Annotated in this window: 48 protein-coding genes (1 of these 48 running past the window's edge); 17 read left to right on the forward strand and 31 right to left on the reverse strand. The window is 75.8% G+C overall.

Annotation, left to right across the window (positions count from 1 at the left end):
* Window positions 1-140: 140 nt before the first annotated feature.
* Window positions 141-623, reverse strand: a complete 483-nt coding sequence (greA, locus tag ABIE39_RS09675; protein ID WP_021483866.1) for a transcription elongation factor GreA — start codon at window positions 621-623, stop codon at window positions 141-143.
* Between the two features lie 321 nt (window positions 624-944).
* Entirely contained in the window at window positions 945-1379 is a 435-nt protein-coding gene (locus ABIE39_RS09680) for a DUF4307 domain-containing protein (protein ID WP_074807826.1), read from the reverse strand.
* A gap of 208 nt (window positions 1380-1587) precedes the next feature.
* On the opposite strand from ABIE39_RS09680, the gene mca reads away from it, so the two are divergent.
* The 3 genes from mca to ABIE39_RS09695 are packed head-to-tail and all read left to right on the forward strand — an operon-like array spanning window position 1588 to window position 3736.
* Complete coding sequence (gene mca / locus ABIE39_RS09685; RefSeq protein WP_074807824.1) at window positions 1588-2529, forward strand: mycothiol conjugate amidase Mca; 942 nt, start codon at window positions 1588-1590, stop codon at window positions 2527-2529.
* Complete coding sequence (locus ABIE39_RS09690; RefSeq protein WP_175009079.1) at window positions 2526-2927, forward strand: hypothetical protein; 402 nt, start codon at window positions 2526-2528, stop codon at window positions 2925-2927. Before mca ends, ABIE39_RS09690 begins: the two co-directional genes overlap by 4 nt.
* 2 nt (window positions 2928-2929) lie before the next feature.
* The gene (locus ABIE39_RS09695; RefSeq protein WP_354051537.1) at window positions 2930-3736 is read left to right on the forward strand and encodes a carbon-nitrogen hydrolase family protein; all 807 of its coding nucleotides are present in this window, start codon (window positions 2930-2932) and stop codon (window positions 3734-3736) included.
* Between the two features lie 20 nt (window positions 3737-3756).
* On the opposite strand, the gene trhA is transcribed toward ABIE39_RS09695, so the two are convergent.
* Window positions 3757-4530, reverse strand: a complete 774-nt coding sequence (gene trhA, locus ABIE39_RS09700; protein WP_175009081.1) for a PAQR family membrane homeostasis protein TrhA — start codon at window positions 4528-4530, stop codon at window positions 3757-3759.
* Window positions 4531-4798: 268 nt separating this feature from the next.
* On the opposite strand from trhA, the gene ABIE39_RS09705 reads away from it, so the two are divergent.
* From ABIE39_RS09705 to ABIE39_RS09715, 3 genes are all read left to right on the forward strand, one after another.
* A complete protein-coding gene (locus tag ABIE39_RS09705) occupies window positions 4799-5560 on the forward strand; it encodes an isoprenyl transferase (RefSeq protein ID WP_043655243.1) in 762 nt (253 codons plus the stop codon).
* A 41-nt stretch (window positions 5561-5601) separates the two neighbouring features.
* The gene (locus ABIE39_RS09710; protein WP_354051539.1) at window positions 5602-6156 is read left to right on the forward strand and encodes a MarR family winged helix-turn-helix transcriptional regulator; all 555 of its coding nucleotides are present in this window, start codon (window positions 5602-5604) and stop codon (window positions 6154-6156) included.
* Window positions 6157-6368: 212 nt separating this feature from the next.
* Window positions 6369-7511 (forward strand): glycerate kinase, encoded by a 1143-nt coding sequence (locus ABIE39_RS09715; RefSeq protein WP_502914856.1) that lies wholly within the window; start codon window positions 6369-6371, stop codon window positions 7509-7511.
* Between the two features lie 44 nt (window positions 7512-7555).
* Here ABIE39_RS09715 and ABIE39_RS09720 read toward each other — a convergent pair whose 3' ends face one another.
* The 7 genes from ABIE39_RS09720 to ABIE39_RS09750 all read right to left on the reverse strand — a co-directional run bounded on the left by ABIE39_RS09720 (window position 7556) and on the right by ABIE39_RS09750 (window position 16862).
* The gene (locus tag ABIE39_RS09720; RefSeq protein WP_354051543.1) at window positions 7556-8764 is read right to left on the reverse strand and encodes an AAA family ATPase; all 1209 of its coding nucleotides are present in this window, start codon (window positions 8762-8764) and stop codon (window positions 7556-7558) included.
* 98 nt (window positions 8765-8862) lie between these two features.
* On the reverse strand, window positions 8863-9270 hold the full coding sequence (locus ABIE39_RS09725) for a RidA family protein (RefSeq protein WP_021483739.1): 408 nt from the start codon (window positions 9268-9270) through the stop codon (window positions 8863-8865).
* 60 nt (window positions 9271-9330) lie between these two features.
* On the reverse strand, window positions 9331-10707 hold the full coding sequence (locus ABIE39_RS09730; protein ID WP_354051545.1) for an alanine racemase: 1377 nt from the start codon (window positions 10705-10707) through the stop codon (window positions 9331-9333).
* 50 nt (window positions 10708-10757) lie between these two features.
* Window positions 10758-12410 carry an N-acyl-D-amino-acid deacylase family protein gene (locus ABIE39_RS09735; RefSeq protein WP_354051547.1) on the reverse strand — a complete coding sequence of 551 codons (1653 nt, stop codon included), beginning with the start codon at window positions 12408-12410 and terminating at the stop codon, window positions 10758-10760.
* Window positions 12407-14188, reverse strand: a complete 1782-nt coding sequence (locus tag ABIE39_RS09740; protein ID WP_354051549.1) for a beta-N-acetylhexosaminidase — start codon at window positions 14186-14188, stop codon at window positions 12407-12409. The genes ABIE39_RS09735 and ABIE39_RS09740 overlap by 4 nt, the downstream gene beginning before the upstream one ends.
* Before the next feature lie 163 nt (window positions 14189-14351).
* Window positions 14352-15659, reverse strand: coding sequence for an alkaline phosphatase (locus ABIE39_RS09745; RefSeq protein WP_354051551.1), 1308 nt, complete (start codon window positions 15657-15659; stop codon window positions 14352-14354).
* Window positions 15660-15821: 162 nt separating this feature from the next.
* Window positions 15822-16862: a DUF2804 family protein gene (locus tag ABIE39_RS09750; protein ID WP_175009086.1), complete on the reverse strand. Its 1041-nt coding sequence runs from the start codon at window positions 16860-16862 to the stop codon at window positions 15822-15824.
* 204 nt (window positions 16863-17066) lie between these two features.
* Between ABIE39_RS09750 and ABIE39_RS09755 the strand changes: the two genes are divergently transcribed.
* The 3 genes from ABIE39_RS09755 to ABIE39_RS09765 all read left to right on the forward strand — a co-directional run bounded on the left by ABIE39_RS09755 (window position 17067) and on the right by ABIE39_RS09765 (window position 20112).
* Window positions 17067-18305, forward strand: coding sequence for a ferrochelatase (locus ABIE39_RS09755; protein WP_175009087.1), 1239 nt, complete (start codon window positions 17067-17069; stop codon window positions 18303-18305).
* A gap of 41 nt (window positions 18306-18346) precedes the next feature.
* Window positions 18347-19081: a hydrogen peroxide-dependent heme synthase gene (hemQ, locus tag ABIE39_RS09760; RefSeq protein WP_175009088.1), complete on the forward strand. Its 735-nt coding sequence runs from the start codon at window positions 18347-18349 to the stop codon at window positions 19079-19081.
* A gap of 197 nt (window positions 19082-19278) precedes the next feature.
* Window positions 19279-20112 (forward strand): TspO-related membrane protein, encoded by an 834-nt coding sequence (locus ABIE39_RS09765; RefSeq protein WP_175009089.1) that lies wholly within the window; start codon window positions 19279-19281, stop codon window positions 20110-20112.
* An 84-nt stretch (window positions 20113-20196) separates the two neighbouring features.
* Here the strand turns inward: ABIE39_RS09765 and ABIE39_RS09770 are convergent, their stop codons facing one another.
* The 3 genes from ABIE39_RS09770 to ABIE39_RS09780 all read right to left on the reverse strand — a co-directional run bounded on the left by ABIE39_RS09770 (window position 20197) and on the right by ABIE39_RS09780 (window position 23258).
* Window positions 20197-21543: a Glu/Leu/Phe/Val family dehydrogenase gene (locus ABIE39_RS09770; protein WP_255437254.1), complete on the reverse strand. Its 1347-nt coding sequence runs from the start codon at window positions 21541-21543 to the stop codon at window positions 20197-20199.
* Window positions 21544-21629: 86 nt separating this feature from the next.
* Window positions 21630-22430: an aldo/keto reductase gene (locus ABIE39_RS09775; RefSeq protein ID WP_354051554.1), complete on the reverse strand. Its 801-nt coding sequence runs from the start codon at window positions 22428-22430 to the stop codon at window positions 21630-21632.
* 69 nt (window positions 22431-22499) lie between these two features.
* Window positions 22500-23258, reverse strand: coding sequence for a helix-turn-helix domain-containing protein (locus tag ABIE39_RS09780; RefSeq protein ID WP_175009091.1), 759 nt, complete (start codon window positions 23256-23258; stop codon window positions 22500-22502).
* 53 nt (window positions 23259-23311) lie between these two features.
* Between ABIE39_RS09780 and ABIE39_RS09785 the strand changes: the two genes are divergently transcribed.
* Window positions 23312-26911, forward strand: a complete 3600-nt coding sequence (locus ABIE39_RS09785; RefSeq protein ID WP_354051556.1) for a proline dehydrogenase family protein — start codon at window positions 23312-23314, stop codon at window positions 26909-26911.
* A gap of 63 nt (window positions 26912-26974) precedes the next feature.
* Here the strand turns inward: ABIE39_RS09785 and ABIE39_RS09790 are convergent, their stop codons facing one another.
* The 7 genes from ABIE39_RS09790 to ABIE39_RS09820 form a co-directional block, all read right to left on the reverse strand.
* Window positions 26975-28189 (reverse strand): DNA glycosylase AlkZ-like family protein, encoded by a 1215-nt coding sequence (locus ABIE39_RS09790; protein ID WP_222592394.1) that lies wholly within the window; start codon window positions 28187-28189, stop codon window positions 26975-26977.
* A gap of 86 nt (window positions 28190-28275) precedes the next feature.
* The gene (locus tag ABIE39_RS09795) at window positions 28276-29292 is read right to left on the reverse strand and encodes a LacI family DNA-binding transcriptional regulator (RefSeq protein WP_086150845.1); all 1017 of its coding nucleotides are present in this window, start codon (window positions 29290-29292) and stop codon (window positions 28276-28278) included.
* Window positions 29293-29359: 67 nt separating this feature from the next.
* Window positions 29360-30910, reverse strand: coding sequence for a glycoside hydrolase family 1 protein (locus tag ABIE39_RS09800; protein WP_354051558.1), 1551 nt, complete (start codon window positions 30908-30910; stop codon window positions 29360-29362).
* Window positions 30911-31045: 135 nt separating this feature from the next.
* Window positions 31046-31966, reverse strand: coding sequence for a carbohydrate ABC transporter permease (locus ABIE39_RS09805; RefSeq protein WP_034651858.1), 921 nt, complete (start codon window positions 31964-31966; stop codon window positions 31046-31048).
* Complete coding sequence (locus ABIE39_RS09810) at window positions 31963-33087, reverse strand: carbohydrate ABC transporter permease (protein ID WP_074807765.1); 1125 nt, start codon at window positions 33085-33087, stop codon at window positions 31963-31965. Before ABIE39_RS09810 ends, ABIE39_RS09805 begins: the two co-directional genes overlap by 4 nt.
* Window positions 33088-33203: 116 nt before the next feature.
* Complete coding sequence (locus ABIE39_RS09815) at window positions 33204-34538, reverse strand: extracellular solute-binding protein (RefSeq protein ID WP_175009094.1); 1335 nt, start codon at window positions 34536-34538, stop codon at window positions 33204-33206.
* Between the two features lie 296 nt (window positions 34539-34834).
* On the reverse strand, window positions 34835-35335 hold the full coding sequence (locus tag ABIE39_RS09820) for a DUF2505 domain-containing protein (protein WP_074807760.1): 501 nt from the start codon (window positions 35333-35335) through the stop codon (window positions 34835-34837).
* Window positions 35336-35469: 134 nt separating this feature from the next.
* On the opposite strand from ABIE39_RS09820, the gene ABIE39_RS09825 reads away from it, so the two are divergent.
* Complete coding sequence (locus ABIE39_RS09825; protein WP_175009201.1) at window positions 35470-36951, forward strand: histidine kinase N-terminal domain-containing protein; 1482 nt, start codon at window positions 35470-35472, stop codon at window positions 36949-36951.
* 86 nt (window positions 36952-37037) lie between these two features.
* Here ABIE39_RS09825 and ABIE39_RS09830 read toward each other — a convergent pair whose 3' ends face one another.
* Window positions 37038-37286, reverse strand: coding sequence for a WhiB family transcriptional regulator (locus ABIE39_RS09830; RefSeq protein ID WP_021481972.1), 249 nt, complete (start codon window positions 37284-37286; stop codon window positions 37038-37040).
* Between the two features lie 240 nt (window positions 37287-37526).
* On the opposite strand from ABIE39_RS09830, the gene ABIE39_RS09835 reads away from it, so the two are divergent.
* On the forward strand, window positions 37527-37988 hold the full coding sequence (locus ABIE39_RS09835) for a hypothetical protein (RefSeq protein WP_175009096.1): 462 nt from the start codon (window positions 37527-37529) through the stop codon (window positions 37986-37988).
* Between the two features lie 63 nt (window positions 37989-38051).
* Here ABIE39_RS09835 and ABIE39_RS09840 read toward each other — a convergent pair whose 3' ends face one another.
* The 5 genes from ABIE39_RS09840 to ABIE39_RS09860 form a co-directional block, all read right to left on the reverse strand.
* A complete protein-coding gene (locus ABIE39_RS09840; protein WP_354051562.1) occupies window positions 38052-42560 on the reverse strand; it encodes an FtsK/SpoIIIE domain-containing protein in 4509 nt (1502 codons plus the stop codon).
* Window positions 42561-42673: 113 nt separating this feature from the next.
* Window positions 42674-45232: an FtsX-like permease family protein gene (locus tag ABIE39_RS09845; protein ID WP_175009098.1), complete on the reverse strand. Its 2559-nt coding sequence runs from the start codon at window positions 45230-45232 to the stop codon at window positions 42674-42676.
* The gene (locus tag ABIE39_RS09850) at window positions 45232-46053 is read right to left on the reverse strand and encodes an ABC transporter ATP-binding protein (protein ID WP_194229003.1); all 822 of its coding nucleotides are present in this window, start codon (window positions 46051-46053) and stop codon (window positions 45232-45234) included. Before ABIE39_RS09850 ends, ABIE39_RS09845 begins: the two co-directional genes overlap by 1 nt.
* A gap of 219 nt (window positions 46054-46272) precedes the next feature.
* Window positions 46273-47007 carry a response regulator gene (locus ABIE39_RS09855; RefSeq protein ID WP_175009100.1) on the reverse strand — a complete coding sequence of 245 codons (735 nt, stop codon included), beginning with the start codon at window positions 47005-47007 and terminating at the stop codon, window positions 46273-46275.
* On the reverse strand, window positions 47004-48557 hold the full coding sequence (locus tag ABIE39_RS09860) for a DUF7134 domain-containing protein (protein ID WP_175009101.1): 1554 nt from the start codon (window positions 48555-48557) through the stop codon (window positions 47004-47006). Before ABIE39_RS09860 ends, ABIE39_RS09855 begins: the two co-directional genes overlap by 4 nt.
* 104 nt (window positions 48558-48661) lie before the next feature.
* Between ABIE39_RS09860 and ABIE39_RS09865 the strand changes: the two genes are divergently transcribed.
* Both ABIE39_RS09865 and ABIE39_RS09870 read left to right on the forward strand, forming a co-directional pair.
* Window positions 48662-49345 (forward strand): response regulator transcription factor, encoded by a 684-nt coding sequence (locus ABIE39_RS09865; RefSeq protein ID WP_031316534.1) that lies wholly within the window; start codon window positions 48662-48664, stop codon window positions 49343-49345.
* Between the two features lie 43 nt (window positions 49346-49388).
* Window positions 49389-50717, forward strand: a complete 1329-nt coding sequence (locus tag ABIE39_RS09870) for an ATP-binding protein (RefSeq protein ID WP_175009102.1) — start codon at window positions 49389-49391, stop codon at window positions 50715-50717.
* 22 nt (window positions 50718-50739) lie between these two features.
* Here ABIE39_RS09870 and ABIE39_RS09875 read toward each other — a convergent pair whose 3' ends face one another.
* On the reverse strand, window positions 50740-51291 hold the full coding sequence (locus ABIE39_RS09875; protein ID WP_175009103.1) for a GtrA family protein: 552 nt from the start codon (window positions 51289-51291) through the stop codon (window positions 50740-50742).
* Between the two features lie 165 nt (window positions 51292-51456).
* Here ABIE39_RS09875 and ABIE39_RS09880 point away from each other — a divergent pair, with 165 nt between their 5' ends.
* Complete coding sequence (locus ABIE39_RS09880) at window positions 51457-52698, forward strand: 5-(carboxyamino)imidazole ribonucleotide synthase (protein WP_354051566.1); 1242 nt, start codon at window positions 51457-51459, stop codon at window positions 52696-52698.
* Window positions 52695-53234, forward strand: a complete 540-nt coding sequence (gene purE / locus ABIE39_RS09885) for a 5-(carboxyamino)imidazole ribonucleotide mutase (RefSeq protein ID WP_175009105.1) — start codon at window positions 52695-52697, stop codon at window positions 53232-53234. Before ABIE39_RS09880 ends, purE begins: the two co-directional genes overlap by 4 nt.
* Window positions 53235-53243: 9 nt before the next feature.
* Here purE and ABIE39_RS09890 read toward each other — a convergent pair whose 3' ends face one another.
* The 4 genes from ABIE39_RS09890 to ABIE39_RS09905 form a co-directional block, all read right to left on the reverse strand.
* Window positions 53244-54689, reverse strand: coding sequence for an LCP family protein (locus ABIE39_RS09890; RefSeq protein ID WP_354051568.1), 1446 nt, complete (start codon window positions 54687-54689; stop codon window positions 53244-53246).
* A 4-nt stretch (window positions 54690-54693) separates the two neighbouring features.
* Window positions 54694-55968 (reverse strand): LCP family protein, encoded by a 1275-nt coding sequence (locus ABIE39_RS09895; RefSeq protein WP_354051570.1) that lies wholly within the window; start codon window positions 55966-55968, stop codon window positions 54694-54696.
* Window positions 55969-56043: 75 nt separating this feature from the next.
* Window positions 56044-56472, reverse strand: a complete 429-nt coding sequence (locus ABIE39_RS09900) for a DUF2304 family protein (RefSeq protein WP_175009107.1) — start codon at window positions 56470-56472, stop codon at window positions 56044-56046.
* Between the two features lie 12 nt (window positions 56473-56484).
* A complete protein-coding gene (locus tag ABIE39_RS09905) occupies window positions 56485-57201 on the reverse strand; it encodes a glycosyltransferase (protein ID WP_175009108.1) in 717 nt (238 codons plus the stop codon).
* A 143-nt stretch (window positions 57202-57344) separates the two neighbouring features.
* Here ABIE39_RS09905 and ABIE39_RS09910 point away from each other — a divergent pair, with 143 nt between their 5' ends.
* A protein-coding gene (locus ABIE39_RS09910; RefSeq protein WP_155098530.1) for an acyltransferase crosses the window boundary here: on the forward strand, window positions 57345-57671 show its 5' portion. Its footprint extends 270 nt past the window's final position; 327 of the gene's 597 nt are visible here — the first part of the coding sequence; it begins with the start codon at window positions 57345-57347; its stop codon lies off the right edge, out of view.

Here is a 57671-nt window from a genome sequence, read left to right on the forward strand (position 1 = left end):
GCCGCGGGGCCCCCCCGGCCGCCCCCCCGCGGGGGGGGGCGCCGGGGGGGGCCCCCCCCCCCCCCGGGCCCCCCCCCCCCCGGGGGGGGGGCCCCCACTTCTCACGTCTCGCCCGGCGGCATGCGGTTGCCGGGGGCGCGTCAGCCCTCGAAGGGCTTCGCGGCGGTGATCTTCACGGCGATCTCGTTGCCGTTCGGAGCGGTGTAGCTGGTCTCGTCGCCGACGGTCTTGCCGTCGATCGCGGCACCGAGCGGGGACGTCGGCGAGTACACGTCGAGGTCCGTCGTGCCGGCGATCTCGCGCGAGCCGAGGAGGAACGTCATCTCGTCGCCCGCGACGACGGCCGTGACGACCATGCCGGCCTCGACCTTGCCGTCGTCCGGGGGCGTGCCGATGCGCACGTTGCGCAGCTTCTCGGTGAGCTCGCGGATGCGGGCCTCGTTCTTGGCCTGCTCCTCGCGGGCGGCGTGGTAGCCGCCGTTCTCCTTGAGGTCGCCCTCGTCACGGGCGGCGGCGATGCGCTCCGCGATCTCGGTGCGGCCCTCGCCGGACAGGTGGGCGAGCTCGGCCTGCAGCCTGTCGTGCGCCTCCTGGGTCAGCCAGGTGACGGTGGTGTCGGTCACGGTTCGCTCCTTCCTTTCCATGGTTCGACGGTCGCGCCGGGCACGGCCGTGCAGGTACGGGCAGCCGGGGCGCGTGCTCACGCGAGCGCCTGCCTGCCCGGGTCGGTGACGCTGCCCGGGTGGCAGCGCGGAGGACTGGTTCCCGCCGGACCGCCGGGTCGCCCGGTGGTCGGTCGCCTGTCACGAGCGCCGGCCGCGGGCCGCACGCGGTCGGGTGCGGGAATCCCTCAGGATAGCAAAGCACGAGGTGCCGACGGCGCGGGCCAGGGCGGCGCGAGGGCCGAGCGGCGCAGCGGCCGGGCCGCACGACAGCAGGGCGGCTCAGGGAGCCGGGCGGCAGGACTGGACGATCCCCGTCGTGGCGAGCTCCGACGTCGCGACGCTCACGGTGTAGCGGGACTCCGTGACCTCGACGGGGCCGACCGTGACGTCGACCGTGCCGACCTGCGCGTAGCTCTCCGCGAGCGCGTCGAGGGTGCAGGTCGCCGTCGTCCCGGGGTCCATGTACACCTCGAACGTGACGTCCACGCGCTCCGGGCTGACGACGGTGTACCCGAAGTCCTTGAACCGCACCGGTTCGTTCGCGTAGCGCATCCCGATGACGAACGTGATCGCGAGCCCGACGACCGCGACGAGCACGATCCCGACGACGGCCAGGCGCCGACGGCGCTCCGTGGGCTCGGGTCCGTACCGGCCCGCCGGGGGGCGCAGGGGCGTGCTCGGGCTGGGCTGCGGGGCGGTGGTCTCGTTCGTCATGGTGCGGTCCCGTGGTCGGTGCCGCCGCGCCCCGGTCGCTGCCCTGCGGAGTGCCGGCGGTGACCGGCGGTTCGTCAGGTGTGGGCGCGGTGGTGGATCATGTCCTCGACCCATCTTCGCAGAGCCCCGGCCCTCGTCGTGCACCCACGGCGTCCCGTGCCGCGTCCCAGGCCGCGCGAGGAGACGTACGACGCACCCGGGAGGACCAGTGGCCGAACCCGCGGCCGGATCGACCACCCACCGCGAGCAGCCGGAGACGCTCCGTCTCCTGGCCGTGCACGCCCACCCCGACGACGAGTCGAGCAAGGGTGCCGCGACGACGGCGCGCTACGCGGCCGAGGGCGTGGACGTGCTCGTCGCCACGTGCACCGGGGGAGAGCGCGGCGACATCCTCAACCCGAGCTTCGGCGAGGGTCCGGCGGACATCGAGGGCATGCGCGCCCTGCGCCGCGTCGAGATGGCCGCCGCCGCGCGCGCGCTCGGCGTCCGGCAGCAGTGGCTCGGGTTCGTCGACTCGGGGCTGCCCGAGGGCGACCCGCTGCCGCCGCTGCCCGAGGGCTCGTTCGGCCTCGTGCCGCTCGAGGAGGCGGCCGCGCCGCTGGTCGAGCTCGTGCGCGAGTTCCGCCCGCACGTCGTCACGACGTACGACCCGTCGGGCGGCTACCCGCACCCGGACCACGTCATGTGCCACCGCGTCGCGTTCGAGGCGTTCCACGCCGCGGGCGACCCGGAGCGCTACCGCCGGGAGGGCGGCGCGGCGCCCTGGTCGCCGCTGAAGCTGTACTACAACCACGACTTCTCGATGAACCGCATCCGCACGCTCCACGAGGCGATGCAGGGCGCGGGCCTGGAGTCGCCGTTCGGCGACTGGGTCGAGTCGCGGTCCGCGCGGGAGATCCCCGAGCGCGAGGTCACGACGCGCGTCCACGTGGCGCGCTACTACGCCCAGCGCGACGCCGCACTCATCGCGCACGCGTCGCAGATCGACCCGGACGGCTTCTTCTTCGCGATCCCGCGCGACCTCGAGGTCGACGTGTGGCCGTTCGAGGAGTTCGAGCTCGCGGAGTCGCGCGTCCCGACGGACCTGCCGGAGGACGACCTGTTCGCGGGCGTGCGGGAGCTCGTCGCGGGCGAGGAGGTGGCCTCGTGAGCGCGGCGCCCTTCCTCGACGTGCCGACGCTCGCGGGCGGCCCGGGCTGGGCGGCCGACGTCGTCGCGGAGACCGCGACGCCGAGCCCGTCGGACGACCCGCTGCGCGAGGACCTCGACCCGAACGACGTGTCGCCCGGCCTCGTCGGGTTCCTCGCGATCTTCGCCGTCGCGGTCGCGACCGTCGCCCTGTTCTTCGGGCTCTCGCGCCAGCTCCGGCGGATGCGGCGCAACGCCGACGCGCAGGGGATCGGCCCTGACGGCCCGGTCGGCGCGACCACCCCGGAGACCTCCGCAGGCGCCGGTCCGGACGGCGCGACGCCGGGCGGCTCCACGCCCGACCGCGGCACGCCGGACGGGCGCGGCCCGGCCGGCAGCGGTCCGGAGCGGCAGGACTGACCGTGGCGACGGGCGCCCGCGTCACGATCGGGCAGCTCGAGGTCTCGGCCGACCACGCCGCGAACCTCGTGACGGTCGGTGCCGCGTTCCGCGAGGCGGGGCGCGTGGGCGCCGACCTGCTCGTGCTGCCGGAGTACGCCGCGGCGTTCGACCCGCGGGGCACCGGCGCCGAGCACGCCGAGCCTCTCGACGGGCCGTTCGTCGGCACGCTGCGCCGCCTCGCGCGCGAGCACGGCGTGGCGGTCGTGGCGGGGACCCTCGTGCCGGGCAGCGCGCCCGGCCGGGCGGTCAACGTCGTCGTGGCGGTGGACGCCGCGGGCGAGCTCGTGGGCACGTACCGCAAGGTGCACCTCTACGACGCCTTCGGTCACCGCGAGTCGGACCGGCTCGACGCGGGCGACCCGGCCGCCCCGCCGCTCGTCCTGGAGGTCGGCGACCTGACGTTCGGCGTCATGACCTGCTACGACCTGCGCTTCCCGGAGAGCGCGCGGCGCCTCGCGGACGCGGGCGCCGACGTGCTCGTGGTGCCGGCCGCGTGGGCGGCGGGCGAGCTCAAGGCGGACCAGTGGCGCACCCTCGCGCGGGCCCGCGCGATCGAGAACACCGCCGTCGTGCTCGCCGTCGGGCAGGCGGGCCGGGGCGTGACCGGGCGCTCCCTGCTCGTCGGCCCCGACGGCCAGGTGGGCCTGGAGCTCGGCGAGCGCGCGGAGCTGCGCAGCGCGGACCTCGACCCGGCCGCGCTGGCCGCGGTGCGCGAGCGCAACCCGTCGCTCGCGAACCGGCGCTACGTCGTCGTCCCGAAGGACTGAGCCCGCGCCCGGGAGGGCGCTCAGCGCGCGGCGAGCGCCGCGAGGAGGATCGCGGCGTAGTGGCACCCGTAGCCGACGACGGTGAGCACGTGGAAGATCTCGTGGAAGCCGAACCAGCGCGGGCTGGGGTTGGGCTTCTTGATGCCGTAGACGACGGCGCCCAGCGTGTAGGCGAGGCCGCCGACCGCGACGAGCCAGACGATCGCGGGGCCGTTCGTCGTCGTCCAGAACTGGGGCATGTAGCCCACCGCGACCCACCCGAGCGCGACGTAGACGGGCACGTACACCCACCGCGGGGCGTCGAGCCACAGGATCCGGGCGAGGAGGCCGAGCGCGGCCCCGCTCCACACGATCGCGAGCAGGATCGTCGCGGTCCGCTGGGGGAGCAGGAGCACGGCGAGGGGCGTGTAGGTGCCCGCGATGATGAGGAAGATGTTCGAGTGGTCGGCGCGGCGGAGCACGCCCGCGACGCGGGGCGACCACGTGCCGCGGTGGTACACGGCGCTCGTGCCGAACAGGAGGCACGCGGTGAGGCCGAAGACCGCGGTCGCCACCTTGCCGGCGACGGGCGGCGCGACGACGACGAGGACGATGCTCGCGACGAGCGCGAGCGGGAACGTCCCGGCGTGGATCCAGCCGCGCAGGCGCGGCTTGACGACCTCGGCGACCTTCGCGACCGCGTCGCCCACGTTCTCGCGGACGGAGTCGAGCGCGTCGGTGCCGGGCGCGTGCGCCGGGCCAGGGTCGGCGGGCGGCGCGCTCGGGGTGCGGTCGCGGTCGGTCGGTCGGTCCACGACGTCTCCTCGGGGTGATGAGTCCGGGCACGGAAAGGGCGGTGCGGGGGCGCCCGCACCAACCTACGCCATCGTAAGTTACGGCAACGTAGGTTTGCGAGCGGTGCTCCCTGTCCGGTGTGAAGATCCTGGGCAGGGGCGTGCGGACCGGTCCCGGGCCGCCGGACCGGGCACGGACGAGCGGTAGCGTGTGCGGGTTCGGCCCGAGCGCCCCGCCCCGGGGCGTGCCCGCCGGGCGTCCCCGTCCGCCCATCGCCGAGGAACCAGCGTGCGCCTGCCCCGCCCCGTCTACGGACTCTACGAGCGTCGCCTCGCGGCGACCCTCTCGCGCGAGAGCGTCCCGCGCCACGTGGGGGTCATCCTCGACGGCAACCGGCGGTGGGCGCGCTCGTTCGGGGAGTCGACGGCGACCGGCCACCGCCGGGGTGCCGACAAGATCACGGAGTTCCTGGGCTGGAGCGAGGACCTCGGCGTCGAGGTCGTCACGCTGTGGATGCTCTCGACCGACAACCTGTCGCGGTCGCAGGAGGAGCTGTCGGCGCTGCTCGACATCATCGAGGACGCCGTGCGCGACCTCGCCGAGACGGGCCGCTGGCGCCTGCGGGTCATGGGTCGGCTCGACCTCCTGCCCGAGCGGCTCACGGCGGCGCTGCGCGACGCGCAGCAGCGCACGGCCGCCGTCGACGGGCTCCAGGTCAACGTCGCGATCGGCTACGGCGGGCGCCACGAGATCGCCGACGCCGTGCGGTCGTACTTGCGCGAGCAGGCCGCCGCGGGCGCGCGCCTGCAAGACCTCGCGGAGAACCTCGACGTCGAGCACATCGAGGAGCACCTCTACACCAAGGGCCAGCCGGACCCGGAGCTCGTCATCCGCACGTCGGGCGAGCAGCGACTCGGCGGCTTCCTGCTCTGGCAGAGCGCGCACTCGGAGTTCTACTTCTGCGAGGCGTACTGGCCCGACTTCCGTCGCGTCGACTACCTGCGCGCGCTGCGCGCGTACTCCCAGCGCGAACGCCGGCTGGGCCGCTGACCGGCCACCCGGCGGGTAGGGTCGATGCGAACGCATCGAACGTGACGACCGAGCCGTCCGGGGGCGACATGACGCAGCAGCACGCCGACGACGCGGGCCCCGAGCCGGGCCCGGGGAGCGCGCGCCTCGCCGTCGAGACCTGGGAGTCCCTCTTCCGCGCCCAGGTCGCGGTCATGCGGCGGCTGCAGTCCGACCCGGTGTGGGACGGCCTGACCCTGCGCGAGTACGACGTGCTGTTCTCGCTGACGAAGGGCCCCGAGGACGGGATGCGGCTGCGCGACCTCAACGCGTACATCCTGCTCAGCCAGCCCTCGCTGAGCCGCATGGTGGAACGGCTCGCGGCGCGCGGCCTCGTCGAGCGGGCGACCCCGCCGGACGACGCGCGGGGCACGCTCGTCCGCCTCACCCCGGCGGGTCGGGACCTCCAGCGCACGACCGGCCGCGCGCACGCCCGCGCCATCGCGACGTACGTGGGCGGCGCGCTCGACGACGACGACCTCGCGACGCTCGGCGAGCTGCTCGAGCGCCTGCGCGCCGCGCAGCCGGACATCCCGGACGCCGCGCCGGGACGCGCGGCGGGCGCCCTTGGCGCCTGAGCGCGCGCCCACGGACGACGCGGCCACGGACGACGCGGTCACCCCGGCCGCCTCAGCGCCGACCCCGCACGCTCGGCGCTGTGGCGCGGAACACGTCCGGTCCGTCCCTTCCGCTGCGGGCCGTCGCGCGTCGGCCTGCCTAGGATGCGAGCGTGTCCTCAACGCCGAGCACCACCCCGAACCTCGTCCCCGGGCCCCGCGCCGACGGCCCGCTGCGCGTCGTCGTCGCCCCCGACTCGTTCAAGGGCAGCCTGAGCGCCGCCGACGTCGCGCACGCCGTCGCGACGGGCGTGCGCAGCGTCGTCCCCGACGCGGAGGTCGTCGAGCTCCCCATGGCCGACGGCGGCGAGGGCACGCTCGAGGCCCTGCTCGCCGTGTGGGGCGTCCCGGCCCGGGAGGTCTCCACGGTCGACGCGATCGGCCGTTCCCGCACCGCGCGCTACGGGGTCTCGGCCGACGGCCGCCTCGGCGTGGTCGAGCTCGCCGAGGCCAGCGGGCTCCCCCAGGTGAGCGACGTCGCGCTCCAGCCCCTGCACGCGCACACCCGCGGCACCGGCGCCGCGGCGGCCGCCGTGCTCGACGCGGGCGTCGAGGAGGTGATCGTGTGCCTCGGCGGCTCGGCGTCCACCGACGGCGGCGCGGGCATCCTCACGGGCCTCGGCGCGCGGCTCCTCGACGCCGACGGCGCGCCCGTGCCCGACGGCGGGGAGGGCCTCGCGCGGGTCGCGCGGCTCGACCTGTCCGGCCTGCACCCGCGGGCGCGCGAGGTGCGCTGGCGCCTCGCGGTCGACGTCACCAACCCCCTGCACGGCGAGCGTGGCGCGGCGCACGTGTTCGGACCGCAGAAGGGCGCCCAGCCGGCGGACGTGGCGTTCCTCGACGACGCGCTGCGGCGCTGGGCGGGAGTCCTCGCGCAGGAGACCGGCGTCGACGTGGCGGAGCTCGCGGGTGCGGGCGCCGCGGGCGGCGTGCCCGCGGGCATGGTCGGCGTCCTCGGCGCCGAGCTCGAGCCGGGCGCGCGCCTCGTCGCCGAGGCGGTCGGGCTGCCCGCTGCCATCCGCGCTGCCGACCTCGTCGTCACGGGCGAGGGGTCGTTCGACTCGCAGTCCGTCAACGGGAAGGTCGCGGACGCGATGGGCGCCCTCGCGGCGGAGGCACCGCACCGGCCTCCGGTCGTCGTGCTCGCGGGCCGGGTGCTGCTGCCCGCCCACCAGGCGCGCGAGGCCGGGATCGCCGCGGCGTTCAGCATCGCGCCGGGGCCTATCGCGCTCGACGAGCTGCTCGACCGCACGGCGTCCCGCCTCGTCGACCTCGCGGCGTCCGTCACGAGCCTGCACGTCGCGTCGCGGCGCTGATAGCCGCCGCTGCCCTCGGTCGGCTCCCGGGGACGGTGCCGCAGTCAGCGCTTCGGCCAGCCCCACGCGGGCTGGTCGAGGAGCCCCTCGCGCCCGGCGACCGTCGTCTCGCCGAACGGTGACCGCACGAGCTCGACCTCCACGAGCTCGTCCGCGCCGGGCAGGTCCGCCGGGCCCGACGCGGCGGCGTCGCGCAGCGCCTCGACGAGCGGCGGCGCGTGCGTGACGACCACGACCTGCGTCTCGCGGCCCGCCGCGTGCACGAGCGCGCCGAGCGCGGGCAGGAGGTCGGGGTGCAGGCTCGTCTCCGGCTCGTTGAGCACGAGGAGCTCGGGCGGTCGCGGCGAGAGCAGCGCGGCGACGAGGAACAGGTAGCGCAGCGTCCCGTCGCTGAGCTCGGCGCCGGTGAGCGGCCGGAGCAGGCCGTCCTGGTGGAAGGCGACCTCGAACCGGCCGTCGTCGGCGTGCACCGCGAGCCGGCTGCCGGGGAAGGCGCGGGCGACGGCGTCGTCGAGCTCGTCCCCGCGGCCTAGGTCGCGCACGGTCTCGAGCGCCGCGGCGAGGTCCGCGCCGTCGTGCGCGAGGACGGGCGTGCGGGTGCCGAGCTGCGGCGAGCGCGCCGGGGCGTCGGCGTCGGTGCGCAGCTGGTCGTAGAAGCGCCACGACCGCAGGCGCTCGCGCACCGCGACGACCTCGGGCGCGCCCACCGGGTCGACGAGCTCGGTGAGCACGCTGTCGAAGGGCCGCAGGCGTGCGGGCGAGGACTGCCAGCGGCCCGCGTCGTCGCGCACCCGGACGGCCGGTCCGCGCCGCTCGACCTGGAGCGTCGCGGGCCGCGGGACGGGCCCCGACCAGACGGTCTCGACCTTGATCTCCGGGTCGAGGGCGAACGCCGAGCCCGGGTGCTGCGGCAGGCCGAGGTCCACCGCGTAGCCCAGGTCGTCCGGCGTGGCCCCCGCGAACCCGAGGCGCAGCGCGACGGGCGCCGTCCGACGCGTGCCCTGGACCGCGCCGCCCGCGCGCGCGGCCCGGCCGCCCTGCTCGGGCCCGGCCCAGAGCGTCGACCGCAGGCCGCCCTCCCGGGCCACCGCGCCGACGGCGCCGCCGAGCGCGCACCCGGACAGCAGACGCAGCGCGCGGTACAGGCTCGACTTGCCCGTCCCGTTCGCCCCGGTCACGACCGTGAGCCGCCCGAGCGGCAGCACGAGGCTCCGCAGCGAGCGGTAGCCCTCCACCGCGATCGTCGCGAGCATCGGTCACCTCCTGCCCGGCACGCTACGCGCCGGGTCCCACGCGGCGGCGTGGGCCCCGGCGCGGTGCGCGGCGAGGCGGCGTCGGGCCGCGTGGCGCGTCAGTCGGTGATCGCGAACGCGTCGATCTCGACGAGCATCTCCTCGCGCGGCAGACCCGTGAACACCGTGGTGCGGCTGGGGAGCACGCCCTTCGTGGTGTGCTGCGCGACGAACGCGCCGTAGGCGTCGTTCATGATCGGGAAGTCCTCGCGCTTCGTGAGGTACACGCGGAGCATGACGACGTCGTCGAACGTGGCGCCGGACGCCTCGACGATCGCCCGCACGTTCTCGAGCGTGCGCGTGGTCTGCGCGGCGACGTCGCCGGGGTAGAGGTACTCGTTCGTCGCCGGGTCGACGGGCCCCTGGCCCGAGACCTGGACGAACGGCCCCTTGCGCACGCCCTGGTGGAACGTGTGCGCGGGGGCCGGGGCGTCGGGGGTGGAGATCGCGGTCTTCTCGGTGGTCATGCGGGGTCCTCTCGGGGTGTCCGGGTGTCGTGCGGGGTCGGTGTGGGTCAGCGGTGCGGGTCAGAGGTCGATCGTCGCGAGGTCCACGACCTCGTCGCCCCGCACGACGGCGGCGACGCGCCACCGGTCGAACGTCGTGCAGGGGTGGGAGATGCCGAAGCCGACGACGTCGCCCGGGCGGACCTGGGCGGTCGCGGGGCCGCCGACCTGCCCGGCCCCGGCCTCGTCCGCGTCCAGCGCGAGGTAGAGGTGCTGGTCGTTGAGCGCGGTGACGCGGGTGCCGGCGAGCTCGCGCGGGGCGAGCCAGCCGTCGTCGGACTGCGAGCGCAGCCAGAGCGCGACGGGCAGGTCGATGTCGAACGAGACGTCACGGCGCCCGATGCCGCAGACCGCGAGCCCGGGCTCCGGGACGGAGAGCACCTGGCCCCAGACGGTCGCGGCGGCGCGCAGCGGCTCCGCGCCGGGGATGCGGCTCCACGGGTCGGTGCGCGAGTAGAAGCCGTGGTCGTGCGTCACGTACGCGCCCGAGCGCACGACGACGCGGACCTCGACCTCGCGCCCGTCCGCGCCGGGGACCGGGCCGGGCAGCCCGGCGAGCACGACGTCGAGGAACGAGCTGCCGCCCGCCGACAGCACGAGCGGCTCGTCGACGCCCGCGAGACCCTCGCGCACGAACGCGGCGCCGAGCGCGCGCAGCCCGTCGCACCAGCCGCCGACGGCGGCGAGCTCGTCGGCGGTCGTGCCGCCCGCGACCGAGCCCTCGTACCCCGTCGCGCCGAGCAGGCGCAGGCCCGACGCGCGGACCGCGCGCGCGAGGTCGAGCGCCGCGGCGGTGCTGCGGACGCCGGTGCGCCCGCCGGGGACGCCGAGCTCGACGAGCACGCCGAGGCGCGCGCGGACGGTGGCCGGGGCGTCGGCGAACCCGCGGGCGAGCAGGTCGACCCCGTGCGGCGAGTCGACGCACAGCCACACCTCGTCGTCGCCTCCCGCGGCCTCGGCGCGCGCCAGGTCGTCGCGCAGCCACGCGATCTCGCGCGGGTCGAGCAGCTCGTTGGCGAGCAGCACGCGCGGCACGTCCCAGTCGCGCACCGTGCGCAGCTGGGACGGCGTCGCGACCGTCGCGCCCCGCGCCCCGGCCGCCGCCTGGCGTGCGTAGAGCGCGCGCGACATCGTCGTCTTCACGTGCGGCGCGTGCTCGACCCCGCGCTCGGCGCACACGCGCGCGACGGTGCCGACGTTGTGGTCGAGCGCCGCGTCGTCGAGCGTGAGCAGCGGCCAGGAGAACGCGACGTCGGTGACGCGCGGCGAGCCCGCGAGCACGTCCGCGACGGTGGTCCCGGCCGGGAGCCGCAGCCCCTTGGTCCGGGGCCCGACGACGTCGCGCGCCCAGGGGCGGTCGGGTGCGGGCCGCGCGGCGTCGTGCGTCGTGCCGGTCATGGGGTCCTCCTCGGGGACGGGGCTCTCGTGGACGGGTGCAGGGGGGAGGCTCACGCCGCCGGGGCGCCCGGGCGCAGCGGGCGGCCCGGGAGCGCGTCGGTGAGCGCGCCGTCGCGCAGGACGCGCACGCCCGCGACGAGCACGTCGTCCACGCCCGACGCCGGTCGGCGCGGGTCCTCGTACGTCGCCTCGTCGCGCACGCGGTCGGGGTCGACGAGCGCGAGGTCCGCGACCGCCCCCGGGACGACCGCACCGCGCCCGGCGAGCCCGAAGCGCGCGGCGGGCCGCGCGGACAGGTGCGTGACGGCGTCGTGCCACGTCCAGTCCCCGAGCGTACGCACGTGCTCGGCGAGGAAGCGCGCGAACGCGCCCCAGCCGCGCGGGTGGGGGCGGCCGCCGCCCCCGACCGGCGCGTAGATCGCGTCGGACCCGCCCACGTGCGCCCGGTGGCGCAGCAGGGCGCGGACGGACTCGGGGGAGTTCGTGGGCGGCTGGGCGAAGACGCACGACGCGCGCAGCCGCGTCGCGACGAGCAGCCGCACCGCGGTCTCGGCGGGGGACAGCCCGAGGCGCGCGGCGACGTCGGGCAACGTCATGCCCTCGGTCCACGACAGGTCCTCGGCCGGGCCCGCCGCGGCCCCGGCGGCGGGGCCGGTCGGGACCGCCGCCATCGTCACGCGCGGCCACAGGTCGGCCAGGTGCGGGAAGTGCTCGCGGTGCAGGCGCTCGAGCACCGCCGGGTCGGCGAGCGCCGCGACGGTCGCGTCGACGTCCGCGATGGGGAGCCACGTCGGCAGCGACACCATGGACAGGATCGAGCAGCCGCGCAGGTACGGGTACGAGTCGAACGTGACGTCCAGGCCCGCGGCGTGCGCGTCGTCGACGTACCCCAGCAGCTCCGCGGCCGGGCCGTGGTAGTGCGAGACGTGCGTCGCGACCCCGGACGCGCGTGCCACGCGCACGAGCTCCGCGAACGCCGGTCCGGCCCGGTCCTCGTAGCCGCGCATGTGGGACACGTGCGGCACGCCGCGGGCCGCGAGCACGCGCGCGAGCGCGACGAGCTCGGCCTCGTCGGCGTACGTCGCGGGGACGTACTCCAGGCCGGTCGACAGGCCGAGCGCGCCGTCGTCGAGCGCGGAGTCGAGCAGCGCGAGCATCCGGTCCGTCTCGGCGGGCGTCGCGGGGCGCGCGGCGGCGCCGAGCACCGCGTAGCGGATCGTGCCGTGCGGGGCGAGGTAGCCCACGTTGACGCGGGTCGTGCCGTCGTACGTGGCGAGGAGGTCGGCGACGGACCCGCCGCGGAACGTCGGGTGCTCGCCGTTGATCGCCGCGAAGTACCCGCTCGCCCAGGCGGTGGCGTCGTGCAGACCCGACGCCGCGGGCCCGCCGTCGGCGTCCGGGCGCGGCGAGGGCGCGTAGGACACCCCGTCCTGCCCGACGACGACGCTCGTCACGCCCTGGCGCAGCATGGCGAGCTGCACGTCGTCGTCGAGCACGGCGGCCTCCCCGTGCACGTGCGCGTCGACGAACCCGGGCAGCAGGAGGCGGCCGTCCGCGTCCAGCACGTCGGCGCCCGCCGGAGCGGTCCCGGCCGCGGGCGCGACGCCCTCGACCCGGCCCGCGCGGACGGTGACGTCGACGGGGGCGGAGGGGCCGCCGTCGGGCAGGACGAGGCGCGCGCCGCGCACCACGAGGGCGCTCATGCCGGGCCCCCCGTGTCCTCGTCGCGACCCTCGACCCAGCCGCCGACGCCGCGCAGGCCGCCCGCGGCGAGCTCCTCGGCGCGGTCGCGCGGCCAGCCCGCGACCCCGGGCCGGGTCTGCCACGGGTGCGGCCCGTCGAGCGGCCGGTACTCCACCCCGGCCGCGTCGAGGCGCGGCAGGTGGTGCGCGACGAGGCGCTCGCGGAACGCGCGCGCCGCGGGGGACCCGGGGGAGCGGTCGGCCTCGGGGGACCACATGACCTCGGCGAACGCCGCGAGGCGCGGGAACGCGGCGTAGTCCACGCGGCGCGCGGAGTCGAGGTGCTCGGACCAGAGCTCCGCCTGCCCGCCGAGCAGCGCGCCCGGCGCGGGAGCGGTGGCGGGGCCGGCCGCGGTACCGGCTGCGGCGCCCGCGAGCTCGGCCGGCAGGGGCTCGAACGCGTACACGTCGTCGAGCGTGGTGAGGAACCCGACCGGGACGGGCTCGTCCGGGGTGTCGCCGCCGCGGTGGTCGAGGTACACGACCTGCTCGGGGGCCATGACGACGTCGTGGCCCGCCGCGAGCGCGTCCGCGCCCACGGCCCAGCCCCGCCACGACGTCACGACGACGTCGCGCGGGAGCGCGGGGCCGAAGGCCTCGTCCCACACGACCGCCCGGCGCCCGCGGGACGCGACGTGCTCAGCGAGCCGCGCGAGGAACCAGCCGTGCAGCCCCCCGACGTCGTCGAGCCCGAGCGCCTGGGCGCGCGCGACGATCGCGGGGTTCTCGCGCCACAGCGTCGTGGGCACCTCGTCGCCGCCGATCGCGACGAACGGCGCGTCGAAGATCTCCAGCACCTCGTCGAGCACGTGCTCGAAGAACGTCAGCGACTCCTCCGACGGGTCGAGCACCTCGGTGCTCACGCCCCACGTGGTGCGGACCTCGTGCGGTCGCTTGCGCGTGCCGAGCTCCGGGTACGCGGCGACGGCGGCCTCCACGTGCCCCGGCGCGTCGATCTCCGGGACCACGGTGACGCCGCGCTCGCGCGCGTACGCGACGATCTCGCGCAGGTCGTCCTGCGTGTAGAAGCCGCCGTGCGGACGGCCGTCGGCGACGCCGGCGCGCCAGGTGCCGAGCCCGGACTCCCGCCGCCACGCCCCCACCTCGGTGAGCCGGGGGTAGCGCGCGATCTCGACGCGCCACCCCTGGTCGTCGGTGAGGTGGAGCTGGAGCACGTTGAGCCGGTGCGCCGCCGCGAGGTCGACGAACCGCAGGACGTCGGCTTTCGGCAGGAAGTGGCGCGCGACGTCGAGCAGCACGCCGCGCCACGGGAACCGGGGGTGGTCGGTGACCGCGACGTGGGGGAGCGCGAGCGTCGCGCGACCGCCCGCGCCCGTCACGGCGGGGGCACGACGGAACGCGGCGGGGCCGGCGAGCTGGCGCAGGGTCTGGGCCGCGGCGTGCGCGCCGTCGAGGTCGGCCGCACCGACCCGGACGCCGTCGTCGCCGACGACGAGGCGGTAGCCCGACGGCGGGAGGTCGTCGTCGACCGCGAAGACCACGGGCGGGGTGCCGTCGGCGGGCGCGGCGCCCGCCGGGGCGGGCACGAGGTCGAGGCCGAACGCGTCCTCGGTGACGCGCCGCCACCAGCGCGCCGCGGGGCGCAGGGCGGGGTCCGCGACGACGGACGTCCCGTCCGCGACGACGGTCGCCCCGGCGCCGGGCTCGAGCGACACGGGGGCGGGGAGGATCCCGGCGGGGTCCGCCGTGGACGAGGTGGGCACCTTTTGGAAGGACACCGAACGAGCCTAGCGGTCCCGCCCGGTGCGCTCCTACCCGACCGGCGCTCGCGTGCCGCGCCCACCTCCTCCGCCGGGACACGGGGTGGGCGACCGGAATCGTCCGGATCCGGTCGCCGACCCCGTGCTCGGCGGCGCCAGGGGCGTCGGCCGCGCGGGCGGCTCAGCCGCGGCCGCGGGGCTCTATCGCGCGCAGGACGGCGTCGTGGACGTCGGTGTTGCGCTGCGCGCCCGCGAGGCGCGCGGCGCCCGGGCCCTGCGCGGTGATCGGCGTCGCCTCGCCCGTGTGGCCGCCCGTCGTCCAGTCGACCGTGAACTGCAGGTCGGAGCCCGCGAGGTCGAACGGGCCGTCCTCGGCCGTCGCACCCTCGCCGCCCTCGTCCTCGGGGTCGACGTTCTCGATCGCGAGCCCGCCCGTCGCGTGGTCGCCCACGACGAGCACGAGCGTGTCCCGGTTCCGCTTCTGGAAGTCCAGCGCCAGCGCGACGGTCTCGTCGAGCGCCTGCCCGGCCTGGATCGTGCGCGTCGCGTTGGAGCGGTGCGCGAACTCGTCCACGCCCTCCTCCTCGACGAGGAGGAAGAACCCGTCGCGGTCGCGCGACAGCACGTCGAGCGCCTTGGCCGTCATGTCGACGAGCGGCACCTCCGGCTCGTACAGGTCGCCCTCGCCCTCGTTGCGCTGCTCGAACATCTCCTCGTTCGCGAACAGGCCGAGCAGCTTGCGCCCGCGCGCGTCCGCGAGCCCCTCGGCGTCGCTCACGTACGTGTAGCCGAGGCCCTGCGCGCGCTCGACGAGGTTCCCCTTCGTCCCCTTGCTCTGCTCGGTCGGGTCCTTCGCGGGGTTGTCCTCCCACGCGCCGGGGTCGCCGGCCGGGTACCACCAGTCCTCGCCGCCGCCGAGGACGACGTCGGGCCGCGAGCCCTCGAGGAGCTGGCGCGCGATCTCGCTCTGGTCGCCGCGGTCGGGCACGTGCGCGCCGAACGCCGCGGGCGTCGCGTCGGTGACCTGCGCCGTCGTGACCAGGCCCGTGGCCTTGCCCGCGTCCCGGGCCGCCTCGAGGAGCGTCGGGACCGGGTTGCCGTCGACGTCGACGCCCACCGCCCCGTTGTACGTGCGGACCCCGGACGCGAACGCCGTGGCGCCCGCCGCGGAGTCCGTGACGGCCTCCTCGGGGTCGGCCGAGTCCGTCGTGGTCCACCCGGCGTGCTCGAGCGAGTCCATCGCGAGCTGCCCGTCCTTGCCGACCGTCGCGAGCCGGACCAGCTCGCGGTGCGAGAGCCCGAGCCCGTCGCCCTGGATGAAGATGACGTTGCGGGCGCGGTCGTTCCCGTGGCCCTGGCCGCCGCCGCGGTCGCCGCCCCGGTCGTCGCCGCGCTCGCCACCGCCGGCGAGCGGCAGGAGCATCACGAGCGCCGCGGCGGCCGCGACCCCCGTCGTCCCTGCGCTGAACCGTCCTCGTCGTGCCTGCATGAGACTCCCCTTCCCACCGGTGCCGGCTCCGGTGCCGGCACGGCCGCCGCGGACGGGGTCGCCGTCGTCGCGGGGCACGCCCGACGGCGTCGGTGCCGCCGGGTCGTTCCCCACGCTAGGCAGGGGCGGGGGACTGGCAAGCGGGGCCGGGGTGCGGGGCGGTCACCAGCGGTTGTGGACCTCCTCGGCCCAGCCGACGAGCCCGTCGAACCGCACCGGCGCGGACGACGTGCCGCCCGCGCCCGGCGCGGCCGACGGGGTGAACGTGCCCGACCAGTGCCCGAAGCACTGGTCGGTCGACGACGAGACGACCCCGAGGTGCGTGCGCGTGACCTTCGTGTGGAAGGGCACGAACGTCGCGTCGAGCCCGCCGCCGCTGACGCGCCACGGCCGGTCCGGGTCGGCGAGGTCGTAGTCCCACACGAGCTCGTCGGGGAGGTGGTGGAGGCGCCCGTCGACGAGGACCGCGTTCTCGGTCGATCCCGTGCCGACCGTCCAGCGGCCGCCCACCTGGATCCCGACGACCCGGCCGTGGCTCTCGCCCGAGCCCGCGCCCCAGTTCCAGCGGACGTCGTACGGCCAGCGCCCGCGGCCGTGGTCGAGCACGGCCCACGACGACCCGGCGGGCACGTCGACCGTCCGGCCGTCGACCCACAGCGTCCCGTGCGCCGGGCGGGCCACGTCCTTGACCGTGTACTGGAACCGCGTGTCGCTCCACGGGACCACCACCGCGAGCCGCTCGTGACCGGGCGGCAGCGCCGCGACGACGTCGAACGAGACGTCGCGCGTGCGCGCCCGCAGGCGCGTGCCGCCGTCGACCTCGTCGAGGTCGATCGCGAGGTTCCTCGCCCGGGCGCGTGCCGGGCCCTCGCCCAGCGTGCCGGGGAGCTCGACGCCGCGCGCCGGCACGACGGTCGCGGCGGCGCCCCACGTCCGCCCCGACTCCCGGTCCAGGACCCACACCTCGTGCACCGCGGCGTAGTCGATCGAGGAGACGGTGAGGGCGAGCACGTGCGTCGGGGTGGTGACGCCCCAGTACTCCCAGCGCTTGTTCCGGCCGAACCGGCGGGGGCCGCCCGGGCCGCGACGCCCGATCGCGGCGGTGCCGACGAGGGGCTGCCGGGCCCAGCCGACGGCTCGGCGGTCGAGGCGGCCGTCGGGGCGGGTGAGCGGCACGCGCTCGGTGATCTCCGGGAGCGGCACGGCTCCACCTCCACGTGGTCGGCTCGGGGCGGCTCGTCCGCGGGCGTCGGTGCCCGCGGCGCGGCCCTGAGGGACGAGCGGCCCGAGTCTAGGGTGCGAGCGTCCTCGCGAGGGGACGAGGTGACACTCTGTCCCGTCAATGTCACGTCCGAGGTGCCCGCTTCCGGACGAGCGGGCTCAGGAGCGGGTGCCATGATCGGGAGCATGCCCCCGTTCTCCCCCCAGGACGTCACTGCCGACACGGGCCGGGCCGTCGAGCCCGTCGAGCCCGTCGAGCCCGCCGCCACCCCCGCGAGCGCCGTCGACCCCGGTCCCACGCCCGACCTGCGCCCGTACGACGCGCTGCTGCTGTACTCGTTCGGCGGCCCCAACAAGCCCGAGGACGTCGTGCCGTTCCTGCGCAACGTCACCGCGGGCAAGGGCATCCCGGACTCGCGCCTCGAGGAGGTCGGCGAGCACTACTACGGCTTCGGCGGCAAGAGCCCCATCAACGAGCAGAACCTCGCGCTCAAGGCGGCGCTCGAGGCAGAGCTCGCGCGTCGCGGCGTCGAGCTGCCCGTCGTGTGGGGCAACCGCAACTGGGAGCCGTACACGACCGACGCGATCGACGAGCTCGAGGCGCTGGGCGCGAAGAACGCCGTCGCGCTGGTGACGTCCGCGTACTCGTCGTACTCGGGCTGCCGCCAGTACCGCGAGGACCTCGCGGTCGTGCTCGACGGGCGCGGCCAGCTCGGCCCCGACGGCTCCACGGGCGTGCAGTTCGACAAGGTCCGCTCCTACTTCAACCACCCCGGCTTCGCGCAGGCGAACGTCGACGCGGTGCTCGACGGCTACGCGGCGCTCGCGGACAAGGGCGGCGACGGCGCGGCCGCGCGGCTCGTGTTCGTCACGCACTCCATCCCGGACACGATGGAGGCGGCGTCGCGCATCTCGTTCGCGACGTACTCCGAGCAGCACCTCGACCTCGCGCGCGTGATCGCGGCGGAGGTCTCGGCGCGCCTGGGTCACGACGTCGCGTGGGACCTCGCGTACTGCTCGCGGTCCGGCCCGCCGAGCCAGCCGTGGCTCGAGCCCGACGTGAACGACCACCTCGAGGCCCTCGCGCAGGACGGCGTCCGCGACGTGGTGCTGTCGCCGATCGGCTTCGTCTCCGACCACATGGAGGTCGCGTACGACCTCGACACCGAGGCGATGGAGACGGCGACGGGGCTCGGGATGACCGCGGTCCGCGCGGGCACCGTGAGCACGCGCGAGCCGTTCGTGCGCGGTCTCGTCGACCTGCTCGTCGAGCGCGCGGCGCTCTCGCGCGGCGAGGACGTCGAGCAGGCCACGGTCGGCGCGCTCCCGGCGTTCCGCTCGGTGTGCGCTCCCGGCTGCTGCCTGCGCCGCGACGGCGAGCCGAGCGGCGTCCCGGCGCTGTGCAGCACGGACATCCACAGCTGAACCCCGGCGGGCACCCCCGCACGGACCCGAGAGGAACCCCGATGAACGACGCCGCGCGCGTACCCGCGGACCACGAGCAGATCAACACCACCATCCGCTACGCGATGTGGTCCGTCTTCGCGACGGCGGCGCCCCTGCCCGCCGACGCGGACGAGCGGGCGGGCCTCGTGGCCGACGCGCTGGCCGCCGTCGGCGGTGGCGACGACCCGTCGGCGACGGACGGCGACCTCGTCGTGCGCGGCTGGTACGACGTCGCGGGCCTGCGCTCGGACGCCGACCTCATGGTGTGGTGGCACGGCCCGACGGTCGAGTCGGTGCAGCGCGCCTACCAGCACCTGCGCGCGAGCGCCCTGGGTGCGCACCTCGAGCCCGTGTGGTCGAACGTGGCGCTGCACCGCCCGGCGGAGTTCAACCGGGGGCACGTGCCCGCGTTCCTCGCGGGCGAGGAGCCGCGCGACTACCTGTCGGTGTACCCGTTCGTGCGCTCGTACGACTGGTACCTCCTGCCCGACGCCGAGCGCCGCACCATGCTGCGCGACCACGGCCTCGCCGCGAAGGACTACCCCGACGTGCGGGCCAACACGGTCGCGTCGTTCGCGCTGGGCGACTACGAGTGGATCCTCGCGTTCGAGGCCGACGAGCTGCACCGCATCGTCGACCTCATGCGCGAGCTGCGCGCGACCGAGGCGCGCCGCCACGTGCGCGAGGAGGTCCCGTTCTTCACGGGCCCGCGCACGACGCTCGCCGACTGGGCGGACCGCCAGCCCCTGGCCTGAGTCCGGCCCCTCGCTCCCGCCCGCCCGGCTCGCCCACCCGGCTCCGCCCAGGCCCGCGGCCGAGAACGACCCTGGTGTCGGTATCCCCGTGATACCGACACCAGCGTCGTTCTTGTCGGCGAGCGGCGTCGTTCTCGGCGGGGGAGCGGCGACGCTCCCGAGATGCTCAGCATGCTGAGTGATGTCAGGCTGGAAATATGACCACCGAAGCCGCCGTCCCCGCGGGAAGCGTCCGCGCCCCCGCCTCCTCCGACCGGGTCCGTCAGGTCGTCGTCCTCGTGGGCTCGCTCGTCGCCGCCGGTGCCGCGGCGTACGGCGCGGGCGCCTTCGGCGGCACGTCCGTCGAGCAGACCGCCGGGGGTGCGCTGTCCTCGACCGCGACGCCCGTCGCGCCGGACAACCCGGCGTTCCGCATCTGGTCGGTGATCTACCTCGGGCTCTTCGTGTTCGCCGTCTACCAGGTGCTGCCCCGGCACGCCGCGAGCCCGCGCCTGCGCGCGACCGCGTGGTGGGTCCTCGTGTCCATGGTCCTCAACGCCGCGTGGATCGGCGTCGTGCAGGCCGGGTGGGTCCCGCTGAGCGTCGTCGTCATCGCGGCGCTGCTCGCCGTCAACGCGGTGGTCGTCGTGCGGCTCGTGCGCCGTCGGCCCGAGTCGACGGCGCAGGCCGTCGTGCTCGACGGGACGATGGGCCTGTACACCGGCTGGGTGAGCGTCGCGACGCTCGCGAACGTCGCCGCGGCGCTCACGGACGCGGGCGTCGGCGAGCTCGGCCTCGGCGCGACGGGCTGGTCCGTCGTGCTCGTGGTGCTCGCCGCGGCGCTGTCCGTCGCGTGGGCGGCGTTCGCCGCCGGGCGCCGCGCGGTCGCCCTCGGTATCGGCCTCGCGATGTCGTGGGGCCTCGCGTGGATCGCCGTCGGACGGTTCCAGGGCGAGCTCCTCGACACCACCGTCGCCTGGGCCGCCGTCGGAGCATCCGCGATCGCGCTGACAGCGGCGCTCCTGGCGGCAACCCGCCCCGCACGCCCCTGAGCACCCGCCGAGCACGGGACCCGCGACCGGATCGAGCCCAGGACGGTCGCGGACCCCGTGCTCGGCGGGGCGGAGCGTCGTCCGTCAGGGGTAGAGGCCGCGGATCTGGTGGGCCTCCGCCACGCGCTGGACGCCGATGACGAGCGCCGCGTCGCGCAGGCTCAGGTCCTCGCGGCGCGCGAGCGCGGCGACCTCCTCGTACGCGTGCAGCATGCGGAGCTCGAGCTTGTCGCCGATCTCCTCCGCGGTCCACCAGTACGCCTGGTTCGCCTGGACCCACTCGAAGTAGGAGACGACGACGCCGCCCGCGTTCGCGAGCACGTCCGGCACCACGGTCACGCCGTTCTTCGCGAGCACGCGGTCGCCCTCGGCGGTCGTCGGGCCGTTGGCGCCCTCGACGACCCAGCGCGCGCGCACGGTCCGGGCGGTGTCGCCGTCGAGCACGCCCTCGATCGCGGCCGGCACGAGCACGTCGACGTCGAGCGCGAGCAGCGCGTCGTTGTCCACCGGGTCGGCCCGGTCGAAGCCCACGACGCTGCCGGTCGCGGCGACGTGCTCGACCAGCGCCCGCACGTCGAGCCCGTCCGGGGCGTGCACCCCGCCGTACTGGTCGGACACCGCCACGACGCGGGCGCCGCGGGCCGCGAAGATCGCGGCCGCGTGCGCCCCGACCTTGCCGAAGCCCTGGACGGCGACGCGCACGTCGGAGAGCGGCACGCCCGCCTCCTCGAGCGCCGCGGCGGTGACGTGCACGACCCCGGCGCTCGTCGCCGTCGTCCGACCGAGCGACCCGCCCACGGTGATGGGCTTGCCGGTCACGACCGCCGGGATCGTGTAGCCCTGGTTGACGGAGTAGGTGTCCATGACCCAGGCCATGGTCCGCTCGCTCGTGCCCATGTCGGGCGCCATGATGTCCCGCTCGGGCCCGATGACCGGCATGATCTCCGACGTGTAGCGGCGCGTCACGCGCTCGAGCTCCGCCTCGGAGTAGGAGCGCGGGTCGATCGCGACGCCGCCCTTCGCGCCGCCGTACGGCAGGTCCACGAGGGCGCACTTCCACGTCATCCACATGGCGAGCGCGCGGACCTCGTCGATGTCGACGCTCGGCGCGTACCGCAGGCCGCCCTTGCCCGGACCGCGCGACACGTTGTGCTGCACGCGGTAGCCGTGGAACAGGACGGTGCGGCCGTCGTCGCGCCGCAGCGGCACGGCCACGTTCACCTCGCGGCGCGGGGTCGCGAGCATCTCGTGCAGGCCGTCGTCGTAGCCGAGGAAGCGGACCGCGTCGGCGAGCTGCGCGTGCGCGGTGTCGAGCGCGGACGCCGGGGCGCCGGCGTCGGGGGAGCGGCGCGTGCCGCGGGGGAGATCGGTGCGGTCGGTGGGGGCGGGGCCGTCGCTCGTGGTGGCGGGCGGCACGGACGTCGTCGTCACGGTTCCTCCGGTTCGAGGTTCTCCTCGGTGCCGCGGGGGTGTGCGGCACCGAGGGTCACGCTACCCCCGGCGCGGTCGCTCGCCGCTCACGCGCCCCGGCGGTGCCCCAGGGCGTCGACGGCCGCGAGCTCGTCCGCGGTGAGGGAGAACCCGGTCACCGCGAAGTTCGCCTCGATGCGCTCCGGCGTCACCGACTTCGGGATGACGACGAACCCGTGGTCGAGGTGCCAGCGCAGCACGACCTGCGTGGGCGTGACGCCGTGCGCCGCCGCGACCTCCGCGAGGACCGGCGCGTCGAGGTCGGTGCGCTTGAACGGGCTGTACCCCTCGAGCACGACGCCGCGCTGCGCGAGCTCGTGCACGACCCGGTGGTCGTAGTCGGCCGGGCTCCACGGGATCTGGTCGACGGCGGGCGTCTCGCCGACCTGCTCGGACAGCACGTCGACCTGCTCGACGGAGTAGTTGCTCACCCCGATCGAACGCACCTTGCCCTCGTCGCGCAGCTCGACGAACCGCTCCCACACCCACGGCGACGCCTCGCCCGCCGGCGGCCAGTGGATGAGCCACAGGTCGACGTGGTCCGTGCCGAGGTCGCGCAGCGACGCCTCGAGCGTCTCGCGCTCGCGGCCCGCGGCGTCCGGCGGGAGCTTGGTCGTGACGAACACGTCGCCACGGTCGACGGACGAGTCGGCGAGCGCGCGCCCGACCTGCGCCTCGTTGCCGTAGCCCGTCGCGGTGTCGACGTGCCGGTAGCCCACGTCGAGCGCGTGGCGCACGGCGCGGTAGGCGTCGTCGCCCTCGGACTGCCAGGTGCCGAGACCGAGCAGGGGCATCGTGCCGCCGGGCAGCTCGACCGTGGGGACGGGGGCGGGGTCTGCGGAGGTCATGCCGTCAGTCTCCGTGCCCGACGGCGTCGCTCGCCACCGCGGGCGCCCTCGCCGTCGCGCGGGCGGAGGTCAGCGGCGCGTGCGGCGGCGGTACTGGGCCGGGGTCTCGCCCGCGAGGCGCGCGAACGTGCGCGTGAACGACGGCTGGTCGTAGAACCCGCTCGCCGCCGCGACGTCGCCGATCGTCATGGCGCTCCCCGCGAGGAGGCGCGTCGCGTGGTCGACCCGGGTGCGCAGCACGAGCTGGCGCGGCGTCACGCCGTACACGCGCCGCACGCGCCGGTCGAGCACCGCGGGCGTGCAGCCCGCCGCCTCGGCGAGCCGAGCCGTCGTCCAGCGGGCGCCGAGGTCCGTCTCGACCGCGGCGACGAGCGCGGCGAGGGAGTCCATGGTCGCGTCGTCGGCGGCGCCCGCACGCAGGTCGTGCGAGACGGACACGAGGCCGACGAGGTGACCGGCGTCGTCGTGCACGGGGAGCTTGGACGTGAGGAACCAGCCCGACGTGCCGCCGAGCCGCCGGATGCGCTCGAGCTCGCCGCGCAGCGCGCGCCCGCGCAGCACCTCGGCGTCCTGCTGCTCGTAGCGCTCGGCGAGCTGCGGGACGAACAGGTCGCGCGCGCGTCGGCCCAGCACCGCGCGGCGCGAGCGCTCGGTCGTCCGCGCGACGAACACCGGGTTGACCGCGACGTACCGGCCCGTGACGTCCTTCGCGCAGAACATCGTGTCCGGCAGCTCGTCCATGAGCGCGACCATGGCGGGGCTGAGCGCTCGGAGGAGCCGGTCCGCCGCGGGCGGCGAGGTCTCGGCGTTGTCGCGGTCGGGTGTCATGTCGCCCCGGATCGTACAAGACGAGTCGCCGCGACCCGAGGCACCCTGGAGGGATGAGCAACGACGCGCCCGCCCGGCCGCTCCCCACCCCCGGAGCCGTCGGCGACACGAGCCTCACCTCCCCGGACGACCTCGTCGAGGAGGCCGTCGCGCTGGCCCGGCGCTGGCTCGCCGCCAGCGAGGGAGCGGGCGACGCGCGCGCCCGCAGGACCGCCGAGCGGCTCGGTGCGCTCGTCTCCGACCCCGCGGGCCTCGAGCTCGCGGTCCGGTTCGTCGACGACGTCGCGCGCCCCCAGGACGTGCACGTCGCCGCGCGGGCGCTCGGCCGCCTCGGCGAGCTCGCGGGCAGCGCGGGGGCGTTCCTCGGGCCGGTCGACCGGTCGCTCCTGCGCGTCGGGGCGGGCGTCGCGCCGGTGCTGCCGCGCGTCGTCGTGCCGGCCGCGCGCGTGCGCCTGCGCCAGCTCGTGGGCCACCTCGTGGCCGACGCCGGCCGCGGCCTCGGCCCGCACCTCGCCCGGACCCGCGCGGAGGGCTACGCGCTCAACGTCAACCTCCTCGGCGAGGCCGTGCTCGGCGAGGCCGAGGCGGACGCCCGCCTCGAGCGCACCCTCGCGCTCGTGCGGCGGCCCGACGTCGACTACGTGTCGGTCAAGGTGTCGTCCGTCGCGTCGCAGCTCGTCACGTGGGACCTCGACGGGTCGTGCGCGCGGGTCGTGGAGCGGCTCCTGCCGCTGTACCGGGCCGCGCGCGAGCACGGCGTCTTCCTCAACCTCGACATGGAGGAGTACAAGGACCTCGCGCTCACGACCGCGGTCTTCCGCGAGATCCTCGCGCACGACGACCTGCACGACCTCGAGGCCGGGATCGTGCTCCAGGCGTACCTGCCCGACGCGCTCGGTGCGCTCGACGGGCTCACGCGCTTCGCGGCCGAGCGCGTCGCCGCCGGGGGAGCGCCGGTCAAGGTGCGCCTCGTCAAGGGCGCGAACCTCGCGATGGAGGCCGTCGAGGCCGAGCTGCACGGCTGGCCGCAGGCGCCCTACCCGACCAAGCCCGACGTCGACGCCAACTACGTCCGCCTCCTCGACCACGCCCTGCGCGCGCCGCGGACCGACGCCGTGCGCATCGGCGTCGCGAGCCACAACCTCTTCCACGTCGCGCTCGCCGTGCTCCTCGGCCGGGCCCGCGGCGTGAGCCACGCGCTCGACGTCGAGATGCTCCAGGGCATGGCCCCCGGCGAGGCGCGCGCCGTGCGCGACGAGGTCGCGACCGACCGCGTCGAGAGCGGCCCGCACGCCGGGCGCGGCGGGCGCGTCGTGCTGTACACGCCCGTCGTGCGCGACGAGGACTTCGACGTCGCGATCTCCTACCTCGTGCGCCGCCTCGAGGAGAACGCCGCCGAGCAGAACTTCCTGCACGCCATGTTCGCGCCCGACGGGTCGCCCGCGGGCAGCCCCATGGAGCGCCAGGAGGCCGCGTTCCGCGCGTCGGTGCGCCACGGGGTGCACTACGCCGAGACCGACGTCGCGCCGCGCCGCGCGCCCCGGCCCGCCGTCGGCGCCGGGTCGGCGAGCCCGGAGCCCGACGGCACCGTGCCTGAGGGGACCGGCACCGGGTTCGCGAACGCCCCCGACACCGACCCGGCGGTCGCCGCCTCGCGCGACTGGGCCCGCCACGTCACCGGGACCGGCTCCGGGTACGTCCCCGTCCGCACGCCCCAGCTCACCACGACCGCGCAGGTGGACGACGCCGTCGCGACCGCCGTGCGCGCGACCGCCGCGTGGTCGCAGGTCGCCCCGGCGGCCCGCGCCGCCGCCCTGCGTGCGGTCGCCCGGCGCCTGGAGGAGGCACGCACCGACCTCGTCGCCGCGATGGTGCACGAGCCCGGCAAGACCGTCGCCGAGGCCGACCCCGAGGTGAGCGAGGCCGTCGACTTCGCGCGCTACTACGCGCGCTCCGCCGAGGAGCTGGACCACGTGCCCGGCGCCCGGTTCGCGCCCGACGGCGTCACGCTCGTCACGCCGCCGTGGAACTTCCCCGTCGCGATCCCCGTGGGCGGGGTCCTCGCGGCGCTCGCGGCCGGGTCGGCCGTGCTCGCCAAGCCCGCGCCGCCGACGCCGCGCTGCCTCGAGGTCGCCGTCGAGGCGGTCCACGCGGGCCTGCGCGACGCGGTGGCCGCGGCGCCGGGAGACTTCCCGGCGCTGGACGCGAGCTCGGTGACGGAGGTCGTGCAGTACGTCCGCGTGCCCGACGACGAGCTCGGCACCCGCCTCGTGACGCACGACGACGTCGCTCGCGTCGTGCTCACGGGCTCGATCGAGACCGCGCAGCTCTTCGCGCGGTGGAAGCCGTCGCGCCCGGTGCTCGCCGAGACGTCGGGCAAGAACGCGCTCGTCGTCACGCCGTCGGCGGACCTCGACCTCGCGGTCGCGGACCTCGTGCGGTCGGCGTTCGGGCACGCGGGGCAGAAGTGCTCGGCCGCGTCGCTCGCGATCCTCGTCGGCTCGGCGGGCGACCCGCGGACCGAGACGGGGCGGCGCGTGCGGCGCCAGCTCGTGGACGCGGTGCGCTCGCTCGCCGTCGGCCCGGCGACCGACGTCTCGACGACCATGGGCCCGCTCACCGAGCCCGCGTCGGGCAAGCTGCTGCACGCGCTGACGACCCTGGAGCCGGGGGAGTCCTGGCTCGTGCGGCCGCGGCTGCTCGACGGCGGGCCCGATCTGGAGGGCCGCCTCTGGACGCCCGGCCTCAAGGAGGGCGTCGCGCCCGGGTCGCCGTTCCACCTCACCGAGTACTTCGGCCCGGTCCTCGGGATCATGACCGCCGCGACGCTCGACGAGGCGATCGCGCTCCAGAACGCGGTCCCGTTCGGCCTGACGGGCGGCATCCACAGCCTCGACGACGCCGAGGTCGAGCGCTGGCTCGACGCCGTCCAGGCGGGCAACGCCTACGTCAACCGGCACATCACGGGCGCGATCGTGCAGCGGCAGTCGTTCGGCGGCTGGAAGCAGTCGGCCGTCGGCCCGGGCGCCAAGGCGGGCGGGCCGAACTACGTCGCGCAGCTCGGGCGCTGGAGCGACGCGCCGGGCGAGGACGCCGGCGAGGGCGCGGGGACGTCGTCGGGCAGCACCGGCCCGGGGCGTGCCGCGCCGGCCGACGCCACGCCGCCCGCGCGCGAGACCGCGCCCGAGGCGTGGCTCGCGTGGGCGCAGGCCGACGACGCGCGCTGGTGGGCGCGGGAGTTCTCCGTGGGCCACGACCCGTCGGGCCTGCACGTCGAGGCGAACGTGTTCCGCTACCGCCCGGTCGACGTGCTCACCGTGCGCGTCGGCGCGGACGCGCTCCCCGTCGAGGTCGAGCGCGTGCTGCACGCCGCGCGCACCGCGGGCGTGCCGGCGGTCGTCGTGCCGAGCGTGGGCGACGCCGCCGTGAGCGACGAGGAGTTCGCGCGCCGCGTCGCGTCCGGCGCGGTCCGGGGCCGGGTCCGCGTCGTCGGCTCGGCGCCGGGGCTGCACGAGGCCGCGGCCGAGCGCGTCGGCGAGGTGACGGTGCTCGACCACCCCGTCGTCGCGAGCGGTCGTCGCGAGCTGCTCGCCGTGCTCCACGAGCAGGCGGTCAGCCGCACGACCCACCGGTACGGCCACGTGAAGCACTGACCCGCCGCGCCGTCGCGGGAGGGGCCCGGGCTCGACCAGGCCTCTCCCTCGACGGGCCGGGCTCTACGACGCGTCCTGCGCCGGTACCACCGTCACGGACGTCGCGTCGCGGAACGCGCGCAGGCGCTCCGCCTGCTCGGCGACGGCGTCGGTGAGCCCGGCGTCCCACGGGACCCACGGGTCGGTGCGGACCGTGAGGCGCCGGCCCGACGCGCGGGGCCGCCACGTGCCCACGACCTCACCGCCCGCGAGCACGGCCCCGGGCCGGCCGAGGACCCGCCACAGGTCCTGGGCGCGCGCGACGCCCGGGACGAGCGTCGCGCGGTCGCGCAGCTGGAGGAACAGGTCGTAGGGGCCCACGAGGCGCACGGCCGGGACACCGGCTGCGGGCCGCGCGCCGCGCTCGCGCCCGGCGGCGCCCGTGACGTGCCCGAGGTCGTCGGCGAGCACCCATCTCTCGGTCGGCCGCGCACCCGGCTCGACGTCGGTCACCTCGACGCGGACCGCGTCGTCGGGCCACCGGCTCCGGACGTCCTTGACCGGGGCGTCGAGGAACGCGGCGACGTCCTGGACGCTCGCGCCGGGGAAGAACCGCAGGTAGCCGCGCACGACGTCCAGGCGCGGCGGGGCGTCGTCGCCGAGGCGCCCGTAGAGCGGCGGCTCGAGCCCGGGGACGCGCCGCAGCACGGGCGGGGACGAGCCCGGCTCGAGCTCGAGCCCGGCCTGCAGGGCCGCGAGGCGGAACGTCTGCTCGTAGCTGTGGGTGGCGCCGCACGGCCCGCACCAGCGCAGGTGCGGCTCCGGGAGCCGCGCGGTGAGCCGCGTCGAGAGGTCGCCCTTGACGGTCGGGGTCTCGACGAGGTCGCGCTCCAGCCGCGCCTCGGTGCGCAGCGCCTCGAGCACGGCGACACCGGCCGCACGGAGCGGTCGGCTCGCGTCGTAGACCCGCTTGGCGGCGTCGGCCTCGGAGAACGGGGCCGTGGCGGTCGCGACCTCGGCGAGGTCCGCCCGGCGGTAGACGTGCGGGGCGCCCCGCAGGGTCCACGCGAGCGCGAGGTCGGGCGGCAGGGTGCCGGGCGTGATCGGCGGGGCGCCGCGGACGGCGAGCGCCCACGCGGCGCCGTCGGCCCCCGTGTCCTGGACGCCCAGGTCGAGGACGGCGACGTCCGTCGCCGCGGCGGCCGCGCCCGGCGCCCGGTCGAGCTGGTGGGCGTGCCAGCGCGCGGCGAGGACGTCGGCCCGCGAGAGCGTGGCCACCGGTTCCGTGGACGGGTGCACGTCGCCAGGCTACGAGCGACCGCCCACGGCGTCGCGCCCCGGCGGCCCGGGGGGCTGTCGGGACGCAGTCGGGGACCGACGACGGGTCAGACGGAGTCGCGCTCGACGAGCTCGGGCGCGAGGACCTGCGACGCGATCTCGTCGCCGCGGCCGCCCACGAGGTCGAGCAGGAGGTCGGTCGCGCCGCGCACCATCTCGACCATCGGGTTCTGCACCGTGGTGAGCGGGGGCGACGTCGTGGCGGCGGTGGCGAGGTTGTCGAAGCCGACGACGGACACGTCGCGCGGCACGTCGCGGCCGTGGGCTGCGAGCACGCGCAGCGCGCCCTCGGCCATGAGGTCGGACGCGACGAACAGGCCGTCGACGTCGGGGTGCGCGGCGAGGAGGCGCTCCATGGCCGCCGCGCCGCCCGCGACGGCGAAGTCGCCGATCTCGACCGCGTCGTCCGGCAGGCCGGCGTCGCGCAGCACCTCGCGGAAGCCCGTGAGCCGGTCCACGCCCGCCGTCATGTCCTGCGGGCCGGCGATCGTCGCGATGCGGCGCCGGCCCGCCTCGACGAGGCGCCGCGCCGCGAGGCGCCCGCCCTCGACGTTGTCCACGTCGACGTAGAGGAGGTCCGGCGTCGGGCGGAACGGCCGCCCCACGAACACGGCGGGCAGGCGCGCCGCGAGGAGCGCCTCCTCGAGCTCGTCGTCGCGGTGGTGCGACGCGACGATCGCGCCGTCGACGTGGCCGCTGCTGAGGTACCGCACGATGCGGCCAGGCTGCTCGTCGGGGCGCGCGAACAGCAGCACGAGCTGCAGGTCGGTGCCGCCGAGCGCGGCGCTCACGCCGCGCATCGTGCCCGCGAGGAACGGGTCGGTGAGGATGCGCTCGTCCGGCTCGGGGACCACGAGGGCGATCGAGTCCGTGCGGCGCGTCACGAGCGAGCGGGCGGCGCGGTTGGGCGTGTAGCCGAGCTGCGCGACGGCGGCGTCGACCGCCGCCTGCGCCTCGGGGGACACCCGCAGACCGCCGTTGATGGCGCGCGACGCCGTCGAGCGCGAGACACCCGCCGTCTGGGCCACCTCGTCCAGGGTCGGCGCGGAGCGCAGGCTGTTCATCCGGACAGTATCGCGCGCGCGCTCCCCGGTCCGCACCGCCCCGCTCACCGTGTCCTCACCGTCGTCCTCACTCGGCCGGGGCGGGGTCCGCGGCCGGCGTCTCGCGCGCCGGGATCGCGTTGTCGCGCGCGACCTGGCCGTACCAGGCGCCGCTCGCCTTGACGGTGCGCTCCTGCGTCTCGTAGTCGACCCGGACGATGCCGAACCGCTTCGTGTAGCCGAGCGCCCACTCGAAGTTGTCGAGGAGCGACCACGCGAAGTAGCCGCGCACGTCCGCCCCGGCGTCGATCGCGTCGCGCGTCGCGCGCAGGTGCGCGTCGAGGAACTCGAGCCGGTCCTGGTCGTCGACCGAGCCGTCCGGGCCCACCTGGTCCGGGTAGGCGGCACCGTTCTCGGTGATGTACATCGCGACGCCGCGCGGGCCGGTGAAGTCGCGCTGCAGGCGGGTGAGCAGGCGCGTCAGCCCCTCGGGCTGGACCTCCCAGCCCATGTCCGTGCGCGGCAGGCCGCGCGAGTGGGCGTGCACGCCGTCCGCGGCGGGGTAGGGGGACGACGTCGCGCGCACGGGCGCGTCGCCGGCCGCCTCGTCGCGGACGCCCTCGGGGCGGGTGCCCCCGGCGCCGTCGCCCTCGGCGCCGGGCGCCGCCGCCTGCGGGCGGGCCGAGACGGCCCCGCCGTTGTAGTAGTTGACGCCGAGCGTGTCGATCGGGGTGGAGATGATCTCGAGGTCGCCGTCCTTGACGTGCTCGAGCAGCCCGTAGGGCGCGACGTCCTCGAGGACGTCGGCCGGGTACTCGCCGTGGAAGACGGGGTCGAGGAAGATCCGGTTGAACTGGCCGTCGATCCGCCGCGCGGCGTCGACGTCGGCCGGGTCCTGCGGGTCGACCGGGTCGGACACCGTGAAGTTGAGCGTGAGCCCGAGGTTCGCCTCCGGCGCGCGCTCGCGCAGCGCCTGGACCGCGAGGCCGTGCCCGAGCAGCAGGTGGTGCGCGGCGGCGAGGCCGTCCTCGCGCGACTGCCGACCGGGCGCGTGCACGCCCGCGGTGTAGCCGAGGAACGCGGAGCACCACGGCTCGTTGAGGGTCGTCCACACGCCGACGCGGTCACCGAGCGCCTCGTGCATCGTCACCGCGTACTCGGCGAAGAGGTACGCCGTGTCGCGCGACGTCCAGCCGCCCTTCTCCTCGAGCGCCTGGGGGAGGTCCCAGTGGTAGAGCGTGAGCCACGGCAGGACGTCCGCCGCGAGCAGCTCGTCGACGAGGCGGTCGTAGAACGCGAGCCCGGCGGGGTTCACCGCGCCGCCGTCGGGACGCACGCGAGCCCACGACGTCGAGAACCGGTAGGCCCCGAGGTCGAGGCCGCGCAGGAGCGCGACGTCCTCGCGGTACCGGTGGTAGTGGTCGCACGCGACCATGCCGTCGTCACCGTTCACGACGGCGCCCGGCACGCGGGCGAACGCGTCCCACACGGAGTCCGTGCGCCCGTCGGTGTGCCCCGCGCCCTCGATCTGGAACGCGGCCGTCGCGGCGCCCCAGAGGAAGCCCGGGGGCATCTCGACGCGTCCGGTCGCGGTCGCCGGGTTCGGGAGGAGGGGCGCGGACGGGACGAAGCTGGTCATGGTCGATTGTCCTTCGAGAAGTCGCGGGATGGCACGCGGGCGGGCCGGTCGGGCCCGCCCGCGCGACGGTCGGCACGCAGCACGGACCGCGCCCACCGGGTGGTGGGCGGGTCGTGCGGCGCGGGGCGCCGGGCGTCAGCCCTTGACGGCGCCCTGCATGATGCCCGCCACGAGCTGGCGGCCGGTGAAGATGAAGATGACGATGAGCGGCAGCGTGACGAGGAAGATCCCGGCCATGACGAGCGAGTAGTCGACGAAGAAGTTCGACTGCAGGGACCGCACCACGAGCGGCAGCGTCGGGTTGTTCTGGTTGAGCACGATGGACGGCCAGAAGAAGTTCGTCCACTGCTGCACGAACGTGAACAGGCCCAGCATCGCGGCGGCCGGGCGGGCCGCCGGCAGCGCGATGGACCAGAACGTGCGGATCATGGACGCGCCGTCGACCCGGGCCGCCTCGATGAGCTCGTACGGCAGCGCCTCGCCCAGGTACTGCGTCATCCAGAAGACGCCGAACGCCGTGACGAGCGCGGGCACGATGACGGCCTGGAGCTTGCCGATCCACCCGAGGTCCGACATGAGGATGTACATCGGGATGACGCCGAGCTGCGTGGGGACCGCCATCGTCGCGATGACGAAGACGAGCAGCGGGCCGCGGCCGCGGAACCGGAGCTTCGCGAACGAGAAGCCGGCGAGCGTCGAGAACAGCACGACCGAGAGGGACGTGAGCACCGCGACGACCACCGAGTTCCAGGCGGCCTTCCAGAAGTTGATCGCGTCCGAGCTCATGACGTCGGCGAACCGGTCGAACAGGCTCGCGTCCGGCAGGAGCTGGGGCAGCGCGCTGCGCGAGATCTCCTCGGGCGTCGAGGATCCCAGGATCAGCGTGAAGTACAGCGGGAACACCGAGATCAGCAGGACGATCCCGAGGATGGTGTAGGTGACCCAGCGTGGGCGGCGCTGCGTGCCGCCCACGTTCTTCCCGGCGCTCCGGCGGCGGGACGCGGCGCGGGCCGCGCCCGGGCCGGCGGTCTGGGCGATGACGGGGACGGAGCTCATCGCTTCCTCCGGTCGGTCGGGCTGGCGGCGGTCGGGACGGACGCCTCGGTCCCCGCGGCGGAGCGCTGCGCGGACATGGCGTCCTCGGCGCGCAGGCGCTTGCGCGCCTCCTGCCGGCGACGCACCCAGCGTGGCGGTCGCGGCTGCGCGTTCGACGTGGCGATCCGCCGGGTGACGAGGAAGTTGACGATGCCCACGAGGATGATGAGCAGGAACAGCAGCCACGCGACGGCGGCCGCACGACCGAAGTTCTTCTGGTTGCCCCACGCGACGTCGTAGAGGTAGAGCACGGTCGTCATCCACTGGCGGTCGGCGCCGCCGAGGCCCTGCGCGTCGAACATGCGCGGCTCGTCGAAGATCTGCAGGCCACCGATCGTCGAGGTGATGACGACGAAGATGATCGTGGCGCGGATCTGCGGGACGGTCACGGAGAAGAACTGGCGCACGCGCCCGGCGCCGTCGATGATCGCGGCCTCGTACAGCTCGCGCGGCACGGCCTGCATCGCGGCGAGGAAGATCAGCGCGTTGTACCCCGTCCAGCGGAAGTTCACCATCGACGCGATGGCGACGTGGCTCGCGAGGGCGTCGGCGTGCCAGCGGATCGGGTCGACGCCGACGAGGCCGAGCAGCTCGTTGATGAGCCCGTACTGGTCGGCGAACAGGCGGCCGAAGATCATCGAGACCGCGACGGGTGCGACGACGTACGGCAGCAGGACGCCCATGCGCCAGAAGGTCGCGGCGCGCAGGTTCTGGTCGAGCAGCGCGGCGATCGCGATCGCGGCGAGGACCTGCGGCACGGACGAGAGCACGAAGATCGAGACGGTGTTGCGCAGGGACTTCCAGAACGTGGGCTGCGCGAGGACGTCCGTGTAGTTCTGGAGACCGACGAAGTCGCCCTGGCCGCCGAGCAGGTTCCAGTCGTAGACGGACACGACGGCGGTGTACACGAGCGGGAAGAGCCCCGTGATCGCGAACAGTATGAAGAAGGGCGAGATGTAGAGGTAGGGCGAGACCTTGACGTCCCAGCGGCTGAGGCGCTGGGAGAAGCCGACGCGGCGCGGCGTGCGCGGCGGCGGACCGCTGAGCCCGGGCGAGGGCTGGGTGGGCGTGAGGACGGCCATGTGGGATTCCTGGGCTGCTCGGTGGCGCTGGGTGGCTGCGGGTGCGGGGCGTCGTCCGCGGGCGGACGCGCGCGGGGCCGGGGGCGGCAGGTCGTGCCGCCCCCGGCCCCGTCAGGTCACAGGCCCAGGTCCTGGAAGGACTGGAGCGTCTTCTGCCACGAGGAGGCGGCGTCGTCCGTCTTCTCGACGTCCACGCGCTTGATGCCGTCCTGGACGGCCGTGTGGATCGAGAAGTAGTTCGCGCCCTTGAACGGCGCGCTGTCGATCGCGAGCGCACGGTTCACGAAGATCGTGCCGACCGGGGCGTCGTTGAAGAAGTCGTTCGTGAAGGACTGCACGGCGTCGGACTCCTGCGCCTCGAGCTGCGACGGGAACGTGCCCGCGTTCTCGAAGGCCGTCGTCTGCTGCGCCGGGTCGGTCAGCCACGCGGCGAGCTCCTTGGCCGCCTCGGCGTTCGGGCCGGAGGCCGGCACCGTGAGGAACGAGCCGCCCCAGTTGAGGCCGCCGCCGGGGAAGACGTCCGCGACGTTCCAGCCGGTGACGCCGCCCGAGCGCTCCTCGACCGGGCCGGTCATCCACGCGGGGCAGATCATCGTCGCGAAGCCGTCGTTCTGGAACGCGGCGTCCCAGTCGCCCGACCACTGCTCGAGGCCGGCGGAGAGCTCGTTCGTCGTCGACTGCTCGAGCACCGTGTCGTAGATGTCGATGATCGGCTGGTTGGACGCGAGGTCCTTGGGCGTGCCGTCGGACTCCTCGTAGGCGTTGTCGATCTGGTTGACCATGGCCTGCGAGATGGACATCGCGGAGTCGTACCAGGCCGAGTCGCTCGCGGCGACGAACGTGGCGCCCGCGGCGAAGTAGTCGTCCCACGTGGCGTCCTCGCCACCGAGGAGCTCGGCCACGCCGGCCGGGTCGCTCGGGAGGCCCGCGGCCTCGAACAGATCCTGGCGGTAGCAGATCGCGCTCGGGCCGATGTCGGTGCCGTAGCCGATGAGCTTGCCGTCCGTCGTCGTCGCCTGCTGGACCTTCCAGTCCACCCAGCGGCCGTCGAGCGACGAGTCGGTGAGGTCGGTGAAGAGGTCGGGGTACTGCATGAGCTCCGGGAGCCAGTCGACCTCGATGGCCTCGATGTCCGCGAGGCCCTCGCCGCCGGCGGCGAGCTTCGTGGTGAGGTTGGTCCGCGCGTCCTCGGACTTGGCGGCCTTCGTCTGCTTGACGGTGACGTTCGGGTGCTCCGCGGTGTACGCGGCGAGGAGCTCGTCCGTGTAGCCGAAGTCGTTGAACGTCGCGACGGTGAGCGTGATCTTGTCTCCGTCGCCGGAGCCCGTCGCGTCGTCGTTCGAGCCGGAGCCGCTCGAGCACGCGGTCAGGGTGAGGGTGATGGCCGCGAGGCCTGCGACGGCGGCGATCGCCTTGCGGGGCCGGCGGGTCGTACGGGTGCTGCTCAGCACGGTGACTCCCTTGTCGGTGGGGCGGGGTCGTGGCAGCGCTCCCACCTCCAATGTGGTAGCGCTTCCACACAACGGCCTGATCGTGCGTTCCCGCCCGAACCCGTGTCAAGCCACGCTCGTGCTCGGAGGGGTGTGGTTGCGCTCCCACCCGGGTGTCTGCGCAGGTCAGAGCGTTGCGGTGACTTACCGGTTGGTCGGATTCTGTGGAAATCGTTACCGGTTCGAGACCGGTCTCCGCGCGGTGCCGACGAGTGCCCGCGTCGGTCGGGCCACGCCGGACTCCGCCCGGTCGGCGGTCAGCGCGACAGCCAGGCGAGGCCGGCGGACTCCTCGGCGGCGAGCGCCGTCCGCACGGCCTCGGCCGCAGCCTGCTCGATCGCGCCGCCGAAGAGCGGCACGTTGGCCTTGACCTCGCCGTCGTAGCGCTCGACCGTGCCGTCACCCTCGGGGGAGAGCGTCACGGTGCCCGTGAGGCGCACCGGCGCGCCGGTGATCTCGAGCGACACCGTGCCCGACCGCTCGCCGTCGCGCTCCGGCTCCCAGACCTCCGCCTGCCGGATCTCGAGACGACCCCCGACGAACGACCGGACGTGCGCGGGGATCTGGTCCGTGGGCAGCGTCCGCCGCACCGCGACGGTGAACCCCTCGTCCGGCCCGCCGGTGACGTCGACCTGCTCGACGTGGGCGCCGTCGCCGCCGGAGCGGGCAGCGCGCCAGCGGACGAACTCCTCGTCCGCGAGCATCGCCCCGACGGCGGGGACGGGGGCGGGGTAGCGGAGCTCGACGCTCAGGTGCACGGGACCTCCTCGGACCCTGCGCCGGCCCGTGACGGGCCGGTCGACGGGACGGCTGACGGTTCTGGCGACCGCGCACGCGGGCGCTGAGGGGACTCTACCGGTCGCGCCCCTCTACGCTGGGGTCCGTGTCTGCCATGAGTGACCTCATCTCCCGCCACGCCGACCTCAGCCCGGCGGACAACGAGTGGTTGCACCTGCTCGTGGGCGACTGGCAGGTGATCTCCGACCTCGCGTTCGCCGACCTCGTGCTGTGGCTGCCCACGAGCGACGGCAACTTCGTCGCCGTCTCCCAGTGCCGGCCGTCGACGGGCGCGACCGTCCACTACGACGACATCGTCGGGTCGTTCGCCCCCGAGGGGCAGCGCCCGCAGCTCGAGCGCGCGCTCACCGAGGTGCGGTCGCAGCGCTCGCGCGAGCCGCGCTGGTTCGGCGCGTACGCCGTGCGCGAGGAGGCCATCCCGGTGCTGCACTCCGGGAAGGCGATCGCCGTCGTCGCGCGGCAGACCAACCTCGGGAGCGGGCGCACGCCCAGCCGCCTCGAGCTCAACTACGTCGAGGCCGCGGACGACCTCATCGCGATGATCTCGCGCGGGGAGTTCCCCTTCCCGAACGCCGCGACCGGGCCGCGGCGCGGCGCGCCGCGCGTCGGCGACGGCCTCATCCGGCTGAACTCCGAGGGCGAGGTGCTCTACGCGAGCCCCAACGCGCTGAGCTGCTTCCACCGCCTCGGCGTGATCGGTCCGCTCGTCGGGCGCTCGCTCGCCGAGGTGACGGCCGACCTCATCGAGCACCAGAACCCCGTGGACGAGTCGCTGCCGCTCGTCGTCATGGGCCGTGCGCCCTGGCGCACCGAGATCGAGGCGCAGCGCGTCGCGCTGTCGCTGCGCGCCCTCCCGCTCACCGAGTCCGGGCAGCGCATCGGCGCCGTCCTGCTGTGCCGCGACGTCTCCGAGCTGCGCCGTCGCGAGCGCGAGCTCATCACCAAGGACGCGACGATCCGCGAGATCCACCACCGCGTGAAGAACAACCTCCAGACCGTCGCGGCGCTCCTGCGGCTGCAGGCCCGGCGCATGGACGTCCCGGAGGCGCGTGCCGCGCTGGAGGAGGCGATGCGGCGCGTCGCGACGATCGCGCTCGTGCACGAGAGCCTGTCGCAGACGCTCGACGAGGAGGTGGAGTTCGACGACATGGTCGGTCGCGCGCTGCGCCTCGCGGCCGACGTCGCCTCCGCCGACACGAGCGTGCGGACCGTGCGGACGGGGAGCTTCGGGCTCGTGCCCGCGGAGGACGCGACCCCGCTCGCGCTCATCCTCACCGAGCTCGTCACCAACGCGGTCGAGCACGGCCTCGCGAAGCAGGACACCGGCACGGTCGAGGTCGCGGTCGAGCGCGACGGGTCGGCCCTGCGGATCGTCGTGGCGGACGACGGCGTCGGCATGCCCGACGGCGACGTCGCCCGCGCAGGCAAGGCCGCCAAGAGCGGCCTGGGCTCGCAGATCGTGCAGACCCTCGTGACGAACGAGCTCGGCGGCACCATCGAGTGGTCGCCGCGCCCCGGCGGGGGCACCCAGGTCGTGCTCGCGCTCGTGCTGCGCGACGGCAACCGCCAGGGCTGACCGCCGGTACGACGACGGGCCGCCACCCCGGAGGGTGACGGCCCGTCGTGCTGCTCGACGCCCGGAGGGCGGAGCGGCGTGTCGTGTCAGCCGGCGCGGCGTGCGCGCGCGGTGCGGCGCTTGAGGGCGCGGCGCTCGTCCTCGGAGAGGCCGCCCCAGACGCCGGCGTCCTGGCCGGACTCGATGGCCCACTTGAGGCACGTGTCGACGACGTCGCAGCGGCGGCAGACGGCTTTCGCCTCCTCGATCTGCAGGAGCGCAGGGCCGGTGTTCCCGATGGGGAAGAACAGCTCGGGGTCTTCGTCGAGGCAGGCTGCGCGGTGGCGCCAGTCCATGTTCGTCGTCTCCTTCGGGCAGAGGGGAGCCTGGTCGCGAGGTGATGACTCGTCGCTGGGCGACCCGGCAGGGGGCTGCCCGGGCCAAGGGCTCGAGGCGGGGGGTGATTGATGCTTGAACCAGGTTCACACCTCGTGAAGCACAGCACAAGGGGTTACGAGAAAGTTTCCGTCGCATGAATCGTGAGGCCTTCGTCACACGGGTGTGAAGCCGCAGGTCGCCGCGTACGCTGGGTGATCGTGCCCTCCCGCGAGCCCTCCGGAACCCCGCCCGAGCCCCGCCCGACGCCCCCGGGACCGTCGTCCGACGGGGGGTCGCGGCCGCCCGCGCTGACGGCGCTCGTCGCCGGGGTGGGCGTCGAGATCGCCGCGCTCGTGGTGGGCGCGGTGCTGATCCTCGTCGAGCTCGTCCGTGGTGGGTCGCAGTCGTTCGGGGTGAGCGTCTTCCTCGTCGTCTTCGCGCTCGGCGTGGGAGCCGTGCTCGCCGCGAGCCTCCGCGGGCTGCTGCGCGGGCAGCGCTGGGCACGGTCGCCCGTCGCGACGTGGCAGATCCTCCAGGGGGTCGTCGCGGTCAGCTCGCTCCAGGTGGGCGTGACCCCGTGGGTCGTCGTCGCGCTGGTGCTCGCCGTCATCGTGCTCGTCCTCCTCATGCTGCGTCCCGTCGTCGAGGCGACCACGCGCGACGTCCGCCCGGCCGCCTGACTCTCGGCCCGCGGGCCGGGCGGCTCGCCCCTCACGGGCGGGCACCGGGCTGCGGCTCGGCCGTCACGGGCGGGCGACCTGGAGCGGCGCCAGCCGCGTGCCCTGGACCAGCACCCCTCGACCCGGTCGGGGCCGACCAGGTTCGGTGAGCCACTCCAGCCCGTGCCCGAACACCTCGGCGCTCCCGCGCTCCCGCGGCGCGAGGACGACGCCGCAGCGCGCCCCGCGCAGGTCCGCGAGCGGGCCGCGCAAGGCCGAGGCCGCGGCGCCCGTCGTCGCCGACGCGAGCAGCACGAGCCCGTCGCGGCACAGCGCCGCGAGCCGCTCGGCCTCGAGCACGCAGAGCTGGGTCAGCACGTCCAGGTCGTCGACCACCACGACCTCCGGTGCCGTCGCTCTGCCCAGGGACACCGCGCCGGCTCGGTCCGCCTCCAGCGTGTCGAGGAGCCGAGCGACGTCCGCGGGCGCGTACCGCCGCACGACGATCGTCCCGTTCCCGTTCCCGTTCCTCTTGCCGTCGTCGTCCACCTGCCCGCCCCCGGTCCGGCCGGTGGTGCGCGCGATGCGTCCGGGGCCGGGCACCGCCGTGCCGGCCAGCGCGTCGTCCCGGGTGACGATCGCGCGGAGCGAACCGGTGCGAGCCACGTGGCGGGCGAGGAGCGCGAGCGTGCTCGTGCGGCCGGAGCCGGGCGGACCGACCACGAGCGCGCCGCGCCCGACGTCCATCCACAGCGTCCGGCCGTCGTCGCCGCCCCGGCCGACCGGGACGCCGGTGGGTCCCCGGGTGGGCGCAGCGTCCGCGTCGTCGCCGTCGGCCCAGGCGACCGTGCGGTCCGCGTCCGCGGCGGCCCCGGCGGGGAACCGGTCGACGCCGGCGGTCGCGCGTCCGGCGACGTCGAGGCCGGCGGCCGCGACGTCGTCGGGCAGCGGGTGCAGCCGGAACGCGCCCCGGCGGGTCGTCGCAGGGAGCTCGGTCCACCCACGCGAACCCTCCGGTGGCACCGCGACCTGGCACACCAGCGGGTCGCCCGGGCCTAGCCACACCGCCCGGCCCGGCGGGCCGCCCTGTCCGGCGAGCGCCGCGGGCACGCCGCGCGACACGTCGTCGTGCCGGTCGCGTGACGCGAGGACCGCCCGGACGCCGACGAGCGACACCAGCCCGCCGACCGTCGGCCCGCTCGCGCTCACCGCGACCGCGGCGGGGGAGTCGGCGAGCACGTCCGCGAGGGCGTCGGCGCCCGCCCCGCCCGCGACCCCGGCGAGCACGCCGCGGACGACCTCGACGTCGTCGACGAGGAGCAGGGTGCGGCCGGTCGTGCGGTCGAGCCCCGCGGGCCGGGGCTGACCGTCGTCGTGCCCGGCCAGGAGCCGGAGGAGGCGGACGACGCGGCGCGGGTCGCTCCGGTCCACGACCGTCCCGGTGCCGGGGTGCGCCGCGAGGCCGGCGAGCCCCGACCCGATCGCGTGGACCGACCAGCCGCGCTCGAGCGCGGCCCGCCCGACGGTGCGCAGCGCCGTGGTCCGGCCCGACCGGGCCCCGCCCTGGACCGCGAGGTGACCGTCGCGCGGGTCCCAGCGGACCACCGTGCGGCGCTGGAGGGCAGGCAGGTCGCCGAGTGCGAGGGGCAGCGCGCGGTCGTCGCGGCGCACCTCCCCGCCCCCGCCCTCGGTCCCCTCGATGGCTCCGCGCCCCCCGTCCACCCCGCGCCCGTCCACCCCGCGCCCGTCCGCCGCCGGGGCGCCCCCCACGTGCGCGCCCGTCTTGCGGTCGCGCGCCGCGAGCACGCCCGCCTCGTCGCCCGCCTCGTCGTCGGGCTCGTCGACCCCGTCGAGGTCGTCCGGCCCGACGCGGGCGGGCAGGGCGGGGAGCCATGGCGCGGGGTGGGGACTCAGGCCTGACCGGGCGGCGACCTCGCGTGCCGCCGCGACGAGGAGCGGCAGGTGGTCGGCCGGCCGGCCCGGCGCGGGCCCGCCCGGCCCGCGCTCCGTGCCCCACGGGTCCGCGATCCGCACGCGAGCCTCCGGCAACGCGAGCGGCCCGCCGGCACGCGCGCACTGCACGGCGACCGGCGGCTCGGCGCCGCGGCGCAGGACCAGGCGCCCCGGGATCGACGCCGGGACGTGGGCCGCGTGCGGCGCGTCGACGACGTCGCGCGAGTCGGCCACGTCAACGACCCGGAGCGCGAGCCGCAGCGTGACGTTCGCCCGCACGTCGGCGCTGACGGCGCCGGCGGGCCGCTGCGTCGCGAGGACCAGGTGCACGCCGAGCGACCGGCCCTGCGCGGCCACGCGCAGCAGCCCGGGCACGACGTCCGGCAGGTCGTCGGCGAGCGCGCGGAACTCGTCCACCACGACCACGAGGCGCGCGAGCCGTCCGCGCGGGAGGTCGTCGATGGTCGCGACGCCCGCCGTGGCCAGGAGGCGCTCGCGCCGGTGCAGCTCGGCCCGGAGCCCGGCGAGCGCGCGCCCCGCGAGCCCGGGGTCGAGGTCGGTCACCTGGCCCACGACGTGGGGCAGCCGACCGCACGCCCCGAAGCTCGCTCCGCCCTTGAAGTCGACGAGCGCGAACGACAGCTCGTCGGGCGAGCGCCCGAGCGCGAGCCCGGTGACGAGCGTCTGCAGGAGCTCCGACTTCCCGGAGCCCGTCGTGCCGGCGACGAGCACGTGCGGCCCGTCGCGGACGAGGTCGACGACGACGGGCGCACCCCCTGAACCGACGCCGAGCACGGTCCGCAGCCCGTGCCCGTCCCGGTGCGACGCGTCCTGCCAGCGCTCGGCCACCCATGTCAGGAGCCGGTCCGGCGCTCGCGGCGCCCCCAGCAAGGGACCCAGCGCGACCGCCGACGGCAGCGACCGCGCGGTGGGGTCGCCCGGGTCGGGCTCGCCCGCGCCGTCCCCGGCGCCGCCGCCGAGCCGACCGAGGTGCTCGGCCGCGGCGAGCCGCCGCGCGAGGCCGAGTGCCCACCGGGCGGTCACGCCGACGTGCTCGCGCGGCGTCGGGGCGCCGTCCGGACCCGCCACGACGGCGACGACTCCCGACACGTCGACGAGCGTCCGGCACCACGCCGGGACGTGCGCCCGGTCCGCGAGGACCAGCAGCACGTCCGTGCCCCCCGCGGCGCACCGCTCCCACGCCCGCGAGAGCTCGCCCGCCGGCACGGGGCCGTCGACGACGACGAGGTCCGGCGGGGCCCCGGCGGCCAGGGCGTCGAGCGTCCGGACGGCACGGGCCTGCGGCAGCCAGCGGCACCACGACCACGCGTGCGGGTCCTGGGAGGCGTGCCGCACCGTCAGCACCGCCCCCGCCGCGAGGACCTCCGCGAGGACGGCGCGGGACCCGGCGAGCGCGGCATCGCGAGGCCCGACGACGGCCACGCAGCCGTCCGGCAGCCGGACCCGCGACGGGTTCGTCGCGCCCCGCGCCGCGATCAGCGCCCCGCCACCGGCCGAGCCCACGGGGCGGCCCGGCACCGTGCCGGCGGCGGTCCTTGCCGGCGCCGCTCCCGACGACCCGGCGTGCGCCGACGGAGCGCCCGGCGATCCCGCCGCCGGGTCGGCGCCCGCCGGGGCGAGCCGGGCGACCGTCGCCCACAGCAGGACGTCCGCGGGCCGGGGGTGCAGCGGATCCACCGGCGCGGTCCCGCGGACGGCCTCGGCGTCCGTCGACGCTCCGGGCCCGGGCGGGGCGGCGCGCTTCGCGGCGCGCCGACGGCGGGCCTCGGCGAGCGCGGGCCCGAGGACCGCGAGCGGCCCGACGAGCGCGAGCAGGGCGAGGAGGGGCTGACGCAGCGCCACCGCGAGCCCGATCGACGCGACGGCCGGCACGAGCGCGGTCGCGAGCTGCGTCGTCCCGAGGCGCCCCGGGTCGGCGGGACGGCCCGGAGCCACGGCGGGTCCGGTCCCGGGGCCGTGCACGAGCGCGGGCCGCGCACGCAGCGCGTACGTGCCGTCGGGCGTCACCAGGGCGCGACCGTCGCGCCAGCGCACCGCGCGCCACGAGCCCACCCGCCGCCCGGCCCGGGCCGGGCGCGCGTGGAGGAGGGCCGCGTCGTCGGGCACGCGGCGCGTGCCGTGCGGCACGCGCACCCGGACCCGGACCCGGGGCCCGCGCCGCGTGGTGCGCCAGCGGACGTCGAGCCGGTCGACGCGCGCCCGGCCACGGGCGCTGCGCCCGACGGCGACGAGCCGCCCGGCCTCCGGGCCGCCCAGGACCGCGACGTGCCGGGGCGCCGCGAGCACGTGCTCCGGGGCCGGCCCGTCGTCGCGGGCCCGGGGGTCGGGGCCCCTCCGCGCGACCGCGACCGTCGTTCCGGGGAGGAGCGGCCGCGTGCCGCAGCGCTGGTCGTCGTCGACCGGGACGCCGTCCACGGCCAGCGGCGCCGTGCGCAGCTCGGGACGGCAGCCGAGGTCGGCGAGCGCAGGCCGTGCGTCGCCGAGGCGCGTGCCCGCGGCCAGCAGGACGTCCGTGCCCGGGTGGACCGTCACGCGCACCCACGCCGCGCCGTCGGGCCGGGGCGCGGGCGTGCCGCCCGGCGGTGCACCGGGAGCGAGGGGCGGGGCGGGGGAGCGCACCCGCTGATCGTGCCCGACGGCGGTCCGCGCCCGCCGCGCACGACCGCGCCCCTGTGGACGGGGGTCCGTCCACAGGGGCGCGTGTCGGCCGACGGCCGGTGGGGCGTGTCGGCTCAGTCCACGGCGAGCGCCGCGACGGGCGACGTCCGGGCCGCGGTGCGGCCGGGGACGACGGAGGCGACGAGACCCGCGACGAGGGCGACCACGAGCACGAGCGCGATGTCGCGCCACGGCACGGCGAGCGACACGTCGCCCATGACGCTCAGCGCCGTCGCTGCTCCGGCCCACCCGTAGAGCACGCCCAGCACGATCCCGAGGACCGCCCCGACGCCCGCGATGAGCATGCCCTCGATCGCGAGCATCCACCGCAGCTGCGTGCGGCTGAGGCCGATCGCCCGGAGCGTCGCGGACTCGCGTCGCCGCTCGATGACCGAGAGCGAGAGCGTGTTCGCCACGCCGATGAGCGCGATGACGACCGCGACGGCGAGCAGCCCGACGATGACCCCGAGGATCGTGTCGATGACGCTCTGCATCGCCGCGCGCTCGACGGCGATCCCGGCGACCTCCACGGGCGTGTCCGACTCCACGACGGCGTCCTGGATCGCGGGCACCACCTGTGCGGCGGCGCCGGTGTCGTCGAGGCCGACCCACAGCCGGGACATGAGGCCCGTCGGGTCGACGGCGCGCGCGTCGTCGACGGTGAGCAGCCCGCCGGAGCCGATGCCCCCGGTGCGGACGACCACGTCGAGCGTCTCGCCCGTCGGGCCCGTGAGCTCGGCGGTCTCGCCGTCCGCGAGGCCGTAGTTCTCCGCCTCGCCCTCCGAGAGGAGGACCGTCCCCGGACCGAAGGCCGCGAGGTCGTCCGGCGTCCGCACCACGGAGCGCGCGGCGTCGGGGTCGACCCCGTGGAACGACGTCTCGGTGCCGTCCGGCATGGTCACCGCCGTGGCGTACAGCTCGACGACGCGGGACACGCCCTCGGTGCCGGACACGGCCCGCACGACGTCGGACGGCACCGGCTCGCCGGTCGACCCGTACGCGTCCGTCGCGACCATGACGTCGACGGGGTACTGGTCGTCGAGCGCCGCGTCGAGCGACGTGCGGGCGCTCGCGGCGCCGGTCGACATCATGGCGACGAGCGTGACGCCGATGAGGAGCGCGGTGCTCGTCGCCGTGGTGCGGCGCGGGTTGCGCAGCGTGTTCGCGGTGGCGAGGCGCGCCGTCGACCCGGTGCCCGCGAGCAGCCGGCCGACGAACGCCACGACGGCGGGCAGCCAGTAGACCGCTCCGACGAGGACGCCCACGAACGACAGCGCGCCGCCGGCGACCCCGGCGAGGAGCCCGATCTCGGGCTTGTCGGTGAGCCCGAGCCAGATCCCGCCCGCGAGGACGGCGACGCCGCCCAGCGTGAGCAGGGACGCGAGGACGAGCCGCACGCGACCGCCGCCGCGCAGGATGCTCGGCGCGTCGGCCGGGCGCAGCGCCTCGAGCGGGGCGACGCGCGTGGCGGCGCGGGCGGGGGCGAGCGACGCGACGACCGTCACGAGCGTGCCGACCACGAGCGGCACGAGCACGACCACGGGCGTCACCGTGATGGTCGCGGGGACCGGGACGCCCAGGTCGGCGCCGCGGGCCACGAGGAGCGCGATCTGCGTGAGCAGGCCGCCCAGGACGATGCCGGCGAGCGAGGACACGACGCCGAGGATCGTCGCCTCGGTGAGCACGGACCGGGCGAGCTGCGCCTTGTTCGCGCCGACCGCCCGCAGGAGCGCGAGGGTGCGCGTGCGCTGCGCGACGAGGACCTGGAACGTGTTCGCGATGACGAGCGCCGCGACGAGCAGCGCGACGGCGGCGAACGAGAGGATGACGTAGGTGAAGACGTCCTGGTCGCCGGTCATCTTGCGCGCCTGGTCCTGGGCGTGCTCGTCCGGCGTGACGGCCTTCGCCCCGTCCGGCGAGGCGGCGACGAGCTCGGCGCGCGCCGTCTCGAGGTCCGTGCCGGGCGCGAGGCCCACCATCGCGGACGAGTACGTGCGGCCCGGGTCGTCGGGCGTGGTCTGCGCGGCCTCCCAGGCCGCGACGTCCTCGGCCGGGACCACGACGGCACCGCCCATCTGGGCGTAGGCGCCGAACGGGTCGTCGGTCGTGCCGACGACGGTCAGCTCGTCCCGGACCTCCGTGTAGTCGCCGCCGTCGGGCGCGGTGTCGTCCCACACGTTGCGCGAGCTGGTGACGGTGTCGCCGATCCCGACGCCGAGGCGCTCGGCCACGGCGGTCGGGAGCGAGATCTGGCCCGAGGCGGTGGGCATCGAGCCCTCGACGACCTCGAGCGCCTCGAAGCGCGGGTCGGACGGCGCCGGGACGCCGAGCTGGAACACGCGCTTCGCGCCGTGGGAGAGGTCGAGGTAGGTGAACGAGACCGCGTCGACGGCCTCGACGCCGGGCACGGAGCGCAGCGCCTCGACGTCCGGTGCCGTGAGGTCGTCCGGGGCCGACACGACCAGGTCGGCGTCGGCGTACTGCGCGGCGATCGAGTCGTTCGTGGTCTGGGTGATGACGTTGCCCGCGATGAGCGTCGCCGTGACGAAGGCCGTCCCGATGACGATCGCGACGCCGGCCGCGACGAGGCGGCCGATGCTGCGGCGCATCTGCGCCAGGGTGAGCCGGAACATCAGGCGCGCACCGCCTGCGACGCCGTCGGGGCGGGGCCGTCGGTGCCGGCGTCGAGCGTGCGCAGCGCGTCGAGCCCTGCGAGCACCGACTCGGGCGTCGGGTCGGTGATGTCGCCCGCGATGCGCCCGTCGGCGATGAGCACGACGCGGTCCGCGTAGGCCGCGGCCGTCGGGTCGTGCGTGACCATGATGATGGTGCGGCCGAGCTCGCGCACCGAGCGGCGCAGGAAGCTCAGCACCTCCGCGCCCGAGCGCGAGTCGAGGTTGCCCGTCGGCTCGTCGGCGAACACGACCTCCGGGCCGGCGATGAGGGCGCGCGCGATGGCGACGCGCTGCTGCTGCCCGCCGGACAGCTCGCTGGGACGGTGGCTCAGGCGTGCCTCGAGGCCGAGCGTGCGCACGAGCGTCTCGAACCACGCACGGTCGACCTTGCCGCCCGCGAGCTCGACGGGGAGCGTGATGTTCTGCTCCGCCGTGAACATCGGCAGCAGGTTGAACGACTGGAACACGAAGCCGACGCGGTCGCGGCGCAGCTGCGTGAGCGCGTTGTCGTTGAGGCCGGTGACCTCGGTGTCCCCGAGGAAGGCGTGCCCGCTGGTCGCGGTGTCGAGGCCCGCGAGCAGGTGCATGAGCGTCGACTTGCCCGAGCCCGACGGGCCCATGATGGCCGTGAAGTGACCGCGCTCGAAGTCCACGTCGACGCCGTCGAGCGCGTGCACCGCCGCCTCGCCCGTGCCGTAGGTCTTGCGCAGCGTGCGGGCCCGCACCGCGGGCGGGCCGGCGGGGGCCGGGTCGGTGGGTCGGTACACGGTCGTGTCCACGTCGTCTCCTGGTTCGTCGTGCCGCACGCGGACCGGTGGTCACGGGCGTGCGTCGGGATCGTGGACGACGCTACGGAGCGGGCCGGGCCCGCCGCGTCCCGCGACGGTCGGGTCCTGGCCGCGGGCCGGGTCATCCTCTGGTCGTAGACGTCCCCCGCCCAGGGCGGACACGACGGCGCCCCACCGGTCGGGGACCGGTGGGGCGCGGGCGGTGCGGGGTCAGGCGCCGGGGCGCACGAGCCCCGTCTCGTAGGCCGTCACGACGGCCTGGACGCGGTCGCGCGCGCCGAGCTTGGCGAGGATGCGCCCGACGTGGGTCTTGACCGTCGCCTCGGCGACGAACAGGTCGCTCGCGATCTCCGTGTTGGAGCGGCCGCGCGCCATGAGCACGAGCACCTCGCGCTCGCGCTCGGTGAGGCCCTCGACGGCCGCGTGCGCGGGCGAGTCCTGGACCTGCTCGGCGGGCAGCGCCGTCACGAGGTGCTCGAGCAGGCGCCGCGTGGACGACGGCGCGATGACCGCGTCGCCGCGGTGCACCGTCCGGATCGCGGCCAGCATCTCCTCCGGCGGCGCGTCCTTGAGCAGGAAGCCGCTCGCGCCCGAGCGGATGGCCTCGAGCACGTACTCGTCGAGGTCGAACGTCGTGAGGACGATGACCTTGGGGGCGTGCGCGCCGTCGGCCGCCGCCGCGGTGAGGCGCGCCGTCGTCTGGAGCCCGTCGAGGTGCGGCATGCGGACGTCCATGAGCACGACGTCGACCGGGTGGTCCGCGAGCAGGCGCAGCGCCTGGAGCCCGTCGCCCGCCTCGACGGCGACCGTGAGGTCCGGCTGGGAGTCGATCACCATGCGGAAGCCTGCGCGCACGAGCTGCTGGTCGTCGACGAGCGCGATGCGCACGGGGGCGTGCGGCTCGGCGGCGTACGCGTCGTCGGGCACGGGGAGGGCGTCGGTCATGGTGTCCTGTCGGTCGGTCCGGTCGGGGTCTCGCGCGCGGGTCGGGCGGGCGGCGGGGGCGGGGCGAAGACGCCCGGCGCCGGTCCCGCGGCCGTCGGGCCCGGTCCCGTCCTGCCCGGTCCCATCCTGCCCGACGGTCCCGTCCTGCCCGACGGCGCCGGGCCGGGCGGCACGGGCGCACGACCGGGGACCGGCGGCACGGGCAGGCGCAGGTGCACCCGGAACCCGCCGCCGGCGCGCGGCCCCACCTGGACGGACCCGCCGAAGAGCGCGGCCCGCTCGCGCATGCCGAGCACGCCGTACCCACCGGACCGGGCGTCCTGCCGGGCCTCGGCGGCGCTCGAGGCGCCCCGGCCGTCGTCCTCGATCTCGAGGTCGAGGGTCGTGGCGCCCCAGCGCACGACGACCGTCACCTCCGGGTCGGGGCCTGCGTGCTTGAGGACGTTGGTGAGCGCCTCCTGGCAGACGCGGTAGACCGTGAGCCCGGCCCCGGGCGGCAGGGGTCGTGCCTCGCCCACGCGCACGAACGACACGCGCATCCCGCTGTCGCGCACCTGGGCGACGAGGCTCTCGAGGTCGGCGGCGTCGGGCTGCGGCGCGCGCTCGAGCGCGGCCGGCGGGGGGTTGCCCGGGAGCTGCTGCGTGGGCGCGCCCGGTCCGGAGGGCCCTGGGCCGGGGACACCGCCGCGGCCCGCGGGCAGCGCGAGGGTGCCGGCCGGCCCGACCCCCGGTCCCGCCGCAGGCGGCCGCGGTGGTTCGGACCGCAGCACGCCGAGCAGACGGCGCATGTCGGCCAGGGCGGTGCGCCCCGTCTCCGAGACGGTCGCGAGCGCGCGGGCCGCGGCGTCGGGGTCGTGCACGGCGGCGTACCGGCCGCCGTCGGCCTGGGCGATGATGACGGACAGCGAGTGGGCCACGATGTCGTGCATCTCGCGGGCGATGCGCGCCCGTTCGGCCGCGGTCGCGATCTGGGCCTGCTGGTCGCGCTCGACCTCGAGGCGCTCCGCGCGGTCGACGAGCGCCGCGATCGTCTCGCGCCGGGACCGCCGCACCAGGCCGAACGCCCAGACCGCGAGGAACGTCATCCCGCCGAACGCGGACGTGAGGAAGACCATGAGCGCGAGGTCGGTGAGCCGGCCCGACAGCAGCCCGAGCGCGACGCCCAGGACCACCGCGCCGACGAGCGACGCGACGATCGCGGTGCGGTGCGCCCAGCGCGGCCCGTAGACCGTGACCGAGTAGAGCGCGACGAGCACGGCGAAGTCGGCCGGGAAGATGAGGAGGTAGCCCGCGAGCAGGTGCACGAGCGCGACCGAGTACACCGTGACCGCCGACGCGAGCGGGTACGAGCGTCGCCAGGGGAGCGGCGCGAGGAGCAGCACGGCCCAGAACGCGGCCCAGCCGCCGCTCGTGCCGACGCCGCTCGCACCGGACGCGGAGAACGCCGCCGACGCGGGGACGAACGCCACCGCGAGGACGAGCGTGACGGTGAGGTCCACACCGAAGCGGTGCTCGTCGGACCACTGCCCGAGGCGCTCGTACCAACCCATGCGTCCAGCCTAGGCAGCGGGCGGTCGCACGGCGTCCGACCAGGGTCGCAGAGTTCACCGAGCACGATGGGACCGAAGTCGTACTGATGCCCTAGCATGAGCGAATGACCCACGTACTGCTAGCGGAGGACGACCCGGCGATTGCCGAACCTTTGGCGCGCGCACTGACACGTGAGGGTTACAACGTCGTCGTCCAAGGAACTGGTCAAGGGGCGATCGACTCGGCCAGCGGTGCGGACATCGTGGTGCTCGATCTGGGCCTTCCGGACATGGACGGCCTCGACGTCGCACGCGAGATCCGTCACAAGGGCCTGACCACGCCCGTGCTCGTGCTCACCGCGCGCGCCGACGAGGTCGACCTCGTCGTGGGCCTCGACGCGGGCGCCGACGACTACGTCACCAAGCCGTTCCGCCTCGCGGAGCTCCTCGCCCGGGTCCGGGCGCTCCTGCGCCGCTCGCACGGCGAGCAGGTCGACGAGGAGGAGCTCGCCGCGCAGGACGTCCGCATCGACGTCTCCGCGCACCGGGCGTTCCAGGGCGAGCGCGAGCTCCACCTGACCACCAAGGAGTTCGAGCTGCTGCGCGTGCTCGTCGCGAGCGCGGGCTCGGTCGTCGTCCGCGACGCGCTGATGCGCGACGTGTGGGGCTCGGAGCCCGTCGGCTCGACGAAGACGCTCGACATGCACGTGTCGTGGCTGCGTCGCAAGCTCGGCGACGACGCCAACGCGCCGCGCTACATCTCGACCGTCCGGGGTCTCGGCTTCCGCTTCGAGACCGGCGAGAGCTGACCGTCCCCTGACGGGACGAGGGACACGGGGAGCGAGGGGCAGCGTGCGGCGTCGGATGCTGCAGGCGACGGTGGCGGCCGTGGCCGTCGCCGTGATCCTCCTCGGGTTCCCCCTCGCCTTCTACGGCGCCCGGTTCGTGCTCCAGGGTGAGGTCGACGACGTCTCCTCGCGCGTGGAGCGCCTGTCCCGGTCCATCGACGCGCGTCTCGCGGCGGGCGACGAGATCCCGGACTACGTCATCGAGGACGCGGTCCAGCCGCGCGCGAGCGACCCGCCGGCGCACGTCTACGTCGCGCTGCCCGACGGCACGGTGCTCACCGCGGGCGACGAGATCACGGGCCGCGAGATCGAGCAGCCCCTGCACTCCGACTCCGGCGCGCTCGTGACCCTCACCGTCTCCTACTGGGACGCCTACCTCCGGGCCGCGCAGGTCGTGCTGCTCGTCGTGGCCGCGGCGATCGTCGCGTTCGCGGCGGGCATCGGGATGGCGGTGTGGCAGGCGAACCGCATCGCCGCGCCGCTCGTGTACCTCGCGGCGTCCGCGGAGCAGCTCGGCTCGGGGCAGGTCCGGCCACGCCTCGAACCCTCGGGCGTCGAGGAGATCGACCTCGTCGCGGCCGAGCTCGCGCGCAGCTCCGACCGGCTCGCGGGCCGGCTCGCCGCGGAGCGCCAGTTCGCCGCCGACGCGTCGCACCAGCTCCGCACGCCCCTCACGGCCCTGAGCATGCGGCTCGAGGAGATCTCGCTCGCCTCCGACGACCCGGCGGTCCAGGAGGAGGCGCGCATCTCCCTCGAGCAGGTCGAGCGCCTCGTCGGCGTCGTCGACGACCTCCTCGCGTCGTCCCGGCGCGCGCAGGGCGGGACGACGGAGGCGGTCAGCCTGCTCGACGTCGTGCACCAGCAGGAGGAGGAGTGGGTGCCGACGTTCGCGAAGGCGGGGCGCCGGCTCGTCGTCGACGTGCCGCCCGAGTACCAGGTGCTCGCGACGCCCGGTGCGCTCGCGCAGGTGCTGGCCACGCTCATCGAGAACTCCCTCAAGCACGGCGGCGGCACGACGACGGTCCGCGCCCGCCCGTCCGGCACGAGCGGCGCCATCGTCACCGAGGTGTCCGACGAGGGCGCGGGTGTCCCCGACGACCTCGCGCCGCGCATCTTCGAGCGCGAGGTCACGTCGGGCGCGGGGACGGGCCTCGGTCTCGCGCTCGCCCGGGACCTCGCCGCGTCCGACGGCGGTCGCCTGGAGCTCGCGCAGCGCCGGCCCGCGGTCTTCGCGCTGTTCCTCGCGGGGGTGCCGCGGCGCCTCGACCCGCGGGTCGTGCTGCCGACCGGGACGGCGGTCGCTGCCGGTCGGCGTCGGCGCCGGCGCGGCTGACGCGTCGCGGGACGCGGAGGGCTCAGTCGGCCCGCACGTCCGCGGGAGGGCGGGCCGCGCCGTCGGCGGCGGTGCCCGCCGGGGTGGCAGGAGCGTCGCGGTCTCCCGTGAAGACCAGGTGGCGGTACGCGACGTAGCGGAACGCCGTGCCCAGGGCGAGCCCCACGACGTTCGCCGAGATGTTCTTGGCGAGCGGCGACGTCAGCCCGAGCGCGTACGTCGAGATCGCGAGGCACCCCACCGCGATGAGCATGCCGCCCACGTTGACGACGACGAACGCGGCGAGCTCCCGCCCGCGCGACTGCGTGCGCCGGTCCGAGAACGTCCAGTACCGGTTGCCGACCCACGCCACGAGCGTCGCGACGGCGACGGAGACGATCTTCGCGGTGAGCGGCTTGTGCCCGAGCAGCTCGCCCGGGCCGAAGCTGAGCAGGTTGAACAGGCCGAGGTCGACGACGTACGCGAGCGCGCCGACCGAGCCGAACTTCGCGAGCTCGCGGACCCGCGCGAGCACCCGCTCGCGGCGCGACCCGGACGTCGCGGACGTCTCCGCTCGTCGGTCCAGGTCGCTCACCACCCCTCGAGGCTACCGGGCGGTCCGGGGCCCCGCCCGGGTGCGGTCCGTCGTCCGCCCTCCGCCGGGTTCCCGTCCGCCCCTCCACCCGGCGTCCGGCTGCCGTCCGTCCGACGGGCGGTCCGGGGCGGGCCGCTCCCGGGCCAGGCACTAGGGTGGGTGCACGTGGCAGCCCCAGTGATCGCCGTGGTCGGCGGAGGACAGCTCGCACGCATGATGGCCCCCGCGGCCGGGGAGCTCGGCGTGCACCTGCGCGTGCTCGTGGAGGCCGCGGACTCGTCCGCGGCCCAGGTCGTCGTGGACGCGCCCGTCGGCGTCGCGTCCGACGAGGCCGCGGTCCGCTCCCTCATCGCCCCGGCGGGCGCCGCCCCGGCGGACGTCCTGACGTTCGAGCACGAGCACGTCCCGAACGCGCTGCTCACCGACCTCCTCGAGCACGGCACGCCCGTGCGCCCCGGGCCGAACGCGCTCGTCCACGCCCAGGACAAGATCGTCATGCGCCGCCGGCTCACCGAGCTCGGCGTGCCGTGCCCGCGCTGGGCCGCGCTCCCCACGGACCCGGCGGCCGCCCGGGCCGCGCTCACCGACTTCCTCGACGAGGTCGGGGGCGAGGCCGTCGTGAAGACGGCGCGCGGCGGGTACGACGGCAAGGGCGTCCGCGTGGTCTCGGCCGCGGAGGGCGGCCCCGAGCAGGTCGCGGAGTGGATCGAGGCGGCCGCGGCGGACGGCCCCGAGCTCCTCGTCGAGGAGAAGGTCCCGTTCACGCGCGAGCTCGCTGTCCTCGTCGCCCGGCGCCCGAGCGGCGGCGCCGACGGGCAGGGCGAGGTGCGCACGTGGCCCGTCGTGGAGTCGATCCAGCGCGACGGCGTGTGCGCCGAGGTGATCGCGCCCGCACCCGGTCTCACCGACGCCGAGGCGGAGCGTGCGCGCGACGCCGCCGTGCGGATCGCCGAGGGGCTCGGCGTCACCGGCGTGCTCGCGGTGGAGATGTTCGAGGTCGCGGGGGAGGACGGACCGCGCGTGCTGGTCAACGAGCTCGCGATGCGGCCCCACAACTCCGGCCACTGGACGATCGACGGCGCGGTGACGAGCCAGTTCGAGCAGCACCTGCGTGCCGTGCTCGACCTCCCGCTCGGCGACACCGCCGCGACCGCGCGCTGGACCGTGATGGCGAACGTCCTCGGATCGACGCTCGACGCGCTCACCGACGCGCTGCCCGACGTCCTCGCCGCGTTCCCCGACGCGCGGGTCAACCTCTACGGCAAGGGCGTGCGTCCCGGGCGCAAGCTCGGCCACGTCAACGTGAGCGGCGACGACCTGGACGAGGTCCGGCGTCGGGCCCTGGCCGCCGCCGCGACCTTGCGGGGCGAGCACCCCGCGACCGACCCGAACGAGGAGCGCGCATGAGCAAGAACCCTGTCGTCGGCATCGTCATGGGGTCGGACTCCGACTGGCCCGTCATGGAGGCCGCCGCCGACGCTCTCGCCGAGTTCGACGTGCCCGTCGAGGTCGACGTCGTCTCCGCCCACCGCATGCCCGTCGAGATGATCGACTACGGTCGCACCGCCGCGGAGCGCGGCCTGCGCGTCGTCGTCGCGGGCGCCGGGGGAGCGGCCCACCTGCCGGGCATGCTCGCCGCCGTCACGCCCCTGCCCGTCATCGGGGTCCCGGTGCCGCTGCGCCACCTCGACGGCATGGACTCGCTCCTGTCGATCGTGCAGATGCCCGCGGGCGTCCCCGTCGCCACCGTCTCCGTCGGCGGCGCGCGGAACGCCGGGCTGCTCGCCGCGCGCATCCTCGCCGCGGGCACCGACGACGACGCCGCGCGGCTGCGCGAGCGCATGGTCGCCTTCCAGGCGGACCTCGGGGACCAGGCGCGCGCGAAGGGTGCCCGGCTGCGCGCGTCGCGCGCGGGGGAGCAGCGGACCGGCTTCGGCGCCTGAGCCGAGGCGTCAGCCCGTCGGCTGCGGCAGGCCGCCCACCTGACCGGGCGCGAGGTTGCCGTCCCGGATGTCGACCCAGAACTGGCCCACCGTCGCGGGGTCGAGCTGCACGGTCGAGCCCAGGTTGCCGCCGGGACGGAAGTCCGGGTTCGAGATCGGCGGCGTGCCGGTGATGCCGTCGGGCCCGTTGGCCTTGCGGAAGGCGAGCGCGAGCTTGCCGAGGTCCACGATGCCCGTCTTCTCGTCGACGGTGAGCGCCCCCAGCCCGGAGTCGAGGAGCGAGACCTGGTCGCCCGGACGGAAGAGGATGCTGGGGTTCGCGGCCTGCGAGCTGATCGCGCCGATGACCTGGCGCTGGCGCTCGGCCCGCCCGATGTCGCCCTGCGGGTCCGAGTACCGCATGCGCGAGAACGCGAGCGCGGTGTGTCCGTCGGCCGTATGGCAGCCCGCCGTCCAGACCAGCTCGCTCTTCGGGTCGTCCACGTCGTAGTCGAGGCACAGCTCGACGCCGCCGACGGCGTCCACGATGCCCTCGACGCCGCCGAACCCGACCTCGACGTAGTGGTCGACCGTGAGGCCGGTGAGCTGCTCGACGGTCTGCACGAGCAGCGCCGGGCCGCCCCAGGAGTACGCCGAGTTGAGCTTGCCCGACCCGTTGCCCGGGATCTCCGCGTAGGTGTCGCGCGGCAGGCTGATGAGCGCGACGGGCCCGCTCGGCGGGGCGTGGAGGACCATGATCGTGTCCGTGCGGGCACCCTCGGTGCCGTCCTCGCTGATGCCGTCGCCTCGCGCGTCGGACCCGGCGAGCAGGTAGGTGTTGCCCGCGGTCCCGGGAGCGCCGGAGAGCGCCTCCACGTGCTGGATCTTGCCGTTGGCCCAGAGGAGCAGGCCGACGGGCCACGCCAGGAGCGCGACGATGACGACGCCGGCGACGAGCCCGACGACGCGGCCCCTGCGGACGCGGAAGCCGCCGCCCGGACGGGACGACCCGGGGGTCGACGGCGGGCGCCCGGCGCCCGGACCACCGGGACCGGCCGTGCGCGGGCGGGGGGTCGCGGTGGGCCGCCGTCCCGGGCTCGCGGTCGCGGCGCGCGCGCCCGCGTGCGGTGCCGACGAGACGCGGGCGGGGGCCGAGCGCTCGGGCGACCGCGCCGGCGCGACGGACGGGGGCAGCGCCGACGGCGCGGGCTCGCCCCGGGGGCGCGTGCGTCCCGCGGGCGGCGCCGGGGGCGGGGTGCCCTTGCGGGCCGGGGTCACGGGGATCTCCCGCGAGGACTGGCGCCGGATGCGTGGCTCGGCCCGGACGGCGTCGTCGGGCACGGACCGGGCCGGCGGTCGGGGGCGACCGCTGTTCCCGACGGCGATCGCGTCGTCGGCCGACGTCGGGCGGGGCGAGCGACCGCCCTGGGGCGTGAAGCTCGGGGGCAGCGACCGAGGGTCGCGCGAGTCGGTCATGGTGTCATCCGCACTGGGAGGTCTCGTCGGCGGCGGAGAACGCCTCCTTGCCGGCTTCCTTCGTCTGCGCCGGCGCGGGGTCGGTCGCCGCGGGCTCCGGTGCGGGGGCGTCCTCGCCGTCGGGGGACGGTGGGGTGTCGGTCGCGGCGTCGCCCGTCGGCTGGTCGGCCGCAGGGACGGGCGCGACGATCGGCTCGTCCGCGCGCACCTTCGCCCACAGCTCGTCGGCCTCCGGGGTCCAGACGACCTTCGCGTCGGGGTCCCGCGGGTCCGGCGCGTTGGGAACGGTCATGAAGGTGATGTTGCCACTCGTCGCGCCCTGGAGGCTGAAGGCGAGCCCGGCGAGGCTCGGGATCGACGAGAGGTTGTCGCTCATCGTGAGCGACTTCGTGCCCGCGTCGACGAAACCGTAGATCTGGCCGAGGTCCGAGAGCAGGTTCTTCGACAGCACCTGGTTGACCGTCGCGGCGAGGAGCTGCTGCTGGCGGCCGATCCGGCTGAGGTCCGACCCGTCGCCCACGCCGTACCGGGCCCGCGCGAACCCGAGCGCCTGGGCACCGTCGAGCGTCTGCCACCCCGCGTCGAGCTTGAGGTCCGCCTTGGGCGAGTCGATCGCCTCGGGGATGCAGATCGGGACGCCGCCGATGGCCGTGACCATGTTCTGGAAGCCGGCGAAGTCGACGACGACGAAACCGTCGACGAAGACGTCGGTCAGGCTCTCGACGGTCGTGATGGTGCACGCGGCCGCCGAGTCGACGTCACCGCCGACGGTCGCGCCGTTGGCGAAGGCGGCGTTGAAGCGGGTGTTCGCCGGCGCGGTCGTCTTGCCGCTCGTGGTGTTGCACGCCGGGACGTCGACGCGCGAGTCGCGCGGGATCGAGATCATCTCCATGCGCGAGCGGTCCGACGACACGTGCACGAGGATCGTCGTGTCCGAGCGCATGCCCTCGACGCCCTCGACCTCGTGACCGTTGTCGCCGCCCCGCTCGTCGGAGCCCATCACGAGGATGTTGAGCGGCTTGCCGGCGTTGGGGTCCGTCGGGTCGGGTCGCTCGGGGCGGTCCGTGAGGAGCCCGTCGATGTTCGACGACGAGATGTTGCCCTGGATGTTCGACAGCGCCGACGCCCCGCCGACTGCTCCGAACGCGAGGACCGCCGTGGCGACGAGACCGACCGAGCGCGCGACCCGGTGGTTGCGCAGCCGGCGTGCGTGCGCCGGACCGCGCGACGGCCGAGCGGCCGCGGCGCTGCGGTTCTGGGCGCGAGAGCGGTTGGTCACGGGGATCGAGCATAGGCGGACGCCGCGAGGCGCTGGCGCGCGCACGGGGCCCGCGGCGTGGAGGAGTTGTGGAACCTACCGCTCGGACCGGGGAGGCGTGGGCACCACCGTGTCGTCGGTCGTGGCGGTCCGCGCGGACTCGTCGTGCTCGAGCTGGCCCACCGAGTCGTCGACGCGTTCGAGCGTGGCCTCGGCCAGGCCGAGCTCGCGCGTGAGCACCGTGATCTTCCGCTCGAGCTGGTTCGTCCGTCGGTGGCTCGTCGCGATGAAGCTGACGAAGGCGATCACCAGCGCGTACAGCAGGAGGTCGGTGCCTCGCCCGACGTCGAGCAGGTTGGCGACGTACGTGAGCCATTCCGGGAAGAGGATCGCCAGCACCGCGGAGAGCACGAACCCGACGAGGAGCAGGCGACGGATCGCCTGGTGGCGGGCGTTCGCCGTCGAGCGGGTCAGGAGAACGGACGCCACGACGACCGCGACGACGAGGATGATCTGGATGAGCATGGCCGATCCCTGCTACTTGAAGACGAGGTCGACGAGGATGTTGACGGAGTTCCAGAGCGACTGGCCCTTGCCCTTGGAGTAGTCCGTGTACAGCACGTGGACCGGGTGCTCTCGCCACGGCAGCCGCGTCCGGCCGAGCTGGAAGACGATCTCGCTCGCGTGCGCCATACGATCCTGGCGCAGGTCGACCTGCCGGGCCGCGTCCACGCGGATGACCCGGAGGCCGTTGTGCGCGTCGGTCAGGCGCAGCCCGGTGCTCCGGTTCGTGAACCACACGGCCGTCCGGAGGACCAGCCGCTTGAGGAGGCCCGGCCTCGTGCGGTCGTCGAGGAATCGCGAGCCGAACACGACCGCCACGTCCTCGGCGCGCGCCAGCTCCACCATCGCGAGCGCGTCGTCGACCTGGTGCTGCCCGTCCGCGTCGAACGTCACGAGGTAGCGGGCGCCCTCCTGGGCGCGTGCGTACTCGATGCCCGTCTGGAGCGCGGCGCCCTGGCCGAGATTCACCGCGTGGCGCACCACGACGGCACCTGCCTCGCGAGCGCGTGCCGCCGACTGGTCGGTGCTGCCGTCGTCCACGCAGACGACGTTCGGGAACGTCTTCCGCGCGTGGGCGACGACGTCGCCCACCACCGCGTCCTCGTTGTAGAGCGGGATGACGAGCCACACGTCGTCGGTGACGGTGCGAGTGGGCGCGCGACCGTCCGTCGCCGCGTCCGAAAAGTCCATGCCCTCATTCTTGCAGCATCCGGAGCGAGGTCGGGACGAAGGTCAGTCGTCCCGTGCCGACCGCGTCGGTAGGCTGGCCGGTGCGGCGCCGCGGTTAGAGTGAGCCCGCCCACTGCTGTCGAGAGCGAGGAGCTCTTCCCATCATGAGTGTGCGCATCGCACCCAGCGCCGATGTCGCCGAGAATGCCGCGATCGGCGACGGCAGCCAGATCTGGCACCTCGCCCAGGTGCGTGAGGGGGTGTCGATGGGGGAGTCGTGCGTCGTAGGACGGGGCGCCTACATCGGCACCGGCGTGCAGATGGGCCGGAACTGCAAGGTGCAGAACTACGCCCTCGTGTACGAGCCGGCGACGCTCGCGGACGGCGTCTTCATCGGGCCCGCCGTGGTGCTGACCAACGACACGTACCCGCGCGCGGTCAACCCCGACGGGTCGCTGAAGAGCGCGGACGACTGGCACGCCGTCGGCGTG

The sequence above is a fragment of the Cellulosimicrobium sp. 4261 genome (assembly GCF_040546915.1).
GTDB classification, from domain to species: domain Bacteria; phylum Actinomycetota; class Actinomycetes; order Actinomycetales; family Cellulomonadaceae; genus Cellulosimicrobium; species Cellulosimicrobium cinnabarinum.

Excerpts from the sequence above, each read along its gene's own strand:
- ABIE39_RS09905 (WP_175009108.1), bottom strand. The coding sequence starts at position 57,201 with ATGGACTTTTCGGACGCGGCGACGGACGGTCGCGCGCCCACTCGCACC.
- ABIE39_RS09900 (WP_175009107.1), bottom strand. The coding sequence starts at position 56,472 with ATGCTCATCCAGATCATCCTCGTCGTCGCGGTCGTCGTGGCGTCCGTT.
- ABIE39_RS09830 (WP_021481972.1), bottom strand. The coding sequence starts at position 37,286 with ATGGACTGGCGCCACCGCGCAGCCTGCCTCGACGAAGACCCCGAGCTG.
- ABIE39_RS09805 (WP_034651858.1), bottom strand. The coding sequence starts at position 31,966 with ATGAGCTCCGTCCCCGTCATCGCCCAGACCGCCGGCCCGGGCGCGGCC.
- ABIE39_RS09860 (WP_175009101.1), bottom strand. The coding sequence starts at position 48,557 with ATGGGTTGGTACGAGCGCCTCGGGCAGTGGTCCGACGAGCACCGCTTC.
- ABIE39_RS09795 (WP_086150845.1), bottom strand. The coding sequence starts at position 29,292 with ATGAACAGCCTGCGCTCCGCGCCGACCCTGGACGAGGTGGCCCAGACG.
- ABIE39_RS09865 (WP_031316534.1), top strand. The coding sequence starts at position 48,662 with ATGACCCACGTACTGCTAGCGGAGGACGACCCGGCGATTGCCGAACCT.
- ABIE39_RS09735 (WP_354051547.1), bottom strand. The coding sequence starts at position 12,410 with ATGAGCGCCCTCGTGGTGCGCGGCGCGCGCCTCGTCCTGCCCGACGGC.
- ABIE39_RS09680 (WP_074807826.1), bottom strand. The coding sequence starts at position 1,379 with ATGACGAACGAGACCACCGCCCCGCAGCCCAGCCCGAGCACGCCCCTG.
- purE (WP_175009105.1), top strand. The coding sequence starts at position 52,695 with ATGAGCAAGAACCCTGTCGTCGGCATCGTCATGGGGTCGGACTCCGAC.
- ABIE39_RS09755 (WP_175009087.1), top strand. The coding sequence starts at position 17,067 with ATGCCCCCGTTCTCCCCCCAGGACGTCACTGCCGACACGGGCCGGGCC.
- ABIE39_RS09810 (WP_074807765.1), bottom strand. The coding sequence starts at position 33,087 with ATGGCCGTCCTCACGCCCACCCAGCCCTCGCCCGGGCTCAGCGGTCCG.
- ABIE39_RS09845 (WP_175009098.1), bottom strand. The coding sequence starts at position 45,232 with ATGTTCCGGCTCACCCTGGCGCAGATGCGCCGCAGCATCGGCCGCCTC.
- hemQ (WP_175009088.1), top strand. The coding sequence starts at position 18,347 with ATGAACGACGCCGCGCGCGTACCCGCGGACCACGAGCAGATCAACACC.
- ABIE39_RS09855 (WP_175009100.1), bottom strand. The coding sequence starts at position 47,007 with ATGACCGACGCCCTCCCCGTGCCCGACGACGCGTACGCCGCCGAGCCG.
- ABIE39_RS09720 (WP_354051543.1), bottom strand. The coding sequence starts at position 8,764 with ATGCTCGCGACGATCGCGGTGGAGGGCTACCGCTCGCTGCGGAGCCTC.
- ABIE39_RS09800 (WP_354051558.1), bottom strand. The coding sequence starts at position 30,910 with ATGACCAGCTTCGTCCCGTCCGCGCCCCTCCTCCCGAACCCGGCGACC.
- ABIE39_RS09765 (WP_175009089.1), top strand. The coding sequence starts at position 19,279 with ATGACCACCGAAGCCGCCGTCCCCGCGGGAAGCGTCCGCGCCCCCGCC.
- ABIE39_RS09780 (WP_175009091.1), bottom strand. The coding sequence starts at position 23,258 with ATGACACCCGACCGCGACAACGCCGAGACCTCGCCGCCCGCGGCGGAC.
- ABIE39_RS09745 (WP_354051551.1), bottom strand. The coding sequence starts at position 15,659 with ATGCAGGCACGACGAGGACGGTTCAGCGCAGGGACGACGGGGGTCGCG.
- ABIE39_RS09785 (WP_354051556.1), top strand. The coding sequence starts at position 23,312 with ATGAGCAACGACGCGCCCGCCCGGCCGCTCCCCACCCCCGGAGCCGTC.
- ABIE39_RS09890 (WP_354051568.1), bottom strand. The coding sequence starts at position 54,689 with ATGACCGACTCGCGCGACCCTCGGTCGCTGCCCCCGAGCTTCACGCCC.
- ABIE39_RS09730 (WP_354051545.1), bottom strand. The coding sequence starts at position 10,707 with ATGACCGGCACGACGCACGACGCCGCGCGGCCCGCACCCGACCGCCCC.
- ABIE39_RS09725 (WP_021483739.1), bottom strand. The coding sequence starts at position 9,270 with ATGACCACCGAGAAGACCGCGATCTCCACCCCCGACGCCCCGGCCCCC.
- ABIE39_RS09775 (WP_354051554.1), bottom strand. The coding sequence starts at position 22,430 with ATGACCTCCGCAGACCCCGCCCCCGTCCCCACGGTCGAGCTGCCCGGC.
- ABIE39_RS09825 (WP_175009201.1), top strand. The coding sequence starts at position 35,470 with ATGAGTGACCTCATCTCCCGCCACGCCGACCTCAGCCCGGCGGACAAC.